The sequence below is a fragment of the Brevibacillus sp. SKDU10 genome (assembly GCF_001645205.1).
GTDB classification, from domain to species: domain Bacteria; phylum Bacillota; class Bacilli; order Brevibacillales; family Brevibacillaceae; genus Brevibacillus_B; species Brevibacillus_B halotolerans.
Genome location: NZ_LSSO01000006.1, coordinates 1 through 57,671 on the forward strand (window position 1 = coordinate 1; position 57,671 = coordinate 57,671).

The 57,671-nt window shown below is 41.2% G+C and carries 48 protein-coding genes (1 of these 48 running past the window's edge); 12 read left to right on the forward strand and 36 right to left on the reverse strand.

Annotation, left to right across the window (positions count from 1 at the left end):
- Both AYJ08_RS00920 and AYJ08_RS24675 read right to left on the reverse strand, forming a co-directional pair.
- On the reverse strand, positions 1–950 hold a 950-nt coding region (locus AYJ08_RS00920), incomplete at its 3' end, for an ABC transporter transmembrane domain-containing protein (RefSeq protein ID WP_255365438.1).
- Positions 951–1,798: 848 nt separating this feature from the next.
- Positions 1,799–1,924, reverse strand: coding sequence for a hypothetical protein (locus tag AYJ08_RS24675; protein WP_255365439.1), 126 nt, complete (start codon positions 1,922–1,924; stop codon positions 1,799–1,801).
- Between AYJ08_RS24675 and AYJ08_RS00930 the strand changes: the two genes are divergently transcribed.
- Complete coding sequence (locus AYJ08_RS00930; protein WP_231928959.1) at positions 1,925–2,272, forward strand: DinB family protein; 348 nt, start codon at positions 1,925–1,927, stop codon at positions 2,270–2,272.
- Between the two features lie 169 nt (positions 2,273–2,441).
- Here AYJ08_RS00930 and AYJ08_RS00935 read toward each other — a convergent pair whose 3' ends face one another.
- The 6 genes from AYJ08_RS00935 to AYJ08_RS00960 form a co-directional block, all read right to left on the reverse strand.
- On the reverse strand, positions 2,442–3,824 hold the full coding sequence (locus AYJ08_RS00935; protein ID WP_064016221.1) for a ribonuclease H-like domain-containing protein: 1,383 nt from the start codon (positions 3,822–3,824) through the stop codon (positions 2,442–2,444).
- Entirely contained in the window at positions 3,814–6,096 is a 2,283-nt protein-coding gene (locus tag AYJ08_RS00940; RefSeq protein WP_064016222.1) for a DEAD/DEAH box helicase, read from the reverse strand. Before AYJ08_RS00940 ends, AYJ08_RS00935 begins: the two co-directional genes overlap by 11 nt.
- Before the next feature lie 184 nt (positions 6,097–6,280).
- Positions 6,281–6,709 (reverse strand): Rrf2 family transcriptional regulator, encoded by a 429-nt coding sequence (locus AYJ08_RS00945; protein ID WP_031415234.1) that lies wholly within the window; start codon positions 6,707–6,709, stop codon positions 6,281–6,283.
- Positions 6,710–6,885: 176 nt separating this feature from the next.
- Positions 6,886–7,884 (reverse strand): inorganic phosphate transporter, encoded by a 999-nt coding sequence (locus AYJ08_RS00950; protein WP_064016223.1) that lies wholly within the window; start codon positions 7,882–7,884, stop codon positions 6,886–6,888.
- A gap of 17 nt (positions 7,885–7,901) precedes the next feature.
- Positions 7,902–8,522 (reverse strand): DUF47 domain-containing protein, encoded by a 621-nt coding sequence (locus AYJ08_RS00955; RefSeq protein WP_064016224.1) that lies wholly within the window; start codon positions 8,520–8,522, stop codon positions 7,902–7,904.
- A 36-nt stretch (positions 8,523–8,558) separates the two neighbouring features.
- Positions 8,559–9,146, reverse strand: a complete 588-nt coding sequence (locus AYJ08_RS00960; RefSeq protein ID WP_003336302.1) for a TetR/AcrR family transcriptional regulator — start codon at positions 9,144–9,146, stop codon at positions 8,559–8,561.
- Positions 9,147–9,507: 361 nt separating this feature from the next.
- Here AYJ08_RS00960 and AYJ08_RS22675 point away from each other — a divergent pair, with 361 nt between their 5' ends.
- From AYJ08_RS22675 to AYJ08_RS00995, 7 genes are all read left to right on the forward strand, one after another.
- Complete coding sequence (locus AYJ08_RS22675) at positions 9,508–9,990, forward strand: permease (protein ID WP_231928960.1); 483 nt, start codon at positions 9,508–9,510, stop codon at positions 9,988–9,990.
- A gap of 20 nt (positions 9,991–10,010) precedes the next feature.
- On the forward strand, positions 10,011–10,844 hold the full coding sequence (locus tag AYJ08_RS00970; RefSeq protein ID WP_231928963.1) for a TIGR03943 family putative permease subunit: 834 nt from the start codon (positions 10,011–10,013) through the stop codon (positions 10,842–10,844).
- Between the two features lie 109 nt (positions 10,845–10,953).
- The gene (locus AYJ08_RS00975) at positions 10,954–12,528 is read left to right on the forward strand and encodes an FAD-dependent oxidoreductase (protein ID WP_064016226.1); all 1,575 of its coding nucleotides are present in this window, start codon (positions 10,954–10,956) and stop codon (positions 12,526–12,528) included.
- Positions 12,529–13,015: 487 nt separating this feature from the next.
- Positions 13,016–13,597, forward strand: coding sequence for an SMI1/KNR4 family protein (locus AYJ08_RS00980; protein WP_064016227.1), 582 nt, complete (start codon positions 13,016–13,018; stop codon positions 13,595–13,597).
- Positions 13,598–13,675: 78 nt separating this feature from the next.
- Positions 13,676–14,080 carry a VOC family protein gene (locus AYJ08_RS00985; protein ID WP_064016228.1) on the forward strand — a complete coding sequence of 135 codons (405 nt, stop codon included), beginning with the start codon at positions 13,676–13,678 and terminating at the stop codon, positions 14,078–14,080.
- A gap of 250 nt (positions 14,081–14,330) precedes the next feature.
- Positions 14,331–14,852 carry a peptide deformylase gene (gene def, locus AYJ08_RS00990; RefSeq protein WP_064016229.1) on the forward strand — a complete coding sequence of 174 codons (522 nt, stop codon included), beginning with the start codon at positions 14,331–14,333 and terminating at the stop codon, positions 14,850–14,852.
- 45 nt (positions 14,853–14,897) lie between these two features.
- Positions 14,898–15,107, forward strand: a complete 210-nt coding sequence (locus AYJ08_RS00995) for a DUF2905 domain-containing protein (protein WP_003336292.1) — start codon at positions 14,898–14,900, stop codon at positions 15,105–15,107.
- 91 nt (positions 15,108–15,198) lie between these two features.
- On the opposite strand, the gene AYJ08_RS01000 is transcribed toward AYJ08_RS00995, so the two are convergent.
- Complete coding sequence (locus AYJ08_RS01000; RefSeq protein ID WP_064016230.1) at positions 15,199–16,539, reverse strand: globin-coupled sensor protein; 1,341 nt, start codon at positions 16,537–16,539, stop codon at positions 15,199–15,201.
- Between the two features lie 76 nt (positions 16,540–16,615).
- Positions 16,616–16,858 (reverse strand): hypothetical protein, encoded by a 243-nt coding sequence (locus tag AYJ08_RS01005; RefSeq protein ID WP_157452762.1) that lies wholly within the window; start codon positions 16,856–16,858, stop codon positions 16,616–16,618.
- 893 nt (positions 16,859–17,751) lie between these two features.
- On the opposite strand from AYJ08_RS01005, the gene AYJ08_RS01010 reads away from it, so the two are divergent.
- Positions 17,752–18,960 (forward strand): DUF418 domain-containing protein, encoded by a 1,209-nt coding sequence (locus tag AYJ08_RS01010; RefSeq protein ID WP_064016232.1) that lies wholly within the window; start codon positions 17,752–17,754, stop codon positions 18,958–18,960.
- 737 nt (positions 18,961–19,697) lie between these two features.
- On the opposite strand, the gene AYJ08_RS01015 is transcribed toward AYJ08_RS01010, so the two are convergent.
- The 3 genes from AYJ08_RS01015 to AYJ08_RS01025 are packed head-to-tail and all read right to left on the reverse strand — an operon-like array spanning position 19,698 to position 23,010.
- A complete protein-coding gene (locus AYJ08_RS01015) occupies positions 19,698–20,855 on the reverse strand; it encodes a hypothetical protein (RefSeq protein WP_064016233.1) in 1,158 nt (385 codons plus the stop codon).
- The gene (locus tag AYJ08_RS01020; RefSeq protein WP_064016234.1) at positions 20,852–22,309 is read right to left on the reverse strand and encodes a sensor histidine kinase; all 1,458 of its coding nucleotides are present in this window, start codon (positions 22,307–22,309) and stop codon (positions 20,852–20,854) included. Before AYJ08_RS01020 ends, AYJ08_RS01015 begins: the two co-directional genes overlap by 4 nt.
- 2 nt (positions 22,310–22,311) lie before the next feature.
- Complete coding sequence (locus AYJ08_RS01025) at positions 22,312–23,010, reverse strand: response regulator transcription factor (protein ID WP_064016235.1); 699 nt, start codon at positions 23,008–23,010, stop codon at positions 22,312–22,314.
- A gap of 1,060 nt (positions 23,011–24,070) precedes the next feature.
- Between AYJ08_RS01025 and AYJ08_RS01030 the strand changes: the two genes are divergently transcribed.
- Together AYJ08_RS01030 and AYJ08_RS01035 are read left to right on the forward strand one after the other, a co-directional pair.
- Positions 24,071–25,294: a zinc-dependent alcohol dehydrogenase gene (locus AYJ08_RS01030; RefSeq protein WP_064016236.1), complete on the forward strand. Its 1,224-nt coding sequence runs from the start codon at positions 24,071–24,073 to the stop codon at positions 25,292–25,294.
- A gap of 62 nt (positions 25,295–25,356) precedes the next feature.
- Positions 25,357–26,442 (forward strand): class II aldolase/adducin family protein, encoded by a 1,086-nt coding sequence (locus AYJ08_RS01035; protein ID WP_064016237.1) that lies wholly within the window; start codon positions 25,357–25,359, stop codon positions 26,440–26,442.
- On the opposite strand, the gene AYJ08_RS01040 is transcribed toward AYJ08_RS01035, so the two are convergent.
- The 19 genes from AYJ08_RS01040 to AYJ08_RS01120 all read right to left on the reverse strand — a co-directional run bounded on the left by AYJ08_RS01040 (position 26,432) and on the right by AYJ08_RS01120 (position 52,039).
- Positions 26,432–27,271 carry an alpha/beta hydrolase gene (locus AYJ08_RS01040; RefSeq protein ID WP_064016238.1) on the reverse strand — a complete coding sequence of 280 codons (840 nt, stop codon included), beginning with the start codon at positions 27,269–27,271 and terminating at the stop codon, positions 26,432–26,434. The two genes, AYJ08_RS01035 and AYJ08_RS01040, sit on opposite strands and share 11 nt — an antisense overlap.
- 129 nt (positions 27,272–27,400) lie before the next feature.
- Complete coding sequence (locus AYJ08_RS01045) at positions 27,401–28,519, reverse strand: MGDG synthase family glycosyltransferase (protein ID WP_064016239.1); 1,119 nt, start codon at positions 28,517–28,519, stop codon at positions 27,401–27,403.
- 36 nt (positions 28,520–28,555) lie between these two features.
- A complete protein-coding gene (locus AYJ08_RS01050) occupies positions 28,556–29,443 on the reverse strand; it encodes a diacylglycerol/lipid kinase family protein (protein ID WP_064016240.1) in 888 nt (295 codons plus the stop codon).
- A gap of 777 nt (positions 29,444–30,220) precedes the next feature.
- Positions 30,221–31,258: an endonuclease/exonuclease/phosphatase family protein gene (locus AYJ08_RS01055; RefSeq protein WP_064016241.1), complete on the reverse strand. Its 1,038-nt coding sequence runs from the start codon at positions 31,256–31,258 to the stop codon at positions 30,221–30,223.
- 671 nt (positions 31,259–31,929) lie between these two features.
- On the reverse strand, positions 31,930–33,567 hold the full coding sequence (locus tag AYJ08_RS01060) for a hypothetical protein (RefSeq protein WP_064016242.1): 1,638 nt from the start codon (positions 33,565–33,567) through the stop codon (positions 31,930–31,932).
- Between the two features lie 28 nt (positions 33,568–33,595).
- On the reverse strand, positions 33,596–37,102 hold the full coding sequence (locus AYJ08_RS01065; protein ID WP_064016243.1) for a BadF/BadG/BcrA/BcrD ATPase family protein: 3,507 nt from the start codon (positions 37,100–37,102) through the stop codon (positions 33,596–33,598).
- A gap of 285 nt (positions 37,103–37,387) precedes the next feature.
- Entirely contained in the window at positions 37,388–38,266 is an 879-nt protein-coding gene (locus AYJ08_RS01070; protein WP_064016244.1) for a thiopeptide-type bacteriocin biosynthesis protein, read from the reverse strand.
- A 17-nt stretch (positions 38,267–38,283) separates the two neighbouring features.
- Positions 38,284–40,782, reverse strand: coding sequence for a lantibiotic dehydratase (locus AYJ08_RS01075; protein ID WP_064016245.1), 2,499 nt, complete (start codon positions 40,780–40,782; stop codon positions 38,284–38,286).
- Positions 40,783–40,792: 10 nt separating this feature from the next.
- The gene (locus tag AYJ08_RS01080) at positions 40,793–41,911 is read right to left on the reverse strand and encodes a PqqD family peptide modification chaperone (protein ID WP_082890823.1); all 1,119 of its coding nucleotides are present in this window, start codon (positions 41,909–41,911) and stop codon (positions 40,793–40,795) included.
- A 126-nt stretch (positions 41,912–42,037) separates the two neighbouring features.
- Positions 42,038–42,211 (reverse strand): thiocillin family RiPP, encoded by a 174-nt coding sequence (locus AYJ08_RS23235; protein ID WP_157452763.1) that lies wholly within the window; start codon positions 42,209–42,211, stop codon positions 42,038–42,040.
- Positions 42,212–42,239: 28 nt separating this feature from the next.
- Positions 42,240–42,413 carry a thiocillin family RiPP gene (locus AYJ08_RS23240; RefSeq protein ID WP_157452764.1) on the reverse strand — a complete coding sequence of 58 codons (174 nt, stop codon included), beginning with the start codon at positions 42,411–42,413 and terminating at the stop codon, positions 42,240–42,242.
- 60 nt (positions 42,414–42,473) lie between these two features.
- Entirely contained in the window at positions 42,474–43,196 is a 723-nt protein-coding gene (locus tag AYJ08_RS01085) for a nitroreductase family protein (RefSeq protein ID WP_082890824.1), read from the reverse strand.
- The gene (locus AYJ08_RS01090) at positions 43,193–44,941 is read right to left on the reverse strand and encodes a SagB family peptide dehydrogenase (RefSeq protein WP_064016246.1); all 1,749 of its coding nucleotides are present in this window, start codon (positions 44,939–44,941) and stop codon (positions 43,193–43,195) included. Before AYJ08_RS01090 ends, AYJ08_RS01085 begins: the two co-directional genes overlap by 4 nt.
- Positions 44,938–45,612, reverse strand: coding sequence for a TOMM precursor leader peptide-binding protein (locus AYJ08_RS01095; protein WP_064016247.1), 675 nt, complete (start codon positions 45,610–45,612; stop codon positions 44,938–44,940). The genes AYJ08_RS01090 and AYJ08_RS01095 overlap by 4 nt, the downstream gene beginning before the upstream one ends.
- A gap of 24 nt (positions 45,613–45,636) precedes the next feature.
- Positions 45,637–46,953, reverse strand: coding sequence for a YcaO-like family protein (locus tag AYJ08_RS01100; protein ID WP_231928961.1), 1,317 nt, complete (start codon positions 46,951–46,953; stop codon positions 45,637–45,639).
- Positions 46,954–47,088: 135 nt separating this feature from the next.
- Positions 47,089–49,635, reverse strand: a complete 2,547-nt coding sequence (locus AYJ08_RS22680; protein WP_082890826.1) for a winged helix-turn-helix domain-containing protein — start codon at positions 49,633–49,635, stop codon at positions 47,089–47,091.
- Positions 49,636–50,281: 646 nt separating this feature from the next.
- On the reverse strand, positions 50,282–51,082 hold the full coding sequence (locus AYJ08_RS01110) for a DUF817 domain-containing protein (RefSeq protein ID WP_064016248.1): 801 nt from the start codon (positions 51,080–51,082) through the stop codon (positions 50,282–50,284).
- Positions 51,083–51,335: 253 nt separating this feature from the next.
- On the reverse strand, positions 51,336–51,548 hold the full coding sequence (locus AYJ08_RS01115) for a helix-turn-helix domain-containing protein (protein WP_031415270.1): 213 nt from the start codon (positions 51,546–51,548) through the stop codon (positions 51,336–51,338).
- Between the two features lie 11 nt (positions 51,549–51,559).
- Positions 51,560–52,039, reverse strand: a complete 480-nt coding sequence (locus AYJ08_RS01120; RefSeq protein WP_064016249.1) for a DUF2975 domain-containing protein — start codon at positions 52,037–52,039, stop codon at positions 51,560–51,562.
- Positions 52,040–52,679: 640 nt separating this feature from the next.
- Here AYJ08_RS01120 and AYJ08_RS01125 point away from each other — a divergent pair.
- Positions 52,680–53,300, forward strand: a complete 621-nt coding sequence (locus AYJ08_RS01125) for a pyridoxamine 5'-phosphate oxidase family protein (protein WP_064016250.1) — start codon at positions 52,680–52,682, stop codon at positions 53,298–53,300.
- Positions 53,301–53,447: 147 nt separating this feature from the next.
- On the opposite strand, the gene AYJ08_RS01130 is transcribed toward AYJ08_RS01125, so the two are convergent.
- From AYJ08_RS01130 to AYJ08_RS01145, 4 genes are all read right to left on the reverse strand, one after another.
- Positions 53,448–53,681: a hypothetical protein gene (locus AYJ08_RS01130; protein ID WP_156038001.1), complete on the reverse strand. Its 234-nt coding sequence runs from the start codon at positions 53,679–53,681 to the stop codon at positions 53,448–53,450.
- A gap of 504 nt (positions 53,682–54,185) precedes the next feature.
- Positions 54,186–54,515 (reverse strand): antibiotic biosynthesis monooxygenase family protein, encoded by a 330-nt coding sequence (locus tag AYJ08_RS01135; protein ID WP_003339582.1) that lies wholly within the window; start codon positions 54,513–54,515, stop codon positions 54,186–54,188.
- 361 nt (positions 54,516–54,876) lie between these two features.
- The gene (locus AYJ08_RS01140; protein WP_031415275.1) at positions 54,877–56,259 is read right to left on the reverse strand and encodes a glycine--tRNA ligase; all 1,383 of its coding nucleotides are present in this window, start codon (positions 56,257–56,259) and stop codon (positions 54,877–54,879) included.
- 378 nt (positions 56,260–56,637) lie between these two features.
- Positions 56,638–57,671: the 3' portion of a hemolysin family protein gene (locus tag AYJ08_RS01145; protein ID WP_082890827.1), read on the reverse strand. 295 nt of this gene lie beyond the right edge of the window; the window shows 1,034 of its 1,329 coding nt (coding positions 296–1,329); its start codon lies off the right edge, out of view; the stop codon is at positions 56,638–56,640.

The following is a 57,671-nucleotide window of genomic DNA, read 5'->3' on the forward strand; positions in this document are numbered from 1 at the left end:
CGTCTATACGATCCTAGTGCTTGTTGAAATTGAATGATTAATTCGGGAAGAACTGAAACAGGCTGTATAATATGTCCCAAGAAATAAATAAAGGCAATTAACTCCGCTGGTTTCAATTCCTGGTGGGCAATTAGATAAGCTCCAAACAGAATACAAAACACCAGCGGACTTGACATAAATATAATATGAAGCGGATTTAGCCAAGCATGTCTGCGTTCAATCTTTAAATTCAGTTGCAGCATTTGTTCAATTGCCGTTTTGAATCTTTGAAAGAAAGCTTCATATAAATGAAACACTTTAATGATTGGAATTCCTGAGATAGTATCTTTCATAATAGAGGCTGTACGACCGACCTGCTGTTGTAGTTCGTAGGAGTAGGCATTTAGAGGTTTGCTTATCAAAGCTGCAAAAAGTAATGCAAATGGAACCAAAGACAAGCTAAAAAGGATAAGTTTCCAGCTAATCAAGAAGAGGTAGACAAAAGCAGCGATAAACATAAGAGGCTCAATGATTAGTTTTGGAAAGTGTTCAGTCAAAAATCGTTGTACAATCGTTAAATCATTGGAGAATCGGGATAAAAGATCCCCAGTGCTGTATTTTTCTACAGAGGCAAAGGAAGCATGCTCTAATTTTTCGGCAAAGCGATTTCGTAAATCTCTGATAATGGAAGCACTAAATTTCGTAGACAACCATTTCACAAGAAAGTGAGCAATCATCCCGATCATGACACAAATCCCAAACACATACAATAAAGTGCTCATATGATCCTGAGTGTCAACGATAGAATACGAAACCATCTGCTGGATATTGTATCCAATCACAACTTCTACAAGAACAGCTACAATGCTACAGATCACAATTGATACCAGAAAATACCAGTATGTAAAAATTGTTGCTACTATTTTTCCCCACATTGATTCTTGTAATTGACTACGTATTCTTTTTATCAAGTTGTTCTCTCCCCAAGATTTCCCTGATTTTTGTTACCTATAAATAAGAGTACACTATTTTTTAGCAGTTGTTTAGTTAATTTTTTACAAACCTTCTTCAATTTTTAAATTAAGCAATTTTTTATACCTACCCCTCTTTCCTTTCAAAAAGGTTTATTGGTAAAAAATAGTTGCCTAATGTTAGTAATGTTGCATAGTCGTAAAGTTGGCTAACTCAGATTAAGAGGAGGATGTTGGAAAAGAAGGTTTACTTATCGTCGTATCCCTGTTTCATTATCTGAAATTTGATTCTCTCGATCACGAGCCTTTTCTTGTCACAAATTATACCGGCTTCATCCAGTTGAAGTAGAACAGATTATAGAAGAGAACGAAGAAGAACAGTTTATCAAGCTTCTTTGTAATCAAGCATGAGTGCGGAGCAGATTTGTTACATCATATCGGCTTGCTCGTATTGCAGATCATCATGGTAAGCTGTAATGCCGGGCAATAAGTGGCAGTCTACTCTTATACAAAATAAGCTGACATGCCAAAAAAAGCTCGGTCATCATGCCAAGCTTCTCGACGTGAACAAACCCTCATTTCTTTACGACCTGTTTGGGGGGTGTTTTTATCTTGCATGCTTTAAACCATTCTTTACTTATAAAAGAAATAAAAGAAAATTCCCAAAAAAATAACGGTGCATATGACGTAAAACATTGTTAATCTGGTCAAATTTCTTTTTGTCTTCGTACCATAATTATGATCCTTTGGCTTTATCCCTACCAGGATAGTCCCAATGGCAGCTACCAATACGATCAAAAAAATGAAAGGTATAAGATAAGTCATTCGTTTCAACTCTTTCTGCCGTTTTATTTATCATAACTCATGATTGTAATAGACGCGACCATCCACTTTCCGTTTATTTTGCCCATCCAGTTCTCATCGATTGGCGTCCAGACGATCACAAATTTTCTTTTGGTGATATCGTCCGACATTTGGGCTCTGCAGAAGTAATGTTTTATCATGCGATGATACATCATGAATGGAAGTATTGCGGGCATGAACCCGATAAGGGTCGGACTATGGAGGAAGCTATCCATTATTTACAGAATTGCCACAATACTGTTCTGCTAGGCCTTCATCAGTTAGAGTCTGAGCAACTAGCCAGAAAGGTGAAAAATCTCTTAGGCTATGAAGTCAGTGCCTGGAGAATCATAATGGCAATGGCTGAACATGAAATTCATCATCGAGGTCAGCTTTCTGCATACATGCAGGTAAATCATATTGATCCCCTACAAATATTCGGCTTGAAAATCGAGCAAATCCCTTCCTTAATAACCTGATACCCTCGTAGGAAAATAAAGAAATGAAAAATTAAGATTGCTACGGCATTGGACTTCTCTATCTCATTAAAAAAAGACATTCCCACCAGTACAAATACAGCCTACTGAGGAAACGTCCTTTGTTAAACCATATAAATTGATAAAATGACAACACATTCCTAGCCCCAATTCATCTTGCAGCCTCTTCATCAAACAAGCTCTCACTTACTTGCCCTAGCTTTTTCTCTAAGCGCAAAAGCCTTTTTTCATACATTTCGCGTTCTGATTTATTCCTTAGCCGCAGATATGACGTTTTCTTTTGCCAGCGCTCGAAGGCCATTTTGGTATACGCATATGCCTTGTCATATTCTTTTAATTGATGCTCACAAATCTTGGCTGCCTCGATACAAATCTCCTCGGTACCCCATTCTTTGTCCTGTAAGCAGGCATCATAGCAATAAAGAGCCTTACCCCATTCCTTTTGACGCTTAAATAAATGCCCTAGCGCAGCTTTTGCCCGCCCAGCATAAGGATGTTTGCTACGAGCCACTTCCTTGTAATGTGACAAAGCTATTTGTTCTGATCCGATCGCCTCATACCAGCGTGCCACTTCATATCGCTCTTCCATAGACATCGTAACAGACTCTGCAGACAACAGCATATAAGAGATATGAATATAGAGTGTAATAAGGGATAGTACATCCACTTCATTATGCTGAAGCACACCAGCAATATGTTCTGGATTCTGCTCTCTGACGTACTCAAAATATAGCATTGGGGCTAGTGAGCCAGGTATGTCTTCCAAGCGTCTGATTCCTAGCTTTTGTTGTTCTACGATCGACAAGCGACAAGAAACGAGTTCATTTTTCCATAGTCTTCTCGCCCCATGCAACAAATCGATGTGACCAAACACAGGTAAGGCTGGCACATCATTTCGTACCAGCGTATGTCGTGTTTTTACCTGAGGCCAATCAAACGCTTTTCCATTATAGGTGACAAGTTGTTTGGATTCTTTTACATCTGCTAAAAAAGACTGATACAACGTAATTTCCGAAAAAGGATCGGTTAAAAAATGCTGACGAACGACCACCTCATCCTGTTCCCATTTACTATAGCCCAATAAGAAGATGGTATTACCCACCCCACCATGTAAACCAGTTGTTTCTGTATCAAAGAATAGTAACTCCTCTGGGCGTTTGTTGGCAGCAGACAGAGGATGCTCCAGGCCGCTTTCGTTCCATTTGTCGATAACATCAAGTAAAGCCGAAAATTCATAGTTCCCATGAATCATGTCTAAGGGATAACGAACTTCTCGTACCATAGCGTACTCCTCTTCGCCAAAGAATGGTTTGGCTTGAAGACGTCGCCACGTATCTGCATACGGAATCTGGAATTGAGGTGATTCATAGACGCTTCGTATACATTTCGACTGCTCTGGTCTTTGTAAGCTGGTCGCGGATATATCACTCTGTTGTTTGGGCTCTGCATGCTTTTCCTGCCGATTCTCTTGCTCGTTATTACTTTCGAGTGTCAGATGCTTTTTCATTCGTTGCAATTTATTTTTAAGAGACAAACGCTGTTCCCCCTTGCGCCACTCGCAATAGAGAAAGTGCTAGCTCTTTTCCATCCCGCTCCACATATCCAATACACGAAGGACATCCCGACGCACATGGACATGAGCTAATCATCTCTTCTGCTTTAGCAAGTATGGTTTCCATCTGGTGATACACCTGTTCGCTTAGGCCAATGCCACCTGGATATCGGTCATAGAAGAATATCGTTGGTTGATTCGAATGGACAGCTTTTCTCTGTGAGATGACATGCAAATCTTTCGGATCACACATCACCCATAAAGGAGCAACGTGTTGCAGCACATGTCCTGCCCCAACCAGCCCAAGCTCTACCTCCTCTTGACCAATCGTTTGCAAAATAGATTCCGGAAAACTAATCCAAGCCGCATTCGTATGCAATTCCTCTTCTGGTAAATGTATCGGCCCTGATCCGATGTTCTCATGGGTCTCGAACTTAATTTTTTTAAAAATCGTAGCCATCGCATTAACCGCTACTTCCCCATAAGCCAATTCAGTCTCGTTTTGCTTCCGTGTAAAATCTGACTCTAGAACCTTTAACTGGACCGCTAAATTCGCATCTGTGTAATAATCGACCTTCACCTCGCGAATATAGGCCTTTTTCTCTTCATAATCCAGCTTTTCTACTTGGTACTGCACCCCCTGATGCAGATAAATCGCTTCCTCATGCAGCAATGTCATCGAACTGAAACGATCCATTTCTCCAATGACCTTTTCCTGTCCACGCTCGGTAATATCGACAATCACCACATTCTCCTGTGAAGCAGAGCGCAAGCTGATGTTATGAGCTGGAAAAGAATCGTTCATCCAGAACCACTTCCCCTTTGAGAAGTGCAATATCTGCTCCTCCGTTAAAAATTCTAGAATTTCTGCTATTTCTGCCCGTCCAAAAGTATCTCCTGCCGCAAAAGGCAGTTCATATGCTGCACACTTCATATGATCCACAAGAATGATTAGATTGTCAGGATTAATACGAGCTGACTCAGGATTTCGTTCAAAGAAATACTCTGGATGCAAAATAATGTACTGGTCAAGTGGAGAGGAGCTTCCAACCATAACCACGACAGACTCATCCTGCCGGCGTCCGGCTCTTCCTGCCTGCTGCCATGTACTAGCCACGGAACCAGGATATCCTGTAATCACACATGCCTGTAATTGGCCAATGTCTACACCTAGCTCTAGTGCATTTGTGCTAACCACCCCGACAATATCACCTTGTCGCAATCCTCGTTCAATTTGTCTCCTTTGTGTTGGTAAATATCCACCTCTATAGCCTTGAATTGTTTTGGGCCCCAGTTTTTTTCGAATCAGCTCCTGTAAATAGGTCAAAAGTATCTCTACACGCACACGGCTTCTCGCAAATAAAATCGTTTGCACTCCATTTGTTAGAAAAGTAGATGCTATGTCCCGCGCTTCTAATGTTGCACTCCTACGAATATTTAGCTGATGATTTACAATAGGTGGATTGTAAAATATAAAATGCTTCGTTCCTGCCGGAGCTCCATTGTTATCTACAAGTTCCATCTGTTCCTCTGTGATTTGTTCTGCTAATTGCACTGGATTAGCAATAGTGGCAGAAGTACAAATGAATTGTGGATGAGAACCATAGTATGCGCATATACGTTTTAACCGTCTGATCACATTGGCAACATGGCTCCCAAATACACCTCGGTAGGTGTGTAGCTCATCAATTACCACATATTTCAAATGTTCAAAAAAAGCGACCCATTTCGTATGGTGAGGCAGGATCGCAGAATGCAGCATGTCCGGGTTTGTAATGACAATATTGCCGGCCTTGCGGACCATTTGCCGTATAGCAGCGGGCGTATCACCATCATAGGTCTCCGATTTAATGCTTATTCCCATATCATTAATCAATTCATGCAACTCACTCTTTTGATCCTGAGCAAGGGCTTTAGTAGGAAACATATATAGTGCCCTCGCTTGCGCATCATTAGCCAACGTTTGCAAAATTGGCAGATGGTAGCACATGCTTTTTCCTGAAGCGGTTGGAGTCACAGCCACAATATGCTTCCCATCCTGAATATGGCGAAAGGCTGTTGCTTGATGTGTATATAAAGATGAAATCCCTCGTCTACTCAACGCTTGAGCAATCCGTTCATCTATTTGCTCTGGAAATGGTACTACCTGTGGATCGCGAGGCGGAATCGTTGTCCAGGTAACGATGTTTTGTTTCATCCGCTCATCAGAACGAAACTCTTCTAAAAGTTCCGCCATGGTTTTCTTTCGTAGCATGTATTGATCACCCTCTTCTTTTCTATTTTACGTAGAGTGTCAAGGAACAAAAGCTCTCTGCCCTCCTGATATGTGCAGATTTCGCTGATTAGAAAAAGCTAAAAGCTAACAATCTTTCTCTTCAGACCGATCGCTAGCTTTCGATGAACAATATATGGAGACTCCTCATACTCGACGATGAGGTCTATTCTGTCACATTTTTACCCATACCCATTCCACTTAACACATCTGCTACGGTTTTGCTTGCCAATTCTTGCTCCATCGCCTGCTGGGCACTTAAAAAAACATCAGTCAGGGTGTGTTGAATCTGCCTTCCGATTGGACATGCTGGATTGGGCTCCTCATGAATGGCGAATAGCTCATCAGGGCTTTGTACTGCTTTGTAAACATCAAGAAGAGTTATTTCTTCCGGACTTTTGGTTAACGTAGCTCCTGGGGACCCGACCTTAGACTCTATCATTCCTGCTTTTTTTAACATGCTGCTAATACGGCGAATTACCACAGGATTTGTATTTACACTCCCAGCTATATAAGCTGATGTAGCCTGTCCACAGGGAGTGGATGCTACTATTGAAAGGATATGAATAGCTACTGCAAAACGACTATTTACCATCTGCGTTTCCCCCCTATTCCATGATTAGATAGTCGCTACCCCTACTTTATACCTTTTCCGCCACAAAAAAAACACCTAAAAGATATACCTCAAGGTACATGTAGAGGGCAGCATTCAAACAGACTCTGTTCCTTTATGAACATGATCGGTTTACTTTATCTTTTAGGTGTATTCTTTTACACAAATAGCATGACTACCTTGTATAAACATGCTGACAACAGTGCAGTAATCGGCATAGTGATTATCCAAGTAAACACGATCCGTCGTGCTACTCCCCACTTTACGTCTTTCACACGCTGTGCTGATCCTACCCCCATAATGGATGAAGAAATGACATGTGTTGTACTAACAGGCAAGTGCAGGAAAGTAAATCCAAAAATGATAAAGGCTGACGACAAATCTGCTGCCGCACCGCTAACCGGTTTCAATTTGGTAATTTTGCCTCCAACTGTTTTAATAATTCTCCATCCGCCTACCATGGTACCAAGTCCCATTGCTAATGCGACAGAGACACGAATCCAGGTTGGAATGTCTGTAGTTGTCTGGAAGCCTGCTGTGATCAAAGCCATCGTCATAATCCCCATGGTTTTTTGTGCATCATTGGTTCCATGGCTAAATGATTGCAAAGCAGCCGTCATGATTTGAAAAATGCGAAATCCCTTGTTCGTTTTAGCAAGATTAGAATTGCGAAATACTACCTTGAATAAGGACATAACTAAAAATCCAATAGCCAGTGCTGCAACAGGGGAGATGAGCAATGCTTCCAATATACGAATAAACCCTGAATAATTTAAGCTCCATAAACCTTCTGAAACGATAGCAGCACCAGCAATCGAACCAACTAGCGCATGGGAAGAACTACTAGGTATTCCATAGTACCAGGTAATTAGATTCCAAGCTATCGCACCAATAAGGGCGCATAAGAGGACGATCGAACCATTTTCAAGAGAAAAAGGATCGACAATATCTTTCGTAATGGTTTGAGCTACACCTGTAAACAATAAGGCACCAAAAAAATTCATCAATGCTGCCATCACAATTGCTACTTGGGGAGGCAATGCTCTTGTAGAAACGGAAGTGGCAATCGTATTGGCTGTATCGTGAAACCCATTAATAAAGTCAAAAGTTAAACCCAGGATGATGATGCAAACCAAAATAAAAAGTACACTATCCATCATGGAACCCCTTTTCTTTAGACATTTCTCATGATGATCGTTTCAAGTGCATTGGCTACATCCTCACAGCTATCTGCAACGCCTTCGAACATCTCATAAATCTCTTTATACTGCATTATGGCAATCGGGTCTTTTTGAGAAGCAAAAAGCTGACGAATACTTTTATCTAAGACGGCATCCGCTTTTGATTCTAGATCGTTAATTCTTACTACAAAAGGATGAATCTCGTTCATTTTCTTTTGGAACAACAGATCGGTCGCTCCTGCAATCTCCTTAGTAGCTGCAAGCAATAGAACCGTAAACTCCTTCATGTGCTCGTCCCACTTCTGGATATTATAAATCTCCAAGCGAGAGGAAAGCTCCTCAAAACCATCTAGTACGTCGTCTAGCTTCACAGCCAATGCCAAGATGTCTTCGCGCTCAATGGGTGTGATAAATGCCTTGTTTAACTCCATAATTACTTTATGTATGTGTGTATCTGCCTTATGCTCGTAGTCTTTCATGACACTAGAGAAGGTAACCAGATCTCCATCGTTCTTCTCAGGAAATTGGGCAAAATACTGAGCAGACTCCTCAATTATACTTACAATCTGGCTTAACGTACTAAAAAATTTATCGTCCTTTGGTCTAAAAATCATAAATGCTCCTCCTCTTTCTCCAAATCTCGTGCAAAACTATTCAGAAGGAGTCCCAGGTGATATCCCTCGGATGAATGTGTTTATAGTATGGTGCATTATTTCTTGCTCATTCAACGTAATTAACGAACGACACAAACTGAATCGCATAAAAAAGTAGCCCGTCGTGAGACAAATAAATAATTCTGCCGTAGCAACACAATCAATATCAGCTATCTTACCCTTTTCCTTCATTTTAGCAAAATAATCAGTCAACATTTGTTTAAACTGATTTGGCTGGATCGAGATTTTTTTCACAAGCTCAGCAAACACAGTTGGGTCACGAAAACTAATTGAAATAATATCCTGCATCTCAGTAAGTTGCCGCAAAAAATATTGGCCGATATGTAACAGGTCCACTTCCAGTTCCCATGTGAAGTAATCTCTTATGATGTCCATCTGAAAAGTGTGCCTTTGCACGATCATTTCCATAATTTTGTCTTTACTGCCAAAGTTCCTAAAAATCGTCACTTCATTGACTCCGGCTTTTTCGGCAATTGCTTTTGTAGTCGTAGCTCTGTAGCCCTGTTCCTTTAACAAGTCTATCGTAGCCTGCAGAATTTTATCATTTGTCGATTCTTTCCTCATCTCTTTTCACCCTAATTTTATGAATGCAAGCACTTACTTGCAAAGAAAAGTATAGTTCACAGATAGAACAGATGTCAATTTGTTAGAAAACTTAGCTGTGTCAGAAATGAAAAAGATAGAATCGGCTTTTATACAAACAGCTTTTTCCCCCTCAAAATAGTCTTCGCGGGCTCCGAACCTATTCCCTTTTTGTACCTGCTTACATACAGAAAAGTTTTTCAGAAATAAATCGTAATGATTTCGATTTATCTGGTATAGTTATGATTATGAGCAGAACTGGACATGTCAGTGAAATGTTTATGTACATATGAATTGTTGGATAGATGTTCCTCGGAAAAAATACCTGTACAGGAGGTTTTACATGCTCGCAAAATTTCGTACGATGACATTGGAATTAGGCTTTGTGCTCATCATCGGAGCCTTTTTATACCTATTTTTGTCAGGTGATCAGCTTACTACCTTTCTTCCTGCTCTACTCTATTCCCCACAGCTATTAGATGTAACAACGCTTTTCTTTAGCATTTTGCTAGAAGCTATTCCCTTTGTGTTGATTGGTGTGTTTTTTTCTGCATTATTACAAACCTTCGTTCGTGACGAAACCGTTCGAAACTGGACGCCTAAGCACCCATTAATAGCTATCCCTTTCGCTACCCTGCTAGGATTTATTTTTCCTGTCTGTGAATGTGCCATCGTACCAATCGTGCGCCGATTGATTCATAAAGGCATGCCTGTTTATGTGGGAATGATTTTCTTATTAGCAGGTCCAATCATTAATCCTGTTGTGATAGCAGCAACGTATACAGCATTTCCTACTGATCCGCAGATGGTATTTTACTACTATTAACTGGAAGCAGTTTTTGGCAAATACGACATGCTACCGACCAAGCCGAAGAAATATGCGAATGTGGTGGCTTACATGGACTACCAGCCTCTCGCTTGAGCAGTACATTTGTCTACGGGCTTTTTTTGCTGCCCGTTTTGATGGGGCTGTTTATGCCTGATAAGGTGCTAGATAGTGCAATAGCCAAGCAAAAAGGCATAAATCTTTTACAGGGAGATGCAAAAAAACTACTTTCAAAAGAATCGGAAAAGATCAGCTCAGATGCTACAAGCAACTCTGTAGATCTCAAATCACCTAGTTCTGAGGCAACTACTTCTACAAGCACAAGCCCTATTACCAATACCGAGCCAAACCCCGAGCCAAACACCAACGGGACTACTTCTCAGCGTTTCACTACTGCTCTTTCTACTCAAGAAGTTCGAAAGATGTTTGGAGGTTTTGGTGATTTCTATCAGGAGTTCGCTACATCATTGTATCAGGAGCCTGTCATGAAACTAACCGATCAAAACTTTTTAGATGGGTTAACTGTATTATCTGTTTTTACGCATGAATTCGATGGCCATCCGTTAGAGCTAATGGGGTTTGTCTATCGTCAGCCTAACATGCAGGAAAATGAATTTGTGGTGGCTCGTTTCTCTGTATCCTGCTGTACAGCAGACGCACAGGTATCCGGAGTTCTTGTACAATTGCCCACTGCCAAGGAATTTAAGACAGATAGCTGGGTGAAGGTGAAGGGAACATTAGCCTTGACAACATTTGAAGGTAATGAACTTCTCATTTTACAGGGTCAGCAAATCTCACAGGTACCAGCACCAAAAAACCCTTATGTCTACTATTCTGCTCTCCCTAACAGTTAGATTTATGAAATATTTTATTTTTTACAATTTTTAGGTTTCATTTACTTCTTTCTGTGTTAAAACCAATATATACCCTGTTTTTTCATTTACACTAAAGGAGGTCGTTTAGATGCATAAGGAATTAGAAACAGAGGTTGCCATTATCGGCGGCGGTGTGGGTGGATTTGCAGCAGCTTTAGGCGCCGCACGGCTTGGAAAAAAAGTAATACTAACAGAGGAAACAGATTGGATTGGCGGGCAATTTACTAGTCAGGCCGTACCACCAGATGAGCATCGTTGGATTGAGCAGTTTGGTTGCACCCAAACCTATCGCCAATTTCGTAATCAAGTACGCGACTACTACCGTTTGCACTTCCCGTTGACGACAGAAGCACGTTTAACATACAATCTTGATCCGGGTAATGGCAGTGTTAGTCGACTATGTGCTGACCCCCGCGTCTATTTGTCCGTTATGGAAGAAATGCTAGCACCTTATGTGCATAGTGGACTAGTTACGATTTTAACTCGTTTTAAACCGACTTCGGTTGAAACACATGGCGATACCATTTGCTCTGTTACGCTTTCCCAATGTGACAGCGGGATTACCCTTACGATAAAAGCTCCCTATTTCCTAGATGCTACAGAATGTGGCGATCTTTTACCTATGGCTAATGTCGAATATGTCACTGGGGCTGAGTCTCAATGCGAAACGGGTGAGCCTCATGCTATAGACGGGGATGCACGCCCCTTTGACATTCAGGCCTCGACATATGTGTTCGCGATGGACTATGTGGAAGGAGAAAACCACGTTATAGATAAACCAGCAGACTACGAGTTTTGGCGGAATTACAAGCCTGACTTTTGGCCAGCTCGTCAGCTAAGCTTTACGGCAGCAGACCCCAGAACATTACAGCCAATTGAATACTCCTTGTTCCCTGATACAGAAAAATTTTCTTTATATACGTATCGGAGAATCATTGATCAATTAAATTTTGTTCCCGGCACCTTTTCTACAGATATTACCCTAGTAAACTGGCCACAAAACGATTATTGGCTGGCCCCTATTTATGACCTTCCAGAAGAAGCGGTCTTGAAGCATTTAAATCAGGCAAAACAGTTAAGCTTGTCGTTATTGTACTGGATGCAAACAGAGGCACCTCGACCAGATGGTAAGGAAGGATATCCTGGATTACGATTACGTCCAGATGTGATGGGAACAATGGATGGATTAGCTAAGTACCCATACATTCGAGAATCTCGCCGGATTAAAGCAGCATTTACTGTTCTTGAGCAGCATGTGAGCGCAGAAATGAGAGGTGACGAGGGTGCCGAGCCTTTCCTTGATACAATTGGCATTGGCAGCTATCGCATTGACTTGCATCCAACCACGGAAGGTACAAATTATATAGATGTAGCCTCCTTGCCGTTTCAAATCCCATTGGGTGCGCTCATCCCTATTCGTGTAAATAATCTTTTGCCTGCTTGCAAAAATATTGGGACCACTCACATCACGAACGGTTGTTATCGACTGCATCCCGTTGAATGGAATATTGGAGAGTCAGCAGGGATGCTAGCCGCTTTTTGTGTTGAAAAAGGATATCAGCCTAGAGAAGTGTGGGAGGATACTGCCAAGCTTGCTGATTATCAACAATTGCTCACCAAGCAGGGAGTAGAGCTATACTGGCCTAAGCTCTCAGCTGTTTAAGCATTTTCGCGTTCAATCACCGTTCCAAAATTACATTCCATTTCGAAATAAAGCTCGGCTACTAGTCAGCACAAGCCCCTATTCACTTATCACTCAGGGAATTGTTTGCTACACTAGCCGAGTTTTTTAATAGATCGGTGCCCCCCTATCCTCGTAAATATGTTGAATGAGTAAGAAGCAGATGAAGCTCTTATTTTACCGGTAATTTCTGAGCAATCATTCAACTGCGTCCACAGGGCTCCAATTTGGATTTTCTCAGCAGCGAGAATGTTAGCGGAATACTCATGGAACCCTTCTTCAATCCAACGAAATAGGATTACAAACACTAAACAAATTACGCTCTTTTTAAACCAGCATATCTTCAAGTATAATTAGTGGGTAATACATATCCTCGTATGAAAGCTAGATAATGATACGATTTGAAAAACCACGTCTTACCTGTCAATCCTGCAACCGTAATATCATATACAGAGGTGAAATGAGCCCAATGAAAAAACGAATTGAAGAGCTTGAACGATTGTTATCGAGTAAGGTCGGTGAAGATGTACAGGAGGAATATAACAATTATCTCTCTTTACAGGGTGCTTCCGAAGAAAGCCTGCAGGAGATAGAAACGCTCTTTGATATCAAGCTCCCTGAAGATTTCAAAGAATTTTATCGTTATAAGAATGGTAGTGGTTACCACTTTCATATTCTATATCCTGAATATAGCGAAGGCTGTATTGAGCCCTTTTATCTATACTCTCTTGACGAAATAATAGAAACAAAAGAATATTTCTGCAAAGATGATGAACTCCTCAGTGAATATTATGATGAGCAAGAGATTTCCGAATTAGATGCTAGAATTAAACCTTATCTATTCAACAAGAAATGGTTCCCCTTCGCTCAATTAGCAGGTGGCAGTCTATATCTTATGCTGGATTATGATCCAGCCCCGGGCGGGAAAACAGGGCAGATTATCGCGTATGTTCATGACCCAGATTTTATTTATTACATTGCCTCGTCCTTTACTGAGCTATTATCAGAATCAAATACGAATTTACAGGATTGGGAAGAGATTGACTACTAAGATTGATTTGTTATATAAGGAACGATGGTCAAGTTTTATGCTCACTTGCAAAACAACACCTTGCTATAGGAGAATGTTATGAGTCGAAAATATGTTCATCATATTTGTATCCAAACGAATACGTATAAAGAGTCCCTGCGGTTTTATCAAGAAGCTTTAGGATTTGAGCTGATTCAGGAAACACCTCATTTTCACCAACGTGATTTTAATACCTGGTTAAGACTAGATTCCTTCTATATCGAGCTCCAAACTGGGAAAACGGGAGAATTACTCGATCCTTCCAACGCCAATACCCAAGGACTTGTACATCTGTGTTTATGGGTAGAAAATTTGGATGCAGAGCTTCAAAGAATGAAGCATCTAGGTTATCGCCTTAAAATGAAGGATGGACAGGAAATCTATACAGTTGAAAATGGGCGACTACTGAAATTACTCGCTCCTGAAGGGACAATTGTTGAGCTTAGAGACAATCAAGGGATCTAAAAAATAAACAAGAGGCTGTCCTTCCTATGTAGACAGTCCCTTGTTTATTTTCTGTATTAGCCTTTAAGGACTTAGCACAGCATTCTGTTTCAGGTAAATTACCTATCAACAATAGTAACCCTTTCACTAACAAGCTAATAAAACGTATAATATGAATTAATACATAAATTTACAGCCCTTTTGTAAAACAAGTACGGTAAGCCCTGAAAAAAACAATATAAGAAGACCGAATTGGAGGATTGATTTCAACATGGCTGAATTGATGATTCGAAAACTGGGTGATCCTGTGCTGCGCAAGGTATGTAAGCCGATTACCAGTATCACAGATCGCGAACAAAAATTAGTACAAAATTTAATCGATACACTATATGCTGATCCTGGTCGAGCAGGCTTGGCTGCGCCTCAAGTGGGCTATTTGAAACGAATAGCAGTCCTAGACTGTGGTGACGGATTAGTCGAATTAATTAATCCAGAAATTATTTCTCAATCGGGAGAAACATTTGAATATGAAGCTTGCCTCTCCCTGCCCGGAATGTACGGAGCTGTGAAGCGAGCTGAATCAATCGTAGTAAAAACATTAAATCGTCAGGGTGAAGAGCAAATCATCGAGGCTTCTGGACATAAAGCACGTTGTATTCAGCACGAAATGGATCACTTGGATGGAATATTGTACATTGATCATGTAAAAAATGGGCATCTTTTTCAAGAGAAAACAAAAAAACCATTGGACGTGTATCAAATGATTCAGCTTTCTAAGCAAAACGCTTTGTAATTGGGGATCATTTTGAATCGTTATGGTGCAAGTAAAGGAGTACATATGGGGAAAACCTTAGTCGTGATTGGTGTTGTCCTGATTGTAGTTGGCTTACTCTGGCAAGTTGGGGGGCGCTTTCTGAATCTAGGGCGGTTACCGGGTGACATCGTAGTAGAAAAGGAGAACTTTCGTTTTTATTTTCCTGTAGTTACATGCATTATCATTAGCGTTGTGCTATCACTAATCATGTATGTCATTCGTTTTTTTAAATAAATGATCGTAAATCTTCGGCAAGTTACCAATGAAGTTTGACATTGTGTAACTTGCCCTTTTTGTTATATGTTGTCTTTGTCAGATTAAAGCGCTATCTGTTGCCTTGTTGCTCTAATGCTTCTTGTAACTGATTTAATGACTGGGCTGATTCAGAAACTTTATAGGTTGAATTCCCTATCATCTCGACATCTTCAATGAATTGTGCCATTTTCGCAGTAGCTCGGTCAATCTCGATTATACTTGTTTGCATGGAAATTACGATTTGATTAAGTGCTGCTTCAGTTTGATCTGACTCTTTTTGTCCCTTGTTTACTAGGAGTTGAATGTGACGGATGGAGGAGACTACTTCTTGCATAAATTGACTCGATTGGGCAATAAGTGAAGATACATCTTGAACGGATTGTCTAGTTTGTTCGGAAAGTTTACGTACCTCTTGTGAGACGACAGAAAAGCCACGTCCATGCTCTCCAGCTCTCGCTGCTTCAATAGCTGAATTTAACGCAAGTAGATTTGTCTGTTCTGCAATTTGTTGTACAAGATTTACAATTTTTTGAATTTCATTCGACGAGTGATTAAGCTTTTCAATCAACTCTTCCATATCATTCATACCATTATTGATATCTCGAATACGCGCCTCCAATTCTTTCATTCGTTGCTGTCCTTCACTCGCTAATTGAAGGGTTTCTTTCGATTTGTCTGCACTATGCAAAACAGCTATATTCATATCTTGACCGCTAGAAATCAACTGTTCCACAGAAGAAGTGGTTTGCTGGCTTAATGAGGCAAGCATAAGGCTAATATCCGCCATTTTGGTTTGAATTTGCTCACGTCCTCGATACTCCTGCTCACGTCGCTTATTTTCTTTTTCATACGCTTCAATTACAACCTGCTGCTCAAAATTAAACATCTTTGAAATAACAATACTTGCTTCTAATAATTGCTTTTTATCTAAAATTTGCTCAAAAATAATTCGCAATACATGCTCTTGAACATTTTGAAACGCTGCAATATACCATTTTGGTTCCAAGCCAATACGTACATGTACCTCTGCTACTTTGAAACGTTTTTGTAAAAATACATCATTTATATGACCATCAAACATATCCATCAAATGTAATTCCAAACTTTTTGCGAGACGCTCTACTGTACTATGCTTGGTCAAAATTTGCTTAAGGTGAGGGACACTGAGAATTGTTTTATAAAAGGTTTTGGCAATATCATGGATATGCCTCGCAATCATTGGTTGCAATGCTTTAGCTATCTTTAAATCCTCTTGGCTTAGTCGAATCATATTCATCTGAGTTTCAATTTCAGAGTGCTTTATATTCATGCTGACTTGGCTACTTGCAATCTGTTCTTTAAACATTTTTGTTTGTGGAGATTCTTCTATCTTTGTGCGAAACAAACTCGAAAACAAAAAGCTTTTTCCCATATTATGTTATCACCTTTGTTAATATATTTTTGATAAATAAATCTAACAATCACAAGCCATCACAATTATACAAACCTTATACAACATTGTAAATCATTGACCAGTCCCTATTCGTTAAAAGCCTGTGAATTATTTTTGATAGAAAATATTTGTATGTTTTACAAATCTTAAAAACCCCTATTGCTACCTCCCGATACAACATCTTCTCCTCAATTACAAGCTGTACGGCTTCTGTTTTTATTTCCTCACTGTATCTGATATTTGTTCGCCCTGTTTTCCCCATAAATAATCCCCTCTGGTAGGCAACGTCTTTGTACATCTAACCGATGTCCTTTTTACATTGTCTACCGTGAGGGGATTTTACCAATATCAAGGTTTTTTCGTCTTTTTTTCGCTGATTTCACTTTGGGAAACGAGCTGGTTTGGAGTCAATTTTTTGAGTCAAACTCTCCTGCCCCTGAACGAACCTTTTGAAGAAAAGACCGTCATGACTTTATATTTTTTTTCATTTAATTGAAAACCCATTTTATATATGTTGTTCGATACACTTTCGTAAAATTTTGCTACTTCATCTTCAGTTATTGAAATCTCGAGATAATCAGTTAATCCTGAGAAGATAGAGGCTATTTTTTAGAACCAGGTTCATGCCATACAGCTGCGTGTCCGGTTTATCCTCCACTTTGGTTCCGAACGTCCGATTCACTTGCAGACCAGTGTCTACATGAATTGTTGATTTTTTCAATATTGAACACCCTCCTTCCATTTATGAAAGCGTTTTCTAATGCGATAATACTTTTACACATTCCCTACATAAATAAGAAAACTACGAAATGTTTCGTTTTTCTATGATCCATTCTAATTGATATATGATTGAAAATGCTGGTCAACCAGCCATCAGGCAGTTCATTTCTTCTATGTTAACGGAGTGTCCTTAAAACCGGGTGAAAATAGGGAGATTCTACACAGCGGCACCCATCCCCCGTTGCAAATAATTCGATGAACACAACCGTGTAGCAACCAGCCACTTCAGTGGACAAAATGGAGTATTTGCCAGTACCAAATAATTTTCGTTTGCCTTGTTTGTGACATTTTGTTTACATGTTGATCAAACTTTAGTGACATGTGCCCGCTATAGTGGGATAAGCATGACATCCCCCATATGCAAAAGATTGGAACACCTAAAGAAATAACCATTTTGAGGAGGAATGCTAATTGTCAGTCAGTAGCAAGATGCCGGACGAGTTCGGCAGTGAATATGAAACGGGAGCAACCATCGAGGATGTAGTGGCTTCCCAAAACAACGGACTGAAAAAAAATGCGGTTGCAGGCAAATCAAAGGGGCGTCTTGTAGCGCTTGATGCAGCACGTGGGTTGGCGGTCATAGGGATGTATTTGCAGCACTTCGGTCTGAACGAGAGGATTGCTTCGATTGTCTCTGGGAACACGACGCTACTATTTGTGCTCTGTGGCGGCATTTCCTACTCGATCATGGCGCAACGCATGAAGGATCGAGAAACGGAGACAACCGCGTTCCGGGCACGGATGCTCGCTCGTGCGGTGTTCGTCGATGTGATTGGGTATCTGCTCATCCTGCTGAATACCTCGTACGGGGTGATCTTGCCCGCCTATGCGGCAATGTTCGTGCTGGCGTTGGTGCTGATTCGTCGTTCGACGCGCGTGCTCGTTACGACAGCAGCCGCTTTAACCGTGGTGGCCCCACCGCTGATGATTCTTGGTACGAGCGTCCTATCGGGAGCATACCTCCTTTATGATATTGCGGGCGGCCCGATGTCTGCGCTCGCACTTGCCCCCGCTTTCGTCGCAGGTATGGCGATCGGGCGCCTCGAACTTACCAAGATACGTACTGCACTCTCGCTCGCGGTCGGCGGTATCATCATGCTCGTCGTCGGTAAGGTGCTAGACGCTTTCGTTCTTCCTGTGCTGAGACCTTCCTTCGAGGCGTGGCTCATTAGCGTTCAAGGCGCCGTCGGTGTCCAGCCGGACCCGAATGCAATTTGGCCGCTCAACATGGAACCACCTCTGTGGAACATGCTTCTCTGGACATCTCCGCACAGTGCGTCGACATTCCAGACGCTGATTGGGCTGGGGGTCGCATTCCTGGTGCTGGGACTGGTATGCCTCGTACCGAAAAAGACCTCTGTCGTGTTAATGCCTTTCGCGGCAGTCGGACGCGTGGCGTTAACAATGTATGCGGCTCAATTCATAGTGATATGGTATCTCAGACTCGCGGGTATCGAATTTGGTCTTGAGGGAATTCCGTTCAGTGACCTGCTCGTTGCGGCCGCAACGTTGGTGACGGGGTGGTTGATCGCGCGGCTCCCCACCGGTCCGCTCGAGTCATTGATGCGACATTTCGACCGGGTGTTCAGCGCCTCCCGAACAGCACCAGCATCCAGGTAGGCGGTCGTCCTCGACATTTGCCCTTCTTGCTTCATCCTTATAAGGACGAGCTCCGAGATATAGCATAGTTCGTTCGTTCGATAAGCAGTTGCCTGTTGTTAACCTTCACTGAGAAAAATACTTCGATGCATCGGAGAAGCTTAGACCCTGCTAGAACAGCTCACCCTTGGGTGGGCTGTTTTATGTGGGTTTTTACGGTGCTTAGCAGGCGCTTGAAACCAATTGGATATCTGCCGTTCGTTATTAAAACAAAAGAAAACCGTCGGACCTTTTCTCAATATCAACAGTTTACAAATTCAATTTTTTTATATATGGAGTACCGCCATCAAAACGCAGATTTACTGCATTAAGGACTTCTTGACACAAAAAGAGCCGGTTTTCCCCACATTCAGGCTGTAACCGACTATTCTAATTAAACTTTATACTCTCCAGCGAGAAAAGTGATTTACTCATTATAATTAATTAGCGCTAAACTCGTGCTATCCCACTCCCGCCTCTTCCGAATATATCGCTCTATTTCATGAAAGTTTGGCTTACTTGTAAACAAATTGTCAACATAAGAGACAGACACAAGTTTTTATTGTTTTGATATTTCTTTAATGTCCAAAAAAACAACCTTATTTCGGTTGAATAACGAAATAAGGTTGACAAGCTGTCTGGTTCCCGATATAACCAGGCAGGGTATTGTTCATTACAGATTTAAGGATTTTAAGATTGAGCTGTTTTTCCAAGATATACTATTGAAATGTGAGCACAAAAGGCAGTTCATCTGAGGTATCCGATTCTACCACCCCGCCCTGCACAGAAGAATAGTACTTCCTGCCATGAATGAGAAGGCTTTTATTATCTGGACTCCAGAATATTTTCGACGGTATGACGCCATGATACACAGGTTCTTCGTAGAGGACATTTTTACCTTGGAGCTTTCCGACAAAGATGGTGTCTTTATCGTACAACGAGTATGCGACATACTTCCTGTCTCGGGAGAACTCGAAGTTGCTTACTTTATCCAGCAGGACGGTAAGCTCGCTGGTTCTGCGGTCGTATTCATACAGCATTCCATCTGTTCCAAGGTACACGAACTGATCATTATTTAGCCAAGCGTTTTGTTCGCGACCCGTCTGATGGTCATACTGTACGGTAATATCACTTCCATTAATCATTCCCATGACTATCCTGTTGGAACGACCTGATTTAATCTCAAACAGGGTAAGCAGCACGCTGTGTCCATCATCAGAAATGTTAGCCCCTGTGAGCGTCCATCCCCGATCAATATCCTTTAGTTGATACGTTTTGTAGGATCCTGAATCGTTATCGTATACACCTACACTGGCTTTTCCCTTCATGGATGCATCTATGATAAGAAAACATACGTATCGACTGTTGTTAGACCACCTAACATCTTGCAGATACAAACTTTGTCCAGAATGGTAGATCACTACTTCCGTTTCCTTTCCGTCAGGTAACGAGATCATCTTTAGCGATTCACCAGATGCCGACATGGCCATTTTAGAGATTTTCTTGCCGTCTGGGGACAGTTCCAAAAAAGCTGTATTGGTATCGATTTTTTTCAGCAGCTCGAACTTTTCATAGGGAAAGGAAAGACGACCCAATTTCCACATCGCACCCTCAGTTGTGCTCGCTTTCCTGAACAAACCAATCACAGAGTCTGTAGCGGACCACCCCAGAATCTGATCCGTCTGAGCGAATGTATTGAAGAAACGGTATATCGCCTTCACCTGGAACGGGCGGCTATTCAGTTCATCGTTATGAGTCTCTTCCTTACTTGGTATAACAATCGTCTCAGATCTGGGCCCTAGCGTGCATCCGGAAAGAAAGATGGCAAGGAATAACAGCAGCGTCCCAGACGTTAACAAGGATCGACTATTCATCATGATAATATCTCCGCCTTCACGCAAGGAATTTCCACAAACACGCTGGTATAATAATTCTCGCTGACGATACTGATCGTCCCTCCGTGATCGTCGACGATGGATTTGACAATACTCAGTCCTAAACCGACACTCCCTTCTTCCGCGCTTTTCACATTTGCCGAATAAAAGGGTTGAAACAGCTGTGTTAGTTGCTCAGGTGCGATCGGGTTACCGGGATTTTTAAATTCAACACGTACATTCCCAGCAGAAAGCTCGCCCTTGACTGATATTTCCGCGTAAGTTGAGCTGTATTTGATGGCATTATCCAGAAGATTAATGAAAAGCTGGCGCAATTTGTCAGCCTGACCGTACACAAACAGATTTTCTTCAGTCCTCCAGACGATCTTCTTTTTATAGCGCTTCGCCCGAAACGACATCGAATCACAAACGTCATGCAGAATTATTCCTGTGTCCACCCTATCGAATTCATAATTGTTTGAGGTTCTGCGGGAGATCTCAAGCAGTTTCAACACCATTCTGTGCAGACGTCGGCTCTCTTCGATGATGTGATTGATCCCTTTTTCGAAAAAATCCCGGTCAGTTTCCCCTTTTTCCCGAATAATTTCGGCGTACCCCAGAATGGAAGTCAACGGTGTTTTGAGCTCGTGCGTGATATTGTCAAAAAATCGTTTTTCCTGTTGGTTGACTTCTTTAAGTAAGTCACGGTCTCTTTCGATGGTTGAAATTTGGGTGCTGATCCGTTCGATCATATCGTTAAAATTGACAGCCAGTCGACCAATCTCATCCTTGCGATGAAAATGAATACGCACATCGAGATTGCCGTTCTTCACCTCTGTGGAAGCATGGGTTAGTTTGACGAGTGGGATCGAGAGGTGCCTGGAGAGAATATAGGAGAACAGGAACGCCACTGCGAAGAGGGCAAGCGAGCTGTAAAAGATGATGTCCAATATCCGTCCACTTTGTTCATAAAGCAAACTAAAGTCTTTAGCAAATCGCAGAATTCCTACCTTGCTTCCGTCAATGACAACCGGATAAGAGAAAAAGACCTCCCCGTTGTTCTGGTCGTACGTGATATGATAGGCTGTTTTGCCGCCAATCGCCTGTTTAAGGTCCTCCTCTTGCTGTCCTGAGAATACCGACTTGTCCGAGGAATGCAACAAAACGCCTTCCAACGTGTAGACGCCGACGTTGCTTCCGGTGGCATGATTTAAGTCACTTACCAAATCCTGGGCCATTTGGCTGAAATAGAGTTTGTTATTTGAAAAATGATTGATAAGAAATGCTTGACGCACATACACATTGCTGTTGTTTTTCAGACCAACCAATTCCGAAGTTACAATCTTTTGATTGCTCGTCCAAATAATCTCTTTTACCATCTGATTGAGAATAAGGAAAGAGAAAAGAAAGATCAGAAAAAAACCGATGATAAATTTGGCTCGGATTGTCCCGATCATCGCTATTCGACCTGCTTCCCGAATTTGTACCCGATCCCGAACACGGTTATGATCAAATCGCCTGCATCCAATTTTTTACGGAGCCTTTGAATATGGGTATCAACCGTCCGGGTATCGCCGCCAAAATCGTATCCCCATACCAAGTCAAGCAATTCTGACCGAGTGAAAATTCTTCCCCGGCGGCCAAATAATGTCATGAGTAAGTCGAATTCCTTGGGAGTCAGGTCGACTAGTATGCCCTCTTTTTTAACCAGTCTTTCCTCCGCCACAATCTCAATATTTTTAAACCGGATCACATCGTCTCCAACCGTATCCCGTTCCCCAATATTGGCTTGATTCACCCGACGTAGAATCGTACGGATTCTAGCAACAACTTCACGCAGATCAAAAGGCTTCGTGATATAATCATCTGCTCCGAATTCAAGTCCGAGCACTTTATCGGTAATATCAGACTTCGCAGTTATCATTAAAATAGGAATATTGTAGTTTTCTGTCACTCTTTTACAAATATCCAGTCCACTTTGATCCGGTAGCATCCAGTCGAGCAAGAGAAGATCGGGGTTGAATTGTTCCATTTCCATCATTCCTGTAGCTCCACTTGCCGAAGTACGTGTACGAAAGCCTTCCAACGCAAGCCCATATGAAAGTAAATCGGCAATTGGTTGTTCATCTTCAATAATGAGAACTTTTGTTTTATTCATGGAGATCACCATTCCTTACTAGTCCAGCTAGGGGTAAAGTTTAAAAAGGTCCCTATGTTGAATCGATTCTAGCACATTATAATATAACATAACTTTTAAGCACACTCTTTCTCTCCTAATTCCTTAACTGTGGTAACCAGGGACATAGTAAATATTTGCCCAAATGAGATCCATTACTATAAATAATTCATGGGCACGTTCAAATAACTTACCGTCAGTATTATTACTAAGCCCTTCTAGAATACTTTTCACTCGCTTTCGAATTTTGTATCGCTAGTTGGAGCTAGTAACATTACTAGCTCTATTAACTTAATAATTATTATGTAAAGTTTAGAGGTGTCACTGACCTGTTTTACTATTTTCCAATAAGAGATAATCTATTTTTTAGGAACCAAATTTCTCCCCACCCAATCCTCACAGCCTTATCCTTCATTCCCATTTGATTGTAAAAAGCCTGCCCTTGTGTAAATAACTAATAATATCGTTTGCTATTTCTGGCTTCACTGTTGTTTCCTCCTTATCATATTTAGCTTAGCTAGACATACTTCTCAGTTAACCTAATAAACTTATCTGGATAACCAGGATCAGAGGCATATCACCTTTGTGGATTGAATGGCAAGCAGTCTAATAGTCACTACCTAGTCTTGTGGTTTCATTTCCTGTTCCCCCCGTTGCCTGGTTTTACATAGCTATAAACTCCAGCTGCCTTTTAAACTCTTTTTTATAATTGACAATTTACATACCTTCTGTAAAATAATCCCATCTATGTTCGAACAAGCAACAAATCCGTATTTGACACCCATTATCTCTACGATGTACGGACGAACAGCTCCTATCCGGCGTTTAACCGTGTGAATGATACCCATACCTCCGACACAGCTTCAAGACTACTAAATGATGCTAAACTTTTGCTTTGCATTACATCATCTAGTGGCGAAACGATTCGGGTTTGGGCGAAGTTAGTTGTTAACCGTTCTCATATTTAAATCATAACAGTTAGATTTTGATAATACACATCAATATTGTCAGGACAATCATCTGAAGGGAGGAATAACAGGCTGTGAAAGCAATACGATTTCAAGCAACCATTCCTCGTTATTTATCAAGTAAAACATTGGGACGTTTTTTCCCCTCCGTATTTTACGGTCCAATGTCATGCATTACCTATGATGATGTAAAGGAGCCATCCTTACCTAATCAAGAATGGGTAAAGGTGAGGGTCAAGTTTTGCGGTATATGTGGAAGTGATCTAAATCTCATTTTTCTTCACGACAGCCCTGCTACTTCTCCTTTTGCTTCATTTCCCTTTACGATCGGCCATGAAATAGTTGGTGTAATAGAGGAATTGGGACGAGAAGTAAAAAATCTGTCCGTAGGCGAACGAGTTGTGATTGATCCTATCCTGTCATGTGAGGCTAGGGGGTTTCATGAGCCATGCCCAGCTTGTCACAGGGGTGACTTTAGCCTGTGTGAGCGAATGACCATAGGCGATGTTTCACCTGGGCTACTTATCGGGGCCTGCCGGGATACGGGAGGTGGCTGGAGTCCCCATTTGGTTGCTCACCAGAGTCAGATCCTTAAGGTACCTCAGGAGGTAAGTGATCTTAATGCAGTGATGACCGATCCGTTCGCTACTGCCTTGCACGGCGTCATGCGAGACCAGCCTCGGGATAATGAAACAGTTCTGATTATCGGAGCAGGAGTGATTGGTATTTGTGTTGTCGCAGCTATCCGCTCACTTGGAAGTAAAGCTCGTGTGATCGTTTTAGTAAAACATCCGTTTCAAGCGGAAATGGCACGCCGTTATGGAGCCGATGAAGTGGTATTGCTATCATCCCAATCTGATTATAATCAGCAATTGGCGGATCTTTTGGGAGCAAGAGTATTGAAGCCAATCTTTGGGAGTCCGGTTATTCAAGGAGGAGCGGACATCGTCTACGAGTGTGTTGGAAAGGATCAAAGTATTAACGATTCACTGCGATTTGCCAAAAGTAAAGGGAAAGTAAACTTGTTGGGAGTGGCTAGTATTCCCCATAAAGTAGATTGGACCCCGATTTGGTTAAATGAACTTGATATAAAAGGAAGTTTTGCCTGCGGCACGGAGGAATACCAAGGAGAGCGACTTCGTACCTATGCCCTTGCGCTAAACTTGATGCGTTCCGGTAAAGTTGACTTGGCTTCTTTAGTAACCCACCGCTTTCCGTTAGATCAGTACCGTGAAGCCATTGAGACCGCTGCGGGTAAGGGAAGAACGGGTGCGATAAAAGTTATTTTCGAACCTTAAGCTTTCTTGAACGATCTAAAAATTGTGGTTTCTCATGAGAATGGTGAGAGTGAGGGATTGATATGAATTTTTCTTTTGTTGGACAGTTAAACAGCCCTAATGTAAAATGGTTTGCCGACGGGATAAAAAGGGAGCTCGTTGCCGAAAGATATCAATATTGCGAAGAATCAGTTGATAATATTCGGATTATTTTTAATTTTGTTGATCAGGATAATATGAAACCTTACCGCCGGAAAGCACAAGCTACTTTTTGCGTCGCAGTGGTAGAAACAAATAAAGTCCCTGAAGATATTATAAAGGAAGCTTACCCTATTTTAATCCGTACTTTGTCCAATCTGTTAATTTACATTATCCAATCGCAGGAAACACTCCAAGCCTATTTTATCACCCTTGAACGGGGATGTTACTCCATTCCTTACACATATACAAACGATGAACTGTTTTTTTCCAGAGTAAAGGAAAGGCTGATCCCTATCGCTTCCTCTCGATTGGTGATTAATAACGAATTTCACTGTGACTTGCCTGAAGAACTATGGAATGGTGATGAAAAAAGCGCACAACTTATGGAAGCAGGAAGCAATTTGGATGCGCTTAACCTTCTGCCAGCTCCTTTTCCAATGGAAGAACTGCTGAACCCCCAAGATTTCCGTCATGTCAAACGACTTTTTGGAATAGGCGGTTTAAGTTATGGGAATTTGAGTGTACGAAAAGAGGGACAACAATTTTGGATGAGTGCCAGCGGGGTAAACAAGGGAGATATGCAAGTGATCGGACGGGACATCCTGCTCGTCATGGGATACAATGAGGAACGAAATGCCATGCTTCTCAACATCCCTCCGCACATCAAACCTCGTCGGGTGTCTGTTGATGCCATCGAACATTGGATGATTTACACTCGACATCCTGAGGTACAAGCGATTATCCATATTCACGCCTGGATGGACAGGGTTCACTCCACGGAAATAAATTACCCTTGCGGTACTTGGGAATTGGCGAAGGCCGTATCAGATCTGGTCAGCCAAGCAGATGATCCATCGAGAGCCATTATTGGTTTGAAGAACCATGGTTTGACGATTACCGGAACAAGCCTAGACGATATTTTTGAGCGTATCGATGGACGCATCATTCGTCAGGTACCTATGACCTAACAGTTATCCACTCAAAGATATTAGTTACTGCTTCCTCATGGTGATGCTCATGCAATGGTCTATGTCCCCCATCTGAAAACATTACATACCCTTTATCGTCGTTGGGAATCGAATGAAAAAAATTCTCTAGTAACCTTTGATTAATCAAAGTGTCTTGTTGACCGTAGAGAATCAAGGTGGGGAGGTTATACTTTGCAACTTCTGACAAGGCACGGACTCCGCTTTGTAGCATTTCGGCAAACCATCGCGGGGTATATTGAATGGTAAACAAAGGATCATGTAAGCTTTCAGAGGAACTCCCTAGCAAAATCGACCTTGACCAACTCCACTTGAAAGGTTCGATCGGTAGACGAGGTGTTATCCATGATAGTAATTCAGCCATTTTTTTTAGCGGATAAGGTATGGAAAAACCCGTTCCCAATACGGGAGACGATAAAATCACGCCTTTTGCCTTTCCATAGTATTCTTGACCATAGCGAATCACGATCAGCCCACCCAAGCTATGACCTAATAAGAAAATAGGCAGGCCCGGGTATCGATCTTGCAGCAGGATAATCAATGCTTCCAAATCATCTAGGTATTCTTCAAAATGATTGATATGGCCGCGGTGTCCTTCAGATTTGCCAAACCCTCGTAGATCGGGAGTAATAAGCCCGATTTGATGACGCAAGGACTCCTCTCCTATATGGGAATAATAACCTGAATGTTCTCCAGAACCATGGAGTAAAACCATTAATGCCCGGGGTTCTGCCGGAATCCAGATGCGATAATAGATATGAACTCCCTGCGCTCCAATATAATAGCTGCTTATACAAGAATCTCTTTTCATTAGGACACCCTCCGAAGGAAGCTTTTACTTTATTCAGATTAACCACTTACCCATGCATTCAAACAATGTATGCTGCTGGAAGACATTTTTACTGTGGGTTATTCGGAGGGTCCCTCTGCTAAAAGAGGTCTACGGGACGAGGAGTTTCATAATAGATCTGTAACTCTCCAAAGGATCTATTTTTTGTTTAAAATTAACGATTCGTCTCTGTAACAAATCGACTTCTCGCGGAGAAAAAAGTAAGTTTTGAATCCATGCTTCCACTTCAATTAGGCTATCAACCTTTATCGCGAATCGATTTTGGATCAAAAAGTCACAATTTTTCTCCTCGTGTCCGGGAATCGGCTTGTACAAGAGCATAGGAATACCCTTTAACAATGCTTCAAAACAACTTACCCCACCCGGCTTCGTAATAATTAAATCAGAGGCATCCATCCATTCATCAATGATATCAACAAATTCCAAAATATGAATATGTGGATGATGGAAACATCTATTTTTCGATAATGATTGTTTTAGAGTTTGATTGTATCCGGTGCATATTACCACCTGTAAATCTTCTCTCCATTTTGTTAGCATATGGGCGACTCGCCCAATACCACCCAAACCCAATCCCCCGCCCATGAGCATAACGGTCGGAATGTTCTTCAATTGTAATTTTCGCCGTATTTCTTGCTTGTCATTCTTTATCCAAAACTTCGTCTTTGTCGGTATCCCGGTTATCATAATACGATTTTGTTGTACACCCAAATTAATTAATTCTTGTTGCACACCGTCACTTGAAACCAAGTAGAGATCTACCTCCGGCTGAGCATATACACCATGTGCGTGAAAATCGGTGATTACGGTACACAGATTCAATGGGCAACCCAACCTTTTTAATCTAGACACGGATGAACTGCTAAAAGGATGAGTGCAGATGACCAGGTTAGGCTTTTCATGTTCAAGGAGAGCTTCAATTTTGCGGTGAAACAGTTGATAAATGATGAATTGGTATCCTTTGGAAAGAGGTTGGTCTTGTTTCTTTTGATATGTTTTTCCCCATAGATACGGGTATGTAGTGATTAGCTTCACGTATAAACGAAACATAAGAGTAGTAGTAAGAGGGTTAAGCTCCTGGCCTAATTCTACAATTTTCGTATGGACGGAAGGGGCGAAAAGAGAAATTCCTTCCTTCAATGCCTCAGCTACTTTTGTATGACCAGCACCAAATGCTTCCGAGAGGATCAGAACCTTCTTAGTAATCATTTATTCACTCGTTACACTGTGATTTTTATCAAAAGGTCACACAATGTAAAGCCCTTCTTTTTTTATGGTGAGTTGTATAGGGGTTTCACCAACAATCTCACCATCTCCATGAGTAATCATCGGCGAAGTTGACATGATTGTAAGTTGTTTCCCAGTCAAAGTGGTGATGGCCCGATTAAATATATGCGTTCCACGGAATACTCGAGGTAATAGTTTTACCAGCTTCCACCGCGAAATACCGTGAACAATACAAACATCAAAGACACCGTCGTCACACTTAGCATTAGGGCAAATCATCATTCCCCCACCATAGAATGGGATATTAGCAACTGCGATCAACCATACGTCTGAAAAGGTTTGTTCTCTGTCGTCAATTACGATGCTTACTTCCGTCGCTCGATAGAGGAATAAAACCTTAAAAAAACTAACGACGTAACAGAATTTCCCCAATCCTAAATGGTTTAGCCATTTTTTGTATTTTGCCTGATTGGTCACTTTTGCGACTTGACCGTCGAATCCCATTCCTGCGGCATTTATAAAAACCTCATCGTTTATAGAAACGATGTCAATTTTTCGTTTTTTCCCGTACAATGCTTTTTCAAGCGCTTTATTACTTTGCTTTGGAACTTGTAATCCTCTGGCAAAATCATTACCCGATCCAGCGGGTATAGACCCCAGAGGTATCTCTGATCCTACTAATCCGTTTGCCACCTCATGAACAGTGCCGTCTCCACCTATTGCTATCACTACGTTTGTGCCATTTTGCTTACTGATGGACTTTGCGATTTCGATAGCATGTCTCGGCCTTTCCGTAAACGCCACCTGATATTTAATGTTCTTTTCTAAAAGCAAACGCTCTACATATTTCCAGACCTTATGTCCCTTTCCATTGCCTGAAGCCCTATTTACAATAAACCAAATCATTCCAATCCCTCATTAGGAATATTTTTACATATTATTGTTCCCAATCATATAGTTTTTATACGATTATTGTTGGAAACCAAGGGGAAAATCGGTAACGGAGGAGTAATTGCAGATCGTCAACAAGTTAGGATTTGCCGGTAAAAACATCCATCAAGTTTAGATTTCAGGTAAAGGCTCAAGAACTAAATCGCACTAGAGATACGGCATTAATCGCTTTGATGCCCCCTATTTTTCAAAAGAAGCACTTAGATGGTTAGAAAAATATTTGGAAATTCGCGAGAGCTGTTATAAACCCAAGCACTTTTCCTTGCAATCTCAACTTGAGATAGTAATGGATCTAGAATGCATTGGAAAACATCCCAAGATATTAGGAAAAAATATGGTAAGGCTTATGGTAAACCTGAATGAACTCCACATGGGTTACGGCATAGTTTTGCTTCCACCCTGACTCTACTCTTCCCTCACTTCAAACTTAACTTGGGCATAGTGTAATACCTACGACTTAAACATATACCCACACATCAGAAGAGCAACAAAAAGCTGCGGTTGATCGTGTAATAAAATAGAATTAAGAAGGAGCTAGTAAGATTACTAACTCCTTCTTTTAATAATCATTATGTAAAGTAGTGTTTGACTCGCTCCCTGGTAAAGTAGGCCTTAATTTCCCTGTAATGTACCATCAATATGTTCTACAATATGGTCCCGGTTGTCATTCGATGCTTATTAGTCTTCCACTGTGAACCAAACTTGTGGATTCTCTGAGCGATGTTACTGTACTTAATATTCAAGAAGAACACTTACTGGTCTGTGATCACTTGGTCGATTTTCGCGAAAAGTACCATTGTTTACGGTATGATGATTATACTCAACATGGTGTATAGTTCCGGAATCGGGAACTCTTCTAAGACCACTAGTAGCTGTGAGACTGGGGGAAAGTAGAATATGATCTAAGAAGAGATGCTTGTTTTTTTCTCCCGTAACAAAATCATCAAATATGGCGGTATACCGATCTTGAGGATTTACATCATGCTGGGCGTGGTAAAAAATCAACTCTGGTTCAAAAGCAGATCCTACTAAAACATCAATCGTATTATGAGCTAGATAATTCTCAAAGTAATCCATACCTGGTCCATCATTCAAGTCGCCAAGAATGATAATCTTTGCCTTCCTATTGTCTTTTAAGATAGTGTCAACGTATTGCCTCACTCGCATAGCTTCAGTAGAGTTCCGTCTACGGTTTCTAAGAGCCTCGTGAACATAGTTTTGCCGAGTCGCACAATTCTCCCACAATTCTCTGCCTTTGTTGACAAAACTTGATTTTGTATGGAGCACGATAAGTTGTAAGGAATCGTCTTCTATTTGAATGTTTATAACGAGCGGTAAGCGAGTAAACTTGTATGTTTCTAGAAATTCATGACCATTAACATCTGCCAACCATCCGTCAGTTAAACTTGTAATGTCGGCGGAGGGTGCCACTCTCAAAGAATTGACAGCATTGGGTTTATAAAGTATGGCTGGTCTTTGTTCATTTCCTGAATCGCTGAGAATAAACTTGTATATCGGCACTCCATTATTAGAGAGGTATTGTTGTATGAAGAGCTCCAACTCTGCAGGGCGACTAGGTCCTTCCTGTATAGCCAAAATATCTGGATCGATCTCACGAATAGTATCTGCTGCACGCCTTGCCGTTTCATCAGTGTTGGAGGTATGATCTTCCCGTCTGAATGTAGGTCTAAAGGCAACAGGCTCTGAATCCTTTGTGAACCAATCATTCATCCATTCAATGTTAAAACTGGCTAATCTAATTGTAGGCATTTATGTGTATCTCCTTTTTTAAATTAGATGGGGCAAGTTAGCATAGTTTGTATCTCTAACCTTTTATGATTACACATTAGGATAAATGGTTTTTTTGCTTAAATGGTCTTATACAAGTAACTGCTTAAAACAAGTTATTGACATAAAATATTATGCCGATTATTTGTTTTTTTATTTTGTTTTTTGATCTACTCTTTCTTAATTCTTATTGTTGATTTTTTACAATTTTTCTTCAATTCCGATTATCCTTATCGATGCAAGCTATGTCTTTTCAAACTTGCAATCTAACAAGGGGTAAAAATCAATAGTTGCAACATCCGGCTATTTCGTCTACAAAATTAAAAAGAAAAATGACAACACAAAAATAGCCCTGTTCACCTTATACAAAGTGAGGACTATTTTGTGTGATAGCACAACCCAACGTTTCAACAGTTACTGATTCCCAGGGGCATGCGGTTTCTGTAATTGTGCAACGTTATTCTGTTAACTACCTTAATAAAGATATCCATTTTTAAAATTGAATAAACCATTATTTAGTTATTATTTTTGTTTGTATTTATGCCTTCACAATGAGAACGCATCAAATAAGCGTGATAAACTGTTCCCTGATGGGCATCTACTAACATGATCATGGTTTACATGTGAACGTTAAACAGGCAATAGTGATCTTACTATATCCCATTCACTTCCTCCTTGTTTCGTCGGAGCGAATACCTGTGAGAAAACCCACGTATTCCATATACAACGTTCGCCGCTGTACATGCAACGACATGACGGCTTGTTCGTAATGAATGAGTAAGTTTTGACATGCTCTGAAGCTGCTCAATCGTAACGTCTTTTTTTGTTAAAGCTTCGTCAAACTCTTTTTGCGCGGCCTGCTTTGCTTTAAACAACATCATCTGGATGCGGCTGTAAACGTTTATCGCTCCATCTCCTGTTGTTTCGATCGGGAGGAAGATCGCATCGGGATATTTTTCAGTGATCAAAGATTGAACACCATCGGATACACCAGAAGATGGCATACAGCCGAATGGTTTGACAGAGAGGGTCATGTTTACTTTCCTTTTGACCACGTTTAGGATAAGTTTGCCTACTTCCATATGACCTTCTCCCCCACGTACATGGTTATTATAGTGCTGGTGGGATACCTCAGCAATCTCGTCCATGTCGGGTAGATGATAGTCATGGAGACCGATTGTCTTGGCATAGGTCTGGAAAATGATTCGAATCGCACGATCAGCTACGAATAACATGCGTAAACGTGAGTCAGGTTTTTTTCCTTGTAAGCCGTAGCGTCCTGAATCCACTCCACGAAGCTTCATCCGCTTTAGGGTTTCATAGCGTCCTTCCCAAATCAGGAAAAGAATCCACGCAGTAATCGATTGGACTTCCACTTCAGCGCCCTCCTGTTCAAGAAAGCGCTGTAGTTGATAGTTACCGTCACCCTCGGTTGTCATTGCCCAAAACTCACCGATAATGCTCACTTTCGGCTTGACTCGTGTTCGGTCTACCTTAATCGCTTGAAGTTCCCTACGACATCTGATCAACGCTGGAATCACCCACTTGCGTTGTTGCAATGCATGGTACAAATACTGCTTGCAGCGAACAAGAGCGGCATCGGTAGAACCTGATTCTACTTCGTAGGGACGAATCCGATAAGCGATGGCATTTAAAATATCTCCTAGCAGAACCGCTTTAAGAAAACCAACAAAGAACGAGGTATCTAATTTGAGAGCCGATTCACCCCCTGTTGCTTGTTTCAAACCACTTTGTTGCTGAAACAACAGGACTCGAAATCCGTCAAACCCGGCATCGCGCAATGCTTTACGATATTCTGTGACGTACGTGCCAAAGCGGCATGGACCACAGGAACCGCTGGTGATAAAAAGGTAGTTGGCGACGATTTCTTCCTTGGATTTACCTTCTACATCCCGTAAATGATGTAGATATTTGATTAGGTTACCCACGGTAAAGTACGTCGGGTTACATTGACCACGGTTTCCGAACTCTTTGCCAAAACGTAGAGACTCGGTATCCGGACAATCCATGTGCTTCACTGAATAGCCTAATCCTTTTAATACCCCCTCTACCAGATAATCGTGCGCCATGGTGAGTCCACCAAAGAGAATGGTTGTCGTTTTTTTATCTTTCATTAAAAACTGACGGGGAACCGGATCAAACCACTGAGTTCTCTTTGCCTGCTCTAAACCTAATGCAAGTTCCTGTTCTATCTGAAAGCGAAGCAATTCATTCTCATAGGATGAGGGCTCCGTTTTTTGGATGTTTGGAAACTCTTTGATTGTTGACATGGTGTTATGCTCCTTTCTTTTGGAATTTTTAGCTGCCCTTCTGAGAAAGCTTGTCTGCTCGTAGAAGGGAGGCTATTTGTTCTTTCGCTTGCAGACCTGAAAGCTTTAATCGTGCTTGATCAATACGCTGTTGCAGTTCTGCTTTTTTCTGGGCTAAGTCATGTAAGCGTTCTTCATGAAGTCCCAAGCTATGGGCATAGGTTTTCACACGAATTTTAATTGAACCACTTGGCTTGTTAGCATCAATATCATGCAAGGCTGAGTAAGGTGTCCCTGCCGTCCCTATAATCGAGTCTATAAGCCCGTAGGTGGGAGCATCATGTCCGCATTTAAAGCTAGATAAGTCAAGTACGGCCACATTGGGGTGACGAGCGGCGAATTTAGCTGCCCATACCTTTTGCACAGAATTGGAACTAAAGTTTTCCGGCCAGACATCACTCACCTCTAATGCGTAGTCCACACGCCCACTTTCCAGATCGTCTTGGAAAAAGCGATGCAACCACTCCTCATCTTTAGGGATAGAGCGCATAGAGAGAATTGGATAGCCCAATACTTGAAATTCTTCTAATACACCGTGATTCATACCAGGATCAGAATGATAGGGGCGACCGATCATCAGTATCGCGAGCCGATTTTCCTGTTCCACCTGTTCTAAGATCTTTTTCCCCCGCTCCTGCATTTCGGCATCAAATAGGTTCATCGCTGTCCAACCCTGCTGGACAGCAAAATCGCTTTCGTCCTCTGTAATTTCAAGATAGTCCTTACATGCTTCATACAACTGTTTCCTCATCAAATTCACTTCGGTGAAGGTAACGGCCGGATCGAGATAGGTGACTCCTCGCGTCTCAAAAAAGTTAATTTCTTTTGTAAAGGCAGCCTTTATCACGTTTGGTGCCCCTGCTACGATTGGACAACTAGTTGAATCCATTACATTTTGCATATGGGTCGGGACATGGGTGATGCATGGGAAAAAGATGTAGTCGAGCGACTTTTTCTCATGATGTTTAAACAACAAATTATGAATATGAGCCTGGGTCACCTTAGACGGATAACAAGGGTCTATTGAGCCGTACTTTCCACCTTCTTGCCACATTTCTTCACTGGTAAAATCGCTGAAAACAATGTTGTTTTTATCTATGCCAAGTGTCTCGAAATAAGTTCGCCAGAATGGGGCTGTCGACCAAATATTAAGTACGCGTGGAATTCCGATACGAATCTTTTTTCTTCGTTCGATTGAATTGATTGGAGAGCGTTGAAATGGCCGTTTATAAGTATCCTTCCGTCTTCCGCCTAGTCCTAACCAACTGCGTTTCAATTGCACATCTTCTATAAGGGTATCCGTCTCGGGAAGCGCCTCTGCGTCGTAGAAGTGTTGGTACATACGGACGGCTTCATATTCCACCAAATTGGGATAGTGCTTTTTTAGCTCTTGTCGTTTCTTGGTCAGTTGAATCACGGCATCCTTATCTTCCACCGTCCCCTTTTCGCAACTAAAACCCGAGATATACCGAGCTGTTTGTCCATCTGGTGTTTGAGAATCAATAAAGGTGCGGCTGCAATGGTTAGGACAGAATGTACAACGAGTAGATTCATCATTACGGCTCGTATAGGACAGGTTAATAGCTGAGTCGATTCCCAAAAATGTAGAGTAGCCCCGGCGTTTAACAACTCGTAGCGTTTCCATCGCGACACCGATCGCTCCTGCTTCTCCCGGATGAGGATGAACATATACCTCTGCATTAGGAACGCGCTGTTTAATGTAATCGACTTGAGCTTTTACGGCTGCAAGATTATATTGCGTTCCGCCTTGAAGAACGAACTTGCTCCCTAATTCAGACATACGTGGTATTTGCACGACATATTGCCAAACGTTTTTCGGCAAGACCATAGCGAGACCGGCCAATAGTTCTTCCTTCGAATAGCCTTCCTTCTGAAAATTAACACGGTCGGCATCGAGGAATACGGCACAACCATATGAAAAGGTTGGGGAAAGGTCTGCTTGAAAAGCTGTCTCTGCATACTCTTGAATGGGAATGCCGAACTGGTCTGCCATTGCTTGGAGTAACATTCCATTCCCTGCAGAGCATTGGTTAGACAGCCTAAAATTACGAATGTCTCCATTTTTCATAAAGAGAACCTTGATATCTTGTCCGCCGATATCGCAGATGACATCGATATCGCCAAATTGGTTAACAGCACTCATCATATGAGCAACGGTCTCTACAATATTGACATCCGTTTTTAGTGTTTTTTCCAGTACATCGGCTGCATAACCTGTGGTCCCAAAACCGATGATTTCTAGTTCAGCTTCCTGCTCACTTACTCTGTCACGGAGTCGCTTTAACATTTCTTTTGTATCTTCGAGAGGATTGCCTTTTGACAGCTGATACTCTTTGAGCAGGATGTTTCCATTCTCATCGACGAGGACGGCTTTGGATGAAGTAGAACCGCCATCAAGACCGATCACGGCTCGTACCTTTTGCCCCGGTGTAAAAGTCATAGGTGTAAATTTGGGTATACTGTACGCCCTTCGGAATTCTTCTTGCTCTGTTTTTGTACGAATGAGCGGGGGACCTGCTTTCTCACCTAGTTTTGACTTCCGACCGTGTGCAATAAATTCCTTCAGTCCTTCTACCCCCGTGAAGTTGCCGACATCAGAAGGCTCATACATCCCGTACATCACTGCACCGTAAGCCGCGTAGTATTGGGAGTTGTCAGGAACAAAGATCAGTTCTTTTATGGGTATGTCTTGAGGATAGTCGTATCCGCGGGCTTGCCAGGTCTGAGGGATGCGTTTTCGCCAACATTCTTGGAGGAATGGCAAGTATGTATTGGGACCACCCAGCAAAAGGACACGGTGCCGTAGAGTATTTCCCCGAGTTAGAACAGAAAGATTCTGCATGACGATAGCATCAGCGAGCGAACACATGATTTCCGCGGAGGGAATGCCGCTTTTCACTAGGTTCACAATATCCGTTTCTGCAAACACACCACATTTAGCCGCCACATGGTGCAGCTTGGAATCGTCAAAGTGAAGTTTGCACACTTCTTCCATCGGCATACCCGCTTTTATCATACATTTATCAATCGTGGCACCGGTGCCAGATGCACACTTATCATTCATCGAAGTAAGAGCTTGCTTATTACCTGTCTCTTCGTTCTCCTTAAAAATAATGATTTTAGCGTCCTGTCCCCCTAGTTCGATAACACTTCCTACATCGGGATGAAGTTGTTCTACAGCCATAGTAACAGCGTTCACCTCTTGAACAAACTTCGCTCCAATGTGTTCAGCAATCGGACCACTGCCTGAGCCTGTTATAAATGCACGAATGTTTTTTTGGGAGATGTGAGAAAACTGATTGCCAATGGTAACCAATAACTCTAAGACCTTTTCTGCTTGCTTCGTATGGTGCCGTTGATAATCTGACCATAGAATTTCTTTATTTTTCGGATTGACTACGATGGCTTTGACAGTGGTTGAACCGACATCAATACCTAGAATGAAAGAGTCTAGCGATTGGTCTGCGCTTTCCATATCATCATTCCTTCTCCATATTCTACAAAGACATTATTAGGAAAAAAGAAATAAAATATACACATTTTGAAAGAAAGCAGTGTTACCGAATATATCCTGAAATGGTCTAAAACTGTAACTATTTAGAGAAAAACATGTTGGCAAGAAAGGAGATCCATGCTCAGACTCACGGCGTATATCCTCTGGAAAACGCTGCAGAAGCTCTTGCTCTCAAATATAAAACAAGCCTCCTGCTCACTTGTGATTAGTGATAAACAGGGGGCTTGTTTAAAGTTGAAAAGCTCGTCATGATTTCCCAACAGCAGCGAGTAATGCACCTAGATAGGCTTCCTCCATAGGCCATATACCCAAACGATTATTCATCATATGAATATAATGAAATACAAAATGAGAAGCTGGTAAACGTATTTGCTTCGAGCCTCGAATCTGTTCAAACACATCCTTCAGGTGAAATCGATAATCATCCATCATTTCAGCTATAGATTCGTTTTGTTTGTAGTTTTGTAGGCTCCTTTGCAAGGATTCTATTCTTTTTGAAGCAGCGTTTTGGAAACTTTCTTTATAATGAACTCCCTCAGGATAATCGGCACCGCTCCAGAAATGTAGGATACGATTCCATAGCTCTTTTTGTTCCGAGGCAGATAATTTTGCTTGTTTGGCTGTCTCACCCATAATTAACAACGCTAAATGAAATCGGTCAATAACCTCATTGCTTTCTGCTTCAAGTCCTGCTAAAGCCAGTCTGCTTGAAGACTCGAAGCATATCTCTGAGAGCGATACCCCTAGCGTACCACCGTATTTTTCATATTCTGGCTCGTACTCTTCTCGTCTTACAGCACTCTCCCTCTCTGATTCATTCTTATTATTCCCCATAGGGAGTAAACGACGAATCTGGGGTGCAGAACCCGACAAGATCGTATCCATGAGTGTGTGGATTCGTCTTTCTAATTTTTCTGCATACATATCTTCCACGGCATCATCTACTTGAAAACGAAGTCTTACATGGTACCCCTCGAAATCAACATAACGAATAAAAAACCATCGATGGACACTTTGACAAGCGGTAAGCTCACGAAAAGTATCACCGACAATCTTTATTACGACCTCATCTAAATAAGCCTCTTTTCCGGGATACACACTGTAATAAATCCATTTCTTGCTCATGAGAACCTCCTTCTTTCTCATATTTGAGAAAAATCACACTTTATCAGGGACACAAACTCACTTGCACAAATTTCTCCTCTTTCATTTTCGAGCCAATGCTCTGTGATACTTGGTAGTGCCTCCGTCAATGTAACACTTAGCACAGTCTCATCGATCACGGTCTGCAATGCCGTTTGAATAGAATGGTAGCTCTGAAAATGTAACCACATCGGCTTTCGTTTTTTCGCTATCATAGAAAGCTCACTTTGCTCCCTCGCTATATATACCTCATCGGGAAAACTGTTCTCGCGTTGCCATTTTTGTAACCGAAAGAAATAGGAAAAGTCCGTCTCCCCTTTCTCTTGTAGGGGAACCAGATGAATAGGAATTCGCCAAAACGCGCGCTTCTGTACGATCCGATCTTCTTGGATTCGTGGATAATATTCCAAATCGTCTGGAGGATGAAGATTTGTCCCTACTCCCAAATGAAAAGCACTTAACCAAGGAGAAAACATTGTCAAAAAATAGCGGAGAGGTCCGCTTATAAAGTGTTGTGGAACCGCCCCTAAATAGTGCGGGTATACTGATTGCCCGTACTTGTTGAAAAACATAAACACCCCATTTTCACTCAGGGATAAGTGTATATCTGTCACTTCTATATCAGGGGCCTCTTCTGTAGTCGGGCTTTCAGTCCCCCATCGGAGGGCACTCTTAAGTAGTCCCCATTGCTTCTGTAGATTGCTGAAATCAGACACTACAGGAAAATACAGCACCTCCCCGTCTGACGGATACATGTCTTGCACCCACTCCTTCAAGCTTGTTGCTAAATCTCCATTAGCCTCGTCAAACAAGGGTAAAAACCTTGATAAAAGTCCACCTTCCCCGCTGTTCAGCTGATTCAATACAATCTGATAATCTCCACTTTGTATCCCTGTTATCCCGTTAGATGACGCGATCTGGAAAAATGCACAAGCACTTGGGGGAGCCGATGCAAGACGAGTATGAGAGATGCGCTTCCCTGCTAAAGCATCTTCGGCTGTCTTCTTATCTTTTTGGATCGCCTCTTTTAGTAACCGCCCATAATCCTTTCGCTGATAAAAACTATATAAGAACTCATAAATATCATCACATATTCCTTTTTTTCCGTGGCGTTCGATAAAATGATCGACTAACAGATCGTACACATGTGTTCTAAAATAGTAGGGACTTAACTGTTCTCCTAATCGGATCAAATCCTGCTTGACCAATTCTCCCACAGGAGGAATCGGCGTATGATATCTAACGTCTTCATAGATCAAATTGCTCTTTTGCAAAGAAATCGGGTTCTTTTTTTGTACCTGTAGAAATGCACGACGAGCTAGTCTGGAAATGAGCGTGGTGAGACGCAGCCTTTTATCCGCCTCGCTTTTGGCCATTTGATTCGCACAAGTATCAATCAATTGGAGTAATCTACGCAATCTGCGAGATTTCTTGCTGTCAATCAACTTCAATCTTTCGATCACACCCATTACTGGCGATAGGCTGTTACGTGAAAACGGCAAAACAGGTTGAAACAATCCCTCATTAATTAAATCAAGAAAATTCATACAATAAGGCAGTCTCTTTTCTATTTCCTGATAAGTGCCCCCTGTCAGGCACTTAATAGTATCTCGTTGTTCCTCAGGTATTTCCTTTGTGACAATCTGTTCATTACGCCATGCAAACCCATTATACATTGTATATGACATTTTTATCCACGTTATCTGTGTCCCGTCCCATTTAATAGAGGGGTTCTTTTCATAGGAAAATAATCCTAATAATTCCTCGTTCTTTGCCATCTCGAAAACCAACTCAGATACCACTGCCAAAGAGAGATGGCAGATGGAGGCGCCAAAAATTTGTGTTGGGGGCAAGGAAGTATCTTTTTGGAACGATGTAAGTCCTACATTTGCAAATGTACTGAAAGGGCTTACTTTACTCGCGATCCGCCCCACATAAGAGACACTTGACCGTGCATATTGATTAGTAGGAAGCCACTGCTTGATCCGATCAATACGGTAGGAGCGAACATATTCTGGACTGGCCAAGACCAGACCCTTTTGCCACTCTGGATGACTCATCATGTTAGCTAATCGCTCACTTATCTGGAGAACTTCCTTTGCAAAGATCTCATTGGCCAGTAGCAGAGCGTTGTCACGGGAACGGACCGATTGAATCCATTCGCGCAGCATTTGGGCTGTCTCAGCAGATAATTTGTTTATTATGGCTTGGAGATCGAGGTCACTAAGTTTCGGATAGCGCTTGTTGTAAATACTTCTTTTCAGTTGTAAAAGATTACGTAACGTCCCCTGTTCCTCATTCGCTAAAGAAGGCACAAGCTGATATAAAGCTTGCTCGATGTGCTCGCCAGATGATCGAAGGAATTCTTCTTCTTGGAAAACCTGAGCAAGAGCTGAAATACTATTGACTAGCATTAGATTTTGCAGATGGTTTGTAGTACCTCCTGCTACACGTACCATTAAATAAGGAGCAATTGTAGTAGCTTGTTCGTTAGACATCTATATCACCTCAAAATAAGGTATACGCCACAAATCCGATCACGACGAATAACAGACACATGTACAGAAACGAAAGCATCGTATAAATCATATAGATCATACTTCGTGGGCTCCTCACATTTTGCAAATAGCTCGGTAAAGGACGCCTCAGCATGCGGTAAAAAACATACAAAAACGCCCTTCTGCGTAATACCATCTCTCCGGTGGCTGCTTCAAGCGCGTGATAACCATCTGTAGGCAGTAGTAGGTTCAGGTTGCCTATCATCAGCATGATGCCGAGAAAAGAAATAAGAGAAGCGGTTTCTCCCCATCGTGTCTCTCCCAGTACAAGAGCAATCGCCGCCCACACTCCAGCGGCACTCAAATCAAAAAAAGGGCCGGCCAATGAAATGTACATCCGATGAAACTTGTTCTGTAAGCGATAGGTATCTGTCCGATCAACATAGGCTATAGGAATGAAATAGTACAATAACCCGATGCCGGCTTCTCGAATACGAACACCAAAATATTGACTAACCACCGCGTGGGCTAATTCATGGAAAATCAAGTGAATGAGTATAACTGGCACAACAAAGCCCCAGACTACTTGCGCCAGATTCGGAAAAAATCCAAAGATATTCCCTGACCAAAGAAACAGAAAGACAGCCCCCATACTTATTCCAGTAAGGAGTATGCGCGCAGCAGGCTTTGGAATAAAACTGATCATTCTCGCAATAAAAACAGTAATTGCTTCAATCGTTCGGACAAGCGGGAGCTTTAGTATCGGCCTATGACTTACTTTATGTATCACGGAGTCGAAACCACGTTCTTCTTCTGGTTCTATATTGAGTACACCTGATCGTTGTAAGTCACGAAAAAAGCGGTAAACCAGTATTTGAATAGATGAGTGATTGGGATATTCCGATTCCAACACATGTACGACGTCCTGACCGGTTATTTTCCCATCCAACATTCTGAGTATTTTGACACCAAGTTCTGGAATAAGAATGTATTTTCCACTCGTGGAATGAAATAACATCGTCTGGTTATTTGCCCCTTGTAGCATTTCGACCTCTTTTTGTAGCTGAAAGGGATAGGATAAAAAATGCATATCTTTTTCAGTAATAGATTCTGCTTGCGCCGCAGCCATATAATCACCTACTCTCTTTTCTTACAGTCTGGGATGATATACGCTAGAGATAATGAGCGGTGGTACCAACCGTCCTGTTGGTACCACCACTCGAGTGGGAAATCCTTTTTCGTACGAAAGCTTTCTTTAGCCTGCGCTACTTGCGGTACCTGCAGTACCCGCTGAAGAAAACGGCGTAGACAATGTACCTGCAGAACCAGCAGACCCTGCACTAGAAGCCGGAATTGCCATATCCAGTTGAGTAGGAAGCTCTTCTGCATACAATTCTAACTGACTTACCATTCCGAGTTTTTGATCCATTCTGTACACCCACTTTCATTATTTTCTATTATCCAGCTGATCCAGCTGTAGCAGCACATCCTGCTGAGGAAATCGGGCAAGATAAAGTGCCTCCTGTACTAGCACTACCTGCTGTACCAGCTGCCACTGCCAAATCCACTTGGTTAGGAAGCTCTTCTGCGTACAGTTCCAACTGCGTTACCATTCCACATTTTTGTTCCATGATTATCACCTCCTTTCCAGGCTTGCTGGGGTGGCTATTAGTCTGTAAAACCTATGGCACTCATACTTTCAGCGGCTTTCCCACTGCAAAGGCAAATAGCTGTGCTTGTTTATATCCATCTACCTTTGCCAGTTTGCTCAGAGGCTTGGGCAAAAAGCCTGCAAACACACTGCCCTCATATCCTAGGGTTAATGCTGCAAGCCAAGCATTATGAGCAGCGGCTCCTCCCCTAGTTAACAAATGTCGATACCCATGACTTCCATAAGCATGCAGGGCTGCTCCAAGAGAGCCAGTAATGATTAGGATAGCTGGAGCCCATGAGAACTCTTTTTGCAGGACAAGTACATGCCCTTCCTCCTGCGGCGGGGCCTCTCCTACTTTTACCAAGACGTGTTTTTTCTCATCGTATTGATAGATAGCAGGCTCCAAGCCGTCAATCCGCCAAGCCACCACTAGTATTTGTAATAGAATTCCTTTCTCTTGCTGTGCTTCCCAGTTGATTTGATCACCTTTTGTTGCAGCTGCCAGCATCGCCCCTACATCACCCAAATCGATCTGTCCTCGATCAAAAAAGCGGACACTCGTTCGATGACAAAGCACGTCCTGTAGTTCCTGACCTAATGTGGATACGAAAGGTAGCTTGATATTTTCTGAGCTATCACTTTGTTGTTCCACGATTAACTGTAGAGGTATCACAGTGGCATCAACTTCACCTAGATCACGATTATATTTATTTTCTGCGATCATCATCTCAATAAGCTCAAATGGTTGTACGACGTTCAATATTTTCCCCCCTCTCTATGCAGGGCAAAGATGGCCGTGATTGGCTCTCCGATCTCATTCACCTGAAGCTGCTGATATAGCGCTTCTTCCTCCCAAGTATGGTAGACAGTAACAGACAAGCCTAGTCCAGAAGCGACCGCCTGCATTTGCGTCATAGCTACTCCAGCATCCAGATGGATCACTTTGTAGGCAAAGGCATGGTACTTGGTAGCAACCCTATGTAAGGCCCCAGTCAGTACGATTAACGCATCGGGATAACGATCTGGTGATTCACCCACTACTTGGGACATTATGGCTTCTATATCCTGCATCCCATCACTTGCACCAATACGAGCTAGCTCATGGTCTTTTATTTGATAAAAATATGCACCAGACTGCAAGCCATCCACGGTACGTGCAAGTACGTATATCTGTGTAGAGCCTAGATTACCCCCAGTAGGCGCCCAGCGTTGCAGTTTGTCATCCACCTTCGCACCTTCTTGCTCTGCTCGTAGACCAGCTCCGCACACTAGGACTCTAGATAGAGCTGCTAATGTTAGAAGGCTGCATTTTGATTCATCTGGTGAGAATGCAAACAGATTTTCCAAAAAATTCCCTTTCGGCACAACCAGCTCTCCCTCACCTGGTAAGGAAATGACTGGCGAGCTTGGATATTGTTTTGAATCGTATGAGAGAGTTATATTACTTGATTTGTAATGCATCTGATGTGCTTTGGGATCTAGAAAATCCTTTGGTGGGAAGGCAATCATTTTCTCAAAACGGTATGCGATCTCAGGAGCTTCAGCGCTCAAGTAGTCCATCGGCATACAATTCGGACATCCAGGCCTGCAAACTAAGCGTTGCTTCTTTTGGCTCCACTTATCAAAATCAAAAATAATCGATTCTAATGCCATAGATGGAGCCATTCTGCTCAAGAGATATGTCACCTGCATACTTGTAAATTGAGCCCACCAATCAATGTGTTCAACTAATGGTATCCCTCTTGGCTCCCATTTCAAATTAGCCTGAAAACAATCGTAACAACCAGTTAGTGACCTATCTAAATACGGCCCGATGACCCCATTTTCCCCGTCTACCATACTCAGCAACCACGGAATTTCTTTTTCCCCGCATACTCTATCCAATTCTTGTAGCTTGCTTGTATACCGACTATGAGCAGCCAAAAATACTAAGACAAAGGTGATATCTTGTAAATATATTTCATCCTCCATTGATAAGAGCTGGACATCTTTTACCCCTACATGTAAGAGCTCTTTCTGCACGCTCTTTCCCTGTTCAACATCTGTTATAAGGATAACGTTTTGTTGTTTTAGTCGATTCAGCCCTTCTACCGCACTACGATTGACTCGAGTCAGATCGGTATGTCTGCGGAAAAAAGCGAGAGCCTCGGGATCAAAGTCAGCCATGTCATAACCTTCGTCCTCTATCCCGTCTTCAAGTAATCCTCTTGCGAATAACAGCGCTAGTACATTTTTGATAGCTAAAGGTGAATAGCTTGGAAAATGAGTAGCCAAGTCATCCAGCGTTTTTGTCCCATCTAATAAAGGAATGAATTGGGGAAGAAAATGTGAAGCAGCTTGTCCACGGAACACCTCCATCGATTCCCCGCCATGCACCAATAACCCTCTTGTTATTGGAACCACTTGAAAGCCGTCCGTCATTCTAGGCTTCCTCGGCAACTGAAACTGTGGGTCAATCTCTGCTGCTATTCCCATCTTCTCCGCCGACATCGTAGAGCTTTTCATGATTGGATCAGCTCCTTCTTGGAAATAGTCGGTTCTTTGATGAGATTTTTCAGATCCACGCGCAGTTGTGCTACACTCCGATCCTCTTCCTGACGACCTAGACCACACCGAGGGCATCCGTGAACGCCAATTACCTGTGTTTGAAGGGGTTCGCTAGTTAATATATTTATCTGCCATAAAGACCCGGAGATCGATGTGGATTCTTGCCTGTAGCACTTCTCCAGATGGATGACCTGAGCCGCACTAAGACTGGCAAAAACCCGAAGAAAGCCTTTTGGACCTGCTTCTGGATGAGCATCATAGTAGCTATTAAGTGCATCTATGTATTCTGGAGTAGGTGAATGCTGGAGATACCGTTTTTCAAAGCAATGGTAGCATGCACCTTCACTCGTATCTACAAATGGTCCAATTCTAAGATAAGGATGATCCATTACTACTGGTAGCCAAGGTATTTTCCAACGATAAGAGTACTCGTCCATTTGATTACTTAACTGACTAACAGCTCTCCATGATGCCAATACATGTATTCTAGCTACTGGAAATAGATGTGTAGGAAGCTGTGTATAGGTTGCCGGCATGTGTGTCACTACTGTTTCCGGAGCTCTGCTCACGATCTGATTGGCAACTTCCGTACCAAAAGTACCCACTGCAATTACATGAATCGGTTTCATCGCGATCTCCTTCTTTCCATCTTGTTATGCAAATGGTTGTGGCCATGGATTAAGCTGCTCTTCTGTTTTCGCTGCATAACCCATAGCTGCTGGGGCAGTATACAGCCGAGGGTGTCCTAAAAAACGGGAGCGGTGACTAAACGACAGTGGCTGTAAACCTGGGATGATTACGCGAACGACCCGCATGCCGACCTTCAGAGCTTCATCTGTCGTAAGATCAACAACATATGCATCTAGGTTTTTCGTTGACAGTATATTCAGTAATTTATTTAAGTTATCAACGGCATTGCCCGTGTCCAAATTTTTGAGTTGAGAAACAACTCGACGATGAGGGGAGTTCGTAAGAAAATCGTATGCCCCAATGTGCTCTGGTTTTCCCATATAAACAGCCCCATGTACTACGTGATAGAAATCATCGATATTTTCAGGGATCTCTCTATCTGCGAGCATCGCTATTCGAGATGAAGCAGCCTCTCGCATTACTTTTTTAATTGCTCGCTTAGGATCTAGATCGGTAGCGCACATAACTAGTGCAGCAAGCTTTCGATTGTGCGGCGTTATTTGTACAGAATAAATCGTGGGAACACCGATATCAGTGGTCGCATCAAAAATATATTGCTGTATGTGTCCACCCTTATTGGTTTGCTTTAAAAACTGCCGCATGTCTTCATCCATCTCATCAAATTCAATGTGTGGCAACGGGAGATGTTGGAGCCAAGTAAGTGAAATAGAGTCTCGCTCTATCACTTCACAAATGGCACTGATTAATGCTTCCTCGATAGATACATGGGCGGCACACCCTGTAGAAATCGGTAGCCAGAACCTCTCTCCTATGCTTTCTGCAGAAAGATGAAGGTATGTCATAATGGCTGGAACCCATACCTCTCTTTGATCCAGTAAAGAGATTCCTTTCACCCATCGAATTGGAGCATCCGTTACAGGATTTATGACTCCGCATTTTGGATGACGAAGTTCTGCATCCGAGCACACAGGCACTTTTCGTAGATCCATAGCATCATCGCCTAGCTCATCTGCAGTTGCCCAAATGAACTGGCTTTCATCATATGTACAACTAGAATAACGTTCTAACCCTTCTGCCATCGAACGAATACGGCTTTCGGTCACGTCTGTAGAACCACCCGCTCCATCCATACCCCCGCTAATGGACCTTCCTTGCGTTGCGCGTTTTATCTGAGTAAGTGAATGGGAAATGTCACCTAATGAAGATAAATGAATGGGAAACTCTGGTTCTCCAGGGGATATAGGGAGACGATCAACTCGACTAATCAATCCCACCATAGGCTGAACTAATTTTTCTAATGGATGACTCATTTTTTGCATGGTTTCACCTCTTTTTCGAAACTATGACGTGTGTTGTGTCTCTCTCTTTCTTATGTCCGTATTCTACCGAATAAAAAAAACCCTATCTTCCCCCATATGGGGGAAAGCAGGGTGGAAAAATGGTAATTTTTGCATTTAATCTAAAAAACCCTGTTCTTTCGCAACTGACACTGCTTGTACCCTATTAGATACATCCAGCTTTCTAAAAATGTTATTTATATGAGTTTTAACCGTTTCTTTTGAAATGCACAACTCCTTGGCTATTTCTACATTGGTCAGACCTGTGCTCAAAATACGTAGAATAGCTGTTTCTTGCTTGGTAAGAATGTTCTCCTTCTCTTTGAGGGGGATTGTCTCCCCAAACTGTTGTAATAATGTCTCCAGGTAGGTAAGGGATAGGGGGGCATTTGAGCTACTGAGAGATTTTTTTCTCATCGTTAAGTAACGTTGCAATAATTTTAATATAGGCTTACCCTCATCCAAAATCATTCGAATACATCCCTCTTTTTCTACCTTAATAAGCACATCTTCCAACAAATGAAAGGCTTTTCTCATTTTACCGATTTGGAACATTACCCTAGCATGTATAAGCGTGACGGTCATTCTTTGCGTTTGCCGTAACTCACTCACAATCATAAGTACCTTTCTAAGTAAACGTAACGCCTGTGCTGTTTTTTCTTTCGCTAAGAAACATTTGAGCAAATCAAGGTATTCCATGACAAGTTGTGGATGTATATCGTCGTCGGCACTTATCTGTACGAGTTGCATATACTCATTCGCTTTCCTTACATTTTCCTGTTCTAACCAAATCATCGCCATTTGGCTGTACACCTTTCTAATAACATTAGGATGGTCAATCGCCGCTTTTTCTATGGATTCCTGTAGGATTTCTATTGCTTCTTCACAGCGTCCTTCTGCCAGATGTATCTTCGCTTGTATGAGAGAGGAATAGATGAAGAGCTTTAACATATGGAAACGATTCGCATATTCATACCCTTTATTTACGTATACTTGGGCTTCATCTAGTTCATTACACTTATACTTCATATCCGCCCAATATGTATACAAAATCCCTAGATGTGGAGTCTCTTTGCAATACGCTGATCTCTCTTCAATTTCAATGAACCTAGATATAAAATCCATTACTTCTTTTAGTGAATCATTTGGACTAGCCGTCACCTTTATCTCTCGATCATCGTATAATATACCTAAAAACTCGAAAGCACGTTGATCAAAACGCTCTATCTTCTCTTCTACTAATTGCAAAAATTTGTCTGCCTCTCCCTTGAACAGTGAAACTAATCCTCTGCATCCTAATAGTTGAAATTCGTACTCGTTTATATTTTCCCTTGAAAGGGTACACTTTATTGCTTGATAGTGCTCGGCGACATTCTCCAAATACGTATCTGCTTTTTGTACGCCCTCCTGTTCTAGGATAAGAGACGTGCGGATGAGATGTAGACTCGACCTTTCTAGTAGATACCTCTCTGGCAATTCCTTAATCCAACCAGCCAGTAAGTGATATCGGCCTTGATACAATAAAGGCATCAATTCCTCGATAAGTCGGGACGCATCGAGAAAATGTTCTCCTGCTAAATAATATTCTACTGCCTCCTCAAAGGAATTGGACTTTTCCATCCATCTCCCTGCTGCTTGATAAATCTCAGAGACCTTATCTGGATACTTATGCGCGAAGTGATTTCTCAAAAATTCAGAGAATAACATGTGGAATCTATACCAGGCACGATTGTCATCAAGCGGAGTAATAAAGAGGTTCATTTTCTCTAGCTTTTCCAACATGCTTTGACTGTCTGAACGTCCTGTTATAGTATCACAGAGGCTACTGTTCATATTTTTCAATAAAGATGTTTGCAATAAAAACAATTGCAATTCATCGGGTAAAAGTTGAAACACTTCATTAAATAAGAAGTCAGAAATGTCTCGATGTACGCCATTAACTTGATGTATCCTTTTTGAAAAATCGTTTTTCTCTGTCATTGAGAGAGCTATGAGATTCATCCCCCCAATCCAGCCTTCTGTTTTACTTACAAGAATCTCTATTTCCTGATCTGTTAAGTGAAGATTCGCACATTCATGAAAAAACACCTTAGTTTCTTCTTTTTTAAATTGCAAATCATGTACGCCTAACTGTAAAATATGCCCTCTTGCCCGCCATTTCACGATTGGCAGCGGAGGCTCGGTTCTAGCTGTGATGAGCAAGTGGACATGGTGAGGGAGATATTCTATCAGCCATGTAAGTGACTCCAAAATATCATTTCGATAAATCACATGGAGGTCATCAAGAACAAATACCACTGTCCTTTTTATGAGCTGCATGTGCTCAATTAAGGTTTTGATCAGTGAAAACGAATCTTGATATCCTCTATCTAAAATGTGAGAACATTTTTCAGTTACACCTGGAAGCACTACTTCCAATGACGCGATCAGATGGCTCCAAAAACGAATATATTCATTGTCTTGAGTATCTAACGAAAGCCATCCTACACACTTTAGATTTTCTTTTATCCACAAACCTACTGACGTCGTTTTTCCATAGCATGCTGGTGCAACAATTAATGTGATTGGAAGCGAAAGTGCTTGGTCCAATCTTCTAAAGAGCTCCTTTCGTGAAACGAAGGACGCTTTTATTCTTGGTACAAGTAGCTTAGTGCCAATTACCATTTTCTAACCCTCCATCCATTTGTGATTTAATAGGTGTCAAGTTTAACAATTACCATCAATATAATATTTTAGTATATTTACCCAATTTTTCCCATATATAACAATCGTATATATAAATCCTATTCACTCGCTCTTTTTCCTCTATACAGCAGTTACTTATCAGAGCCTTTCCTGTCGTGGCTATTCAACGGTCTCTGGAGACCGAGGCGAATCCAGATTCTCGGATTCGAGCTGACGGGCCTGCAAGACTCTTAGAGTTAAAAATGATTATTCATCTAACAGCGGATAGATAGATAGATAGATTGATTCATTATTTATTTTCAGAAAATCTGAGATATTAATATCTTGGTAAAAGACAAAGCCACTTTGCTTTTCGCAGGTGGCTTAAGAATATACGGATGGACTTTGGCAATCTTCAACTTCTCATTAAAACCTTTCAGTTCATCAAAAATCGGAAATTTTGTACGCTTAGCAAATTTCGACATAAAAAAAGCCAAATACCTGTACGAAAGGAATTTAGCTTATTTTCATTACATGTTATTAAAAGGAGCAAATAACCTATATGAGTCAAATGTGCTGAAAGAAGACCATTTTACATTCAGAGAAAATGGTCTCATTAGATACTTTACATTCATTAAATAAGTTTTTAACTTATTTTGGAACTCCTTACTTTTTTAGATATTACAGAACCTTTGTAACAAGCTTCTTTAAGCTGAACGACTATCATTATGCTGATAACAACAAGTAAGAACCAAGAACTAATTTTACCAATATGTACTAGACTCCAAGAGTCTTGTTGATTCGGATATTTCCACGCTCCGAAAAACGTTGCAATGTTTTCTGCAATCCATATAAAGAAGCCAATTAGGAAAAATGAAAGAGGAAGTGACATTTTATATGTGTTGTTTCGCACTGTAAATTGCACATAAGTTTTAAAAAAGACAATAAATAAAAGGATTGTCAAAATCCAACGGAAATCTAAAATAAAATGATGTGTGAAAAAGTTTAAGTAGATCATCACTCCAAGTGGTATTGTCCATTTATATTTTGGCCAATTATTCATTTTTAAATCAAATCTCCGCCAAGCATGACAAATATAACTCGCCACACTTGCATACATAAAACCGCTATATAGTGGTACTCCAAAAACTTTCGTCCATGCTTCTTCTGGATATGACCATGAACCGACATGAACCTTATATACTTCTAATAGAAATCCGATAACATGAAACACACTAATCACTTTTAATTCGTCTTTTGTCTCTACATTATATTTGAACATGAGAAATTGCGTAATCAGACAAATAAGTAGAATAAAATCGTAACGATGCAATCCAGGAATTGAAATCATCTTTGAAACAGCAAGTGTTACAAAGATAATCACTGGAAAGATGCAAGATAAGGCTTGATGGTAACCAAAATAAAAAAGATCTTGTATATATCTCATGTTTTCACCTTCTAACTGGATAGGTTCTGTGCAATGTAGACTTAACGCACATCACGTTTTTGGAATAATGCCCTTAATACAATCAGTAAGGCTACAAAGTGTATAAGAACAAAAAGTAGTGATGTTATAAAATGGCAATCCGTAAATAGTGGCTTAGTTCCATCACTAATAGGTACGTTACTGTCATACACTTTTAAAATTAAAATGAGATAATATGGGAAATTGCACCATTCTTTAAGCATCTTACGTTTTATTATTTTTTGTTTCCCTTATATTCTAAAATGTCACCTGGTTGGCATTCTAGAACTTCACATATCTTTTCTAAAGTTGAAAATTTAATCGCTTTTGCTTTCCCATTTTTCAAAATTGATACGTTTGCCATTGTAATTCCTAGTTTTTCTGATAATTCTGTAACACTCATTTTCCTTTTCGCCAACATTACATCAAGGTTTACTATAATAGGCATACTTTAGCACCTCAAATCGTTAGATCGTTATCCTGCTTTATCTCACTAGCTTTTCTAACTAAATGAGAAAGCATGGAAGTAAATACGGAAATAACGACCGAGAAAAATAGAAACATTACTATAAAAACTAAAATGTTTGTGTGGTAGCTTCCTACTACGAAAAGATAAAACAACGCTAATACGTACAATACACCTTCAATCATTGATAAAACACTAATTCTCTTCAATCTATCTGCATTTTTAACAGTAAAGGCTTGATCAAAGGCAATATCGGAACATATTTGCCATCCTAAAACTAGAGCAATAAAAAATGGAATTCCTGTAATCCAAATAAATCCAGTAAAAGGATTGTAAAGGTCCTGTAAATTTTTTGATTCCAGTAAAACTTTCTTTCCAATTTCAGGTGCAATATAAATGCAGAGCAATACACCAGAAATTCCACAAAACATAATGATTAATTTTAACCACGATGATAGTTCTTTCTGTCTCATAAAAGTTCTCCTTCTCATCTAGCTAATAACCATATATTAATTTGGAGCATATTTAAAGTCAACAAAAAATTATCGTAAAACAATAAAATTTTATCGTTTTAATTGTGTTTATTAGGTCATTCCAGATATTCCTGCTTTTTCAGCAGCTTCCTATATTGCTACTTCTGAAGCAGGAGTAGTTGGGTTATAATGAGGTCAAACTCTACAATGCCTCACTGCAGGTAAAGAAGCTCTTCAAGATGAGTTATTAAAAAATAAAATTACACCATACTGAGGATAAACTATGTTAGATATTATCATCTGTTTACTGATACTAGCCTCGCTTTATGTTTTGTTTAAGGAATGGAAAAACAAAAAAACAAGAGGAGCAGCAGTATTTTTGTTGGCTATAATCATTCACATGCTTTATAAAGCAATAAAAACCTATCTTAACCAATAAAACCTTGAAACTGACCTGCCTGATTGGAAAAATTTCTCAAGGGTCTCTTATTCCCCCGCTTTTCCCCATTCCAATCCACTTGTTCTTTTACGCCAACCACGCCAAAATATTCAAAATATGATATGATTGATACTGCTTATAAAATTTAGCGAACATTATAATAATAATTAGTAACTATTTTCAAAAGAGGTGTCTGATTAAATGAAATCCTTTCAACATACTATCGGATCTGAAGAAGAACTGCTTACAATGATTGGTACACCAAGTCCTCTAGCCAAAAACAAGGTTATTCCGTTCATAGATGCGCATTGCCGTTCCTTCTTAGCGAAAGCACCTTTTCTCGTTTTATCTACAAGCAATAAAGAGGGGCTTTGTGACGCATCTCCACGTGGAGACCATCCTGGCTTTGTGCATGTACTAGATGACCACCATCTTCTCATACCTGAGCGCCCTGGCAATCGTCGAGTCGACTCACTTCGAAATATTTTATCTAATCCATACGTAGGCTTACTTTTCGTCATTCCAGGACTTGAAGAAACATTGCGTATTAATGGAAAAGCACAGATCATTGCAGATCAGGAGCTTCTCGAACCCATGCAAGTGCAAGGACGAGTACCTCAATTGGCAATTGCAGTAGAGGTAATGGAATGCTTTGTTCATTGTGCTAAAGCTTTTAAACGTTCTGGGCTCTGGCAACCAACTAGCTGGCTTCCTAAGGAAAACCTCCCCAAACCAGCGGTCATGTTGGCCGAGCATGCAAAATTTTCCCCGGAAGATGTAGCTGACTTATTACATGATAGCTACACCAAACGCTTGTATTAAAACCTCGTAAAAAGAGCTGGTTTCATAACCCTTTTCCAATGTAATAAGGCTGCCGGAATGTTTCCGACAGCCCTTGGGAGCTCACTTCTTCACTTTTCTGCATTAGCTTGTCCAATTCACATGCATGTAAGATACTCCTATGTTCCACTATTGTTGCACTTGTTTTTTCTTCGACTTCATTTTCAGTTTTTGCTTTACATCTTTATAGGTGGCATCATCCATTTTTTTCAATAATTTATGATGTTCACTTACGTCCTGAATACTTGCCTCAACGGTTTGTGTGCGAAGATCTTTGCGTACCAAAACCGTAGAGAACCAGAAGCCGATCATAGCCATCGATAATAAAACAGGTCCAGTAAAATATGAAATTTCATAAGACATGCTCTTCGCTCCTTCCTTGGTTTTGTGATCTCTTCCTCGCTGTTTTTTATTCTACTAGAAAAATAAAGAAATAATATGGAAAACTAATAGAAAAATCATCACAATTTTATTATATTCCTACCGCACAAAAAATCTCTTTCGTATACTTAGTAAGTAGCTATTTCTTATACCTGAAAAAAGCTGACTGCTTTCCTAGATTCTCTTTTTTCAAATGACAAGCTACCCTATCAGCCTAAAATCAATTTGACCTTTTGCTCGGTTTACTCTGATATTTTGCCTACGATGCGATCTCTTTTCCGCTTCATCTTCTGTGTTAATAATAGGAAATAAATCCTTTTATCTACTAATATGGTAGCATATCTGCCTATAAGTTTATAGATGCATACCTTAAGACTCACTTAATTTTTCCTAAAAATTACCTTAAATAGCATATTTAGGTGTGGATTAATTAGTTAAACAACATGAAAAAAGACGCTATATGAGCGCCTCTTTTCAACATCCTAATTATGATTGTACGATGGCAGATTTACTAGACTTTACGTCATACACACCATGGGATGAACTTACGATATGATCTGGTTTTGGTTTCCCACGGCTTTGACGGTGTCCTTCCAGATGAGCTTCACTGGTTTCCCATCTTTTCCAAGCCTCTTCTGATTCCCAGCGAATTAACACGATAACTTCCTCATCATGTCCCTTACGAGTTCGCTTTACTAGCACGCTTAAATCGATAAATCCCTCAATCTTCTCAATTTCGCCTTCCCCAGTAAAATGCTTCACCACCAAATCTGAAGTACCCTCTTTTACAATAATCGTTTTTGTTTCGATAAACATAAACTAACACTCCCTTTATATGTATCGTAATTAACAGTTATTCCTATACTATTCAGTCTCATTCTCTCTTCATTTTAGTTGATAAAGATTATCATAGTCAATTGTTGAATCCTGTAAACTGTATAACAGGCCTATTGGGTCTAAATTATTACCGAGCAATATATGCTGGGCTTCAACAAACAATCTCCGAGCAGCTTGTTAACCTGCTAACGTGTAAGCTCCGTACGAAAAAGCCGTTCTCTCCACACTTGTAGTGAGAACGGCTTTTTGTAGAAGTAAAAGGTTTGATGAAAGAAATGTTTTTTGAATAGAATCAAGCTCTTGCAGGCAATTTATCATACAATGCTAAAATTGTACAAGCTTAAAAAGAAATTTTAGCTTCAATGAAGGCTTTCAAATCTGCAATCGCTACACGTGTTTGTTCCATTGTATCACGATCACGTACCGTTACCATGCCATCCTGCTCGGACTCGAAGTCATACGTAATGCAAAGTGGTGTCCCAATCTCGTCATGACGGCGATAACGTTTACCAATAGAACCGGACTCATCATAATCTACCACAAAATCCTTGGACAAGTCTGCAAACACTTTCATAGCTGGTTCAGACAATTTTTTGGACAATGGGAAAATAGCTGCTTTATACGGTGCTAACGCTGGGTGGAAACGTAAAACGGTACGGCTATCCCCACCTTCAAGTTCCTGCTCCTCAAACGCATCGATCAAGAATGATAGCGTTACACGATCTGCACCAAGAGATGGCTCGATGCAATACGGTACAAAGCGTTCATTCGTTTCAGGATCAAGGTATGAGAAATCTTCCCCAGAATGCTCCATATGCTGCTTCAGATCGAAATCTGTGCGGTTCGCAATACCCCAAAGCTCTCCCCAGCCAAACGGGAATTTATATTCAATATCGCTCGTGCCTTTACTGTAATGGGATAATTCATCCTCATTGTGATCGCGAAGACGAACATTCTCTTCTTTTACTCCCAACGACAACAACCATTGGAAGCAGTAGTTGCGCCAAAACTCGAACCATTTCATATCCTCGCCAGGTTTGCAGAAGAATTCAAGCTCCATTTGTTCAAATTCACGTGTACGGAAGGTAAAGTTACCTGGTGTAATTTCATTGCGGAAGCTTTTACCGATCTGTCCAATCCCAAACGGCATCTTCTTACGCATCGTACGTTGGACATTTTTAAAGTTTACGAAGATACCTTGTGCAGTTTCGGGACGCAGGAAGATTTCATTCGCACTAGATTCTGTCACACCCTGGAACGTTTTAAACATCAGGTTGAACTGACGGATATCCGTGAAGTCTTGGCTGCCGCAATCTGGGCAAGTAATGCTATGTTCCGAGATAAGCTCTTGCATTTTTTCAAAAGGAAGACCATCAACAACTAGCTCGATGTTTTTTTCTGCAAGTTTATCTTCAATCAGCTTATCTGCTCGATGACGTGCCTTACATTTTTTACAATCGATCATTGGGTCGTTGAAATTGCCCACGTGACCAGATGCAACCCATGTTTTTGGATTCATCAAGATCGCCGCGTCAATACCAACATTGTACGGAGATTCTTGAATGAATTTTTTCCACCAAGCCTTTTTAATGTTGTTCTTTAACTCGATACCAAGCGGACCGTAATCCCACGTATTCGCAAGACCTCCATAAATTTCAGATCCTGGAAATACAAATCCTCTGTGTTTAGCAAGAGCGACGATTTTGTCCATGGTTACACTCATTCTCTAAAACTCCTTTTTATCCAAATAAGTATTGAAAAGCTCTCGCCCCTTTCAAAAAATACGGGATGAGAGCCTATGCTTCACTTAACAGTCAACAGCCAAACAATGATGTTGACCAATGTGTATGTATGACCTGCTCGGTTTGCGCTTACCCTGTAAGATAAGGCACCAGAAGTTTAGCCTACATAAACTCTAGGTATTGTAAACCATGTATTACATGTTACATGGTTTACGCCCAAAATTCAATTGAGAGTTCACATAAATCCCAGATAATCTTTGCAATTTTTTAGGATAATGATTAGAAGGCACTTCCGGAATCAACGAATCCAGAAATGCCTTCTTTGCATGTTATCCTTTTTTGGCTAATTTACAGGTAGATTATTCCTTCTCAACAGAACCTTCTTTTTCTGGCTGAGCAGCAGGCTTAATCTCCACACGTTTAATGTGATTAACATCCCTCTCCAATATACGGAACTCATAGCCCTCGTATACAATTGGGACATTTTTACGTAGATCGGGATTTTGCATAAGCATCCAGCCCGCGATCGTATCTACATCTTCATCATCCATATACAGATCAAACATCTCATTTACTTCACTGATCAGCACTTTTCCATCAATAATTTTATGGTTTAATCCCACCTCTTGAATGCGTGGGCGTTCATCTTCATCATATTCATCACGGACTTCACCGATTATTTCTTCAATGATATCCTCCAACGTGACCAATCCAGCAGTGCCTCCATATTCGTCATACAAAATAGCCATTTGAATGCGTTTCTTTTGCATTTGAACTAAGAGGTCATGGATAGCTATCGTCTCAATTACTTTTAAGACAGGACGAGTAAACTCTTTCAAGCTGGTGATCTGTAGCTCACTCTCACCCAAGCTATGAATGAAGAAATCTTTAACGTTTACAATCCCGACTACATCATCCTTATCCTCGCCAAAAACCGGGTAGCGTGTATATTGTTCCGATTTTAAGGTTTTGATGTGCTCTTTTATCGGGTCATCTAGATAGAGACCCACCATTTCGGTGCGCGGTACCATGATTTCTTTCGCAATCCGGTTATCGAATTCAAAAATATTGTTAACATATTTAAATTCAGTTTGGTTGATTTCACCGCTATGATAGCTTTCTGACAAGATCAGTCGCAGCTCTTCTTCTGTGTGAGCCATTTCGTGCTCGGAGGCTGGTTTTAACCCGAATACCCCAGTAAGAAAGCGTGCGGAACCGTTCAAAGCCCAGATAAACGGATACATCACTTTATAAAAATAAATTAATGGTTTTGAAAATAACAGAGTCACTCGCTCTGCCTTTTGAATAGCAAAGGTCTTAGGAGCCAATTCTCCTACTACCACATGCAAATATGTCATGGTTCCAAATGCAATAATAAAAGAAAGGGTATTGG

Excerpts from the sequence above, each read along its gene's own strand:
- AYJ08_RS24675 (WP_255365439.1), bottom strand. The coding sequence starts at position 1,924 with ATGTCGGACGATATCACCAAAAGAAAATTTGTGATCGTCTGGACGCCA.
- AYJ08_RS00940 (WP_064016222.1), bottom strand. The coding sequence starts at position 6,096 with ATGCTACGAAAGAAAACCATGGCGGAACTTTTAGAAGAGTTTCGTTCT.
- AYJ08_RS00945 (WP_031415234.1), bottom strand. The coding sequence starts at position 6,709 with ATGGTAAATAGTCGTTTTGCAGTAGCTATTCATATCCTTTCAATAGTA.
- AYJ08_RS00950 (WP_064016223.1), bottom strand. The coding sequence starts at position 7,884 with ATGGATAGTGTACTTTTTATTTTGGTTTGCATCATCATCCTGGGTTTA.
- AYJ08_RS00955 (WP_064016224.1), bottom strand. The coding sequence starts at position 8,522 with ATGATTTTTAGACCAAAGGACGATAAATTTTTTAGTACGTTAAGCCAG.
- AYJ08_RS00960 (WP_003336302.1), bottom strand. The coding sequence starts at position 9,146 with ATGAGGAAAGAATCGACAAATGATAAAATTCTGCAGGCTACGATAGAC.
- AYJ08_RS22675 (WP_231928960.1), top strand. The coding sequence starts at position 9,508 with ATGCTCGCAAAATTTCGTACGATGACATTGGAATTAGGCTTTGTGCTC.
- AYJ08_RS00975 (WP_064016226.1), top strand. The coding sequence starts at position 10,954 with ATGCATAAGGAATTAGAAACAGAGGTTGCCATTATCGGCGGCGGTGTG.
- AYJ08_RS00980 (WP_064016227.1), top strand. The coding sequence starts at position 13,016 with ATGAAAAAACGAATTGAAGAGCTTGAACGATTGTTATCGAGTAAGGTC.
- AYJ08_RS00985 (WP_064016228.1), top strand. The coding sequence starts at position 13,676 with ATGAGTCGAAAATATGTTCATCATATTTGTATCCAAACGAATACGTAT.
- def (WP_064016229.1), top strand. The coding sequence starts at position 14,331 with ATGGCTGAATTGATGATTCGAAAACTGGGTGATCCTGTGCTGCGCAAG.
- AYJ08_RS00995 (WP_003336292.1), top strand. The coding sequence starts at position 14,898 with ATGGGGAAAACCTTAGTCGTGATTGGTGTTGTCCTGATTGTAGTTGGC.
- AYJ08_RS01000 (WP_064016230.1), bottom strand. The coding sequence starts at position 16,539 with ATGGGAAAAAGCTTTTTGTTTTCGAGTTTGTTTCGCACAAAGATAGAA.
- AYJ08_RS01005 (WP_157452762.1), bottom strand. The coding sequence starts at position 16,858 with ATGTACAAAGACGTTGCCTACCAGAGGGGATTATTTATGGGGAAAACA.
- AYJ08_RS01015 (WP_064016233.1), bottom strand. The coding sequence starts at position 20,855 with ATGATGAATAGTCGATCCTTGTTAACGTCTGGGACGCTGCTGTTATTC.
- AYJ08_RS01020 (WP_064016234.1), bottom strand. The coding sequence starts at position 22,309 with ATGATCGGGACAATCCGAGCCAAATTTATCATCGGTTTTTTTCTGATC.
- AYJ08_RS01025 (WP_064016235.1), bottom strand. The coding sequence starts at position 23,010 with ATGAATAAAACAAAAGTTCTCATTATTGAAGATGAACAACCAATTGCC.
- AYJ08_RS01035 (WP_064016237.1), top strand. The coding sequence starts at position 25,357 with ATGAATTTTTCTTTTGTTGGACAGTTAAACAGCCCTAATGTAAAATGG.
- AYJ08_RS01040 (WP_064016238.1), bottom strand. The coding sequence starts at position 27,271 with ATGAAAAGAGATTCTTGTATAAGCAGCTATTATATTGGAGCGCAGGGA.
- AYJ08_RS01045 (WP_064016239.1), bottom strand. The coding sequence starts at position 28,519 with ATGATTACTAAGAAGGTTCTGATCCTCTCGGAAGCATTTGGTGCTGGT.
- AYJ08_RS01050 (WP_064016240.1), bottom strand. The coding sequence starts at position 29,443 with ATGATTTGGTTTATTGTAAATAGGGCTTCAGGCAATGGAAAGGGACAT.
- AYJ08_RS01055 (WP_064016241.1), bottom strand. The coding sequence starts at position 31,258 with ATGCCTACAATTAGATTAGCCAGTTTTAACATTGAATGGATGAATGAT.
- AYJ08_RS01060 (WP_064016242.1), bottom strand. The coding sequence starts at position 33,567 with ATGTCAACAATCAAAGAGTTTCCAAACATCCAAAAAACGGAGCCCTCA.
- AYJ08_RS01065 (WP_064016243.1), bottom strand. The coding sequence starts at position 37,102 with ATGGAAAGCGCAGACCAATCGCTAGACTCTTTCATTCTAGGTATTGAT.
- AYJ08_RS01070 (WP_064016244.1), bottom strand. The coding sequence starts at position 38,266 with ATGAGCAAGAAATGGATTTATTACAGTGTGTATCCCGGAAAAGAGGCT.
- AYJ08_RS01075 (WP_064016245.1), bottom strand. The coding sequence starts at position 40,782 with ATGTCTAACGAACAAGCTACTACAATTGCTCCTTATTTAATGGTACGT.
- AYJ08_RS01080 (WP_082890823.1), bottom strand. The coding sequence starts at position 41,911 with ATGGCTGCGGCGCAAGCAGAATCTATTACTGAAAAAGATATGCATTTT.
- AYJ08_RS23235 (WP_157452763.1), bottom strand. The coding sequence starts at position 42,211 with ATGGATCAAAAACTCGGAATGGTAAGTCAGTTAGAATTGTATGCAGAA.
- AYJ08_RS23240 (WP_157452764.1), bottom strand. The coding sequence starts at position 42,413 with ATGGAACAAAAATGTGGAATGGTAACGCAGTTGGAACTGTACGCAGAA.
- AYJ08_RS01090 (WP_064016246.1), bottom strand. The coding sequence starts at position 44,941 with ATGAAAAGCTCTACGATGTCGGCGGAGAAGATGGGAATAGCAGCAGAG.
- AYJ08_RS01095 (WP_064016247.1), bottom strand. The coding sequence starts at position 45,612 with ATGAAACCGATTCATGTAATTGCAGTGGGTACTTTTGGTACGGAAGTT.
- AYJ08_RS01100 (WP_231928961.1), bottom strand. The coding sequence starts at position 46,953 with ATGCAAAAAATGAGTCATCCATTAGAAAAATTAGTTCAGCCTATGGTG.
- AYJ08_RS22680 (WP_082890826.1), bottom strand. The coding sequence starts at position 49,635 with ATGGTAATTGGCACTAAGCTACTTGTACCAAGAATAAAAGCGTCCTTC.
- AYJ08_RS01110 (WP_064016248.1), bottom strand. The coding sequence starts at position 51,082 with ATGAGATATATACAAGATCTTTTTTATTTTGGTTACCATCAAGCCTTA.
- AYJ08_RS01115 (WP_031415270.1), bottom strand. The coding sequence starts at position 51,548 with ATGCCTATTATAGTAAACCTTGATGTAATGTTGGCGAAAAGGAAAATG.
- AYJ08_RS01120 (WP_064016249.1), bottom strand. The coding sequence starts at position 52,039 with ATGAGACAGAAAGAACTATCATCGTGGTTAAAATTAATCATTATGTTT.
- AYJ08_RS01125 (WP_064016250.1), top strand. The coding sequence starts at position 52,680 with ATGAAATCCTTTCAACATACTATCGGATCTGAAGAAGAACTGCTTACA.
- AYJ08_RS01130 (WP_156038001.1), bottom strand. The coding sequence starts at position 53,681 with ATGTCTTATGAAATTTCATATTTTACTGGACCTGTTTTATTATCGATG.
- AYJ08_RS01135 (WP_003339582.1), bottom strand. The coding sequence starts at position 54,515 with ATGTTTATCGAAACAAAAACGATTATTGTAAAAGAGGGTACTTCAGAT.
- AYJ08_RS01140 (WP_031415275.1), bottom strand. The coding sequence starts at position 56,259 with ATGAGTGTAACCATGGACAAAATCGTCGCTCTTGCTAAACACAGAGGA.